The 55,897-nt window shown below is 60.3% G+C and carries 53 protein-coding genes and 1 pseudogene (1 of these 54 cut by a window edge); 26 read left to right on the top strand and 28 right to left on the bottom strand.

Annotation, left to right across the window (positions count from 1 at the left end; translation table 11 throughout):
- Both ACQ4OE_RS18090 and trmA read left to right on the top strand, forming a co-directional pair.
- Positions 1–968: the 3' portion of an NCS2 family permease gene (locus ACQ4OE_RS18090; protein WP_122592749.1), read on the top strand. It extends 328 nt beyond the left edge of the window; 968 of the gene's 1,296 nt are visible here — the last part of the coding sequence; its start codon lies beyond the left edge, outside the window; the stop codon is at positions 966–968.
- Positions 965–2,044, top strand: coding sequence for a tRNA (uridine(54)-C5)-methyltransferase TrmA (gene trmA, locus ACQ4OE_RS18085; RefSeq protein ID WP_430947446.1), 1,080 nt, complete (start codon positions 965–967; stop codon positions 2,042–2,044). The genes ACQ4OE_RS18090 and trmA overlap by 4 nt, the downstream gene beginning before the upstream one ends.
- A gap of 56 nt (positions 2,045–2,100) precedes the next feature.
- On the opposite strand, the gene ACQ4OE_RS18080 is transcribed toward trmA, so the two are convergent.
- Together ACQ4OE_RS18080 and ACQ4OE_RS18075 are read right to left on the bottom strand one after the other, a co-directional pair.
- Complete coding sequence (locus ACQ4OE_RS18080) at positions 2,101–2,547, bottom strand: DUF2442 domain-containing protein (RefSeq protein WP_430947445.1); 447 nt, start codon at positions 2,545–2,547, stop codon at positions 2,101–2,103.
- Positions 2,544–2,972: a DUF4160 domain-containing protein gene (locus tag ACQ4OE_RS18075; RefSeq protein ID WP_122592746.1), complete on the bottom strand. Its 429-nt coding sequence runs from the start codon at positions 2,970–2,972 to the stop codon at positions 2,544–2,546. The genes ACQ4OE_RS18080 and ACQ4OE_RS18075 overlap by 4 nt, the downstream gene beginning before the upstream one ends.
- Positions 2,973–3,287: 315 nt before the next feature.
- On the opposite strand from ACQ4OE_RS18075, the gene aroQ reads away from it, so the two are divergent.
- Entirely contained in the window at positions 3,288–3,728 is a 441-nt protein-coding gene (gene aroQ, locus ACQ4OE_RS18070) for a type II 3-dehydroquinate dehydratase (RefSeq protein WP_430947444.1), read from the top strand.
- Positions 3,729–3,731: 3 nt separating this feature from the next.
- Entirely contained in the window at positions 3,732–4,586 is an 855-nt protein-coding gene (locus ACQ4OE_RS18065; RefSeq protein ID WP_430947443.1) for a shikimate dehydrogenase, read from the top strand.
- Positions 4,587–4,629: 43 nt separating this feature from the next.
- Here ACQ4OE_RS18065 and ACQ4OE_RS18060 read toward each other — a convergent pair whose 3' ends face one another.
- The 3 genes from ACQ4OE_RS18060 to ACQ4OE_RS18050 all read right to left on the bottom strand — a co-directional run bounded on the left by ACQ4OE_RS18060 (position 4,630) and on the right by ACQ4OE_RS18050 (position 7,697).
- Positions 4,630–5,307, bottom strand: a complete 678-nt coding sequence (locus ACQ4OE_RS18060) for a TetR family transcriptional regulator (protein ID WP_122592743.1) — start codon at positions 5,305–5,307, stop codon at positions 4,630–4,632.
- Between the two features lie 101 nt (positions 5,308–5,408).
- A complete protein-coding gene (gene quiC, locus ACQ4OE_RS18055; protein ID WP_430947442.1) occupies positions 5,409–7,310 on the bottom strand; it encodes a 3-dehydroshikimate dehydratase QuiC in 1,902 nt (633 codons plus the stop codon).
- Between the two features lie 3 nt (positions 7,311–7,313).
- Positions 7,314–7,697 carry a hypothetical protein gene (locus ACQ4OE_RS18050; RefSeq protein ID WP_430947507.1) on the bottom strand — a complete coding sequence of 128 codons (384 nt, stop codon included), beginning with the start codon at positions 7,695–7,697 and terminating at the stop codon, positions 7,314–7,316.
- Here ACQ4OE_RS18050 and ACQ4OE_RS18045 point away from each other — a divergent pair.
- A complete protein-coding gene (locus ACQ4OE_RS18045; protein ID WP_430947441.1) occupies positions 7,660–8,997 on the top strand; it encodes an MFS transporter in 1,338 nt (445 codons plus the stop codon). The two genes, ACQ4OE_RS18050 and ACQ4OE_RS18045, sit on opposite strands and share 38 nt — an antisense overlap.
- A gap of 129 nt (positions 8,998–9,126) precedes the next feature.
- On the opposite strand, the gene ACQ4OE_RS18040 is transcribed toward ACQ4OE_RS18045, so the two are convergent.
- From ACQ4OE_RS18040 to ACQ4OE_RS18025, 4 genes are all read right to left on the bottom strand, one after another.
- Positions 9,127–10,005 (bottom strand): DMT family transporter, encoded by an 879-nt coding sequence (locus ACQ4OE_RS18040; protein WP_430947440.1) that lies wholly within the window; start codon positions 10,003–10,005, stop codon positions 9,127–9,129.
- A gap of 65 nt (positions 10,006–10,070) precedes the next feature.
- A complete protein-coding gene (locus tag ACQ4OE_RS18035) occupies positions 10,071–10,886 on the bottom strand; it encodes a sugar phosphate isomerase/epimerase family protein (protein ID WP_430947439.1) in 816 nt (271 codons plus the stop codon).
- Between the two features lie 2 nt (positions 10,887–10,888).
- Positions 10,889–11,950: a Gfo/Idh/MocA family protein gene (locus ACQ4OE_RS18030; RefSeq protein WP_430947438.1), complete on the bottom strand. Its 1,062-nt coding sequence runs from the start codon at positions 11,948–11,950 to the stop codon at positions 10,889–10,891.
- Between the two features lie 242 nt (positions 11,951–12,192).
- Entirely contained in the window at positions 12,193–12,969 is a 777-nt protein-coding gene (locus tag ACQ4OE_RS18025) for an IclR family transcriptional regulator (RefSeq protein ID WP_122592737.1), read from the bottom strand.
- A 177-nt stretch (positions 12,970–13,146) separates the two neighbouring features.
- On the opposite strand from ACQ4OE_RS18025, the gene ACQ4OE_RS18020 reads away from it, so the two are divergent.
- The 7 genes and pseudogenes from ACQ4OE_RS18020 (at position 13,147) to ACQ4OE_RS17990 (ending at position 20,061) form a co-directional block, all read left to right on the top strand.
- Positions 13,147–14,886: an FAD-dependent oxidoreductase gene (locus ACQ4OE_RS18020; RefSeq protein ID WP_430947437.1), complete on the top strand. Its 1,740-nt coding sequence runs from the start codon at positions 13,147–13,149 to the stop codon at positions 14,884–14,886.
- Entirely contained in the window at positions 14,870–15,703 is an 834-nt protein-coding gene (locus tag ACQ4OE_RS18015; protein WP_430947436.1) for an aldo/keto reductase, read from the top strand. Before ACQ4OE_RS18020 ends, ACQ4OE_RS18015 begins: the two co-directional genes overlap by 17 nt.
- Before the next feature lie 139 nt (positions 15,704–15,842).
- Positions 15,843–16,736 carry a neutral zinc metallopeptidase gene (locus ACQ4OE_RS18010; protein ID WP_430947435.1) on the top strand — a complete coding sequence of 298 codons (894 nt, stop codon included), beginning with the start codon at positions 15,843–15,845 and terminating at the stop codon, positions 16,734–16,736.
- Between the two features lie 43 nt (positions 16,737–16,779).
- A pseudogene (locus ACQ4OE_RS18005) lies at positions 16,780–17,078 on the top strand (aldo/keto reductase); the annotation flags it as partial.
- A 139-nt stretch (positions 17,079–17,217) separates the two neighbouring features.
- Complete coding sequence (gene ypfJ, locus ACQ4OE_RS18000) at positions 17,218–18,084, top strand: KPN_02809 family neutral zinc metallopeptidase (protein ID WP_430947434.1); 867 nt, start codon at positions 17,218–17,220, stop codon at positions 18,082–18,084.
- Positions 18,085–18,219: 135 nt separating this feature from the next.
- Positions 18,220–19,107: a KPN_02809 family neutral zinc metallopeptidase gene (ypfJ, locus tag ACQ4OE_RS17995; RefSeq protein WP_430947433.1), complete on the top strand. Its 888-nt coding sequence runs from the start codon at positions 18,220–18,222 to the stop codon at positions 19,105–19,107.
- The gene (locus ACQ4OE_RS17990; RefSeq protein WP_430947432.1) at positions 19,108–20,061 is read left to right on the top strand and encodes an alpha/beta hydrolase; all 954 of its coding nucleotides are present in this window, start codon (positions 19,108–19,110) and stop codon (positions 20,059–20,061) included. It begins immediately after the preceding gene.
- A gap of 142 nt (positions 20,062–20,203) precedes the next feature.
- On the opposite strand, the gene ACQ4OE_RS17985 is transcribed toward ACQ4OE_RS17990, so the two are convergent.
- The 3 genes from ACQ4OE_RS17985 to ACQ4OE_RS17975 form a co-directional block, all read right to left on the bottom strand.
- Positions 20,204–20,797 (bottom strand): HAD family hydrolase, encoded by a 594-nt coding sequence (locus tag ACQ4OE_RS17985; RefSeq protein WP_430947431.1) that lies wholly within the window; start codon positions 20,795–20,797, stop codon positions 20,204–20,206.
- Positions 20,794–21,663, bottom strand: coding sequence for an acyl-CoA thioesterase II (gene tesB, locus ACQ4OE_RS17980; RefSeq protein WP_122592730.1), 870 nt, complete (start codon positions 21,661–21,663; stop codon positions 20,794–20,796). Before tesB ends, ACQ4OE_RS17985 begins: the two co-directional genes overlap by 4 nt.
- 109 nt (positions 21,664–21,772) lie before the next feature.
- A complete protein-coding gene (locus ACQ4OE_RS17975; RefSeq protein ID WP_122599776.1) occupies positions 21,773–22,342 on the bottom strand; it encodes a GNAT family N-acetyltransferase in 570 nt (189 codons plus the stop codon).
- Between the two features lie 83 nt (positions 22,343–22,425).
- On the opposite strand from ACQ4OE_RS17975, the gene ACQ4OE_RS17970 reads away from it, so the two are divergent.
- Together ACQ4OE_RS17970 and ACQ4OE_RS17965 are read left to right on the top strand one after the other, a co-directional pair.
- Positions 22,426–23,346, top strand: coding sequence for a histone deacetylase family protein (locus tag ACQ4OE_RS17970; protein ID WP_430947430.1), 921 nt, complete (start codon positions 22,426–22,428; stop codon positions 23,344–23,346).
- Between the two features lie 292 nt (positions 23,347–23,638).
- A complete protein-coding gene (locus tag ACQ4OE_RS17965; RefSeq protein WP_430947429.1) occupies positions 23,639–24,886 on the top strand; it encodes a TIGR03862 family flavoprotein in 1,248 nt (415 codons plus the stop codon).
- 69 nt (positions 24,887–24,955) lie between these two features.
- Here ACQ4OE_RS17965 and ACQ4OE_RS17960 read toward each other — a convergent pair whose 3' ends face one another.
- The 5 genes from ACQ4OE_RS17960 to ACQ4OE_RS17940 all read right to left on the bottom strand — a co-directional run bounded on the left by ACQ4OE_RS17960 (position 24,956) and on the right by ACQ4OE_RS17940 (position 29,569).
- Positions 24,956–26,293 (bottom strand): DEAD/DEAH box helicase, encoded by a 1,338-nt coding sequence (locus ACQ4OE_RS17960; RefSeq protein WP_007909704.1) that lies wholly within the window; start codon positions 26,291–26,293, stop codon positions 24,956–24,958.
- A 52-nt stretch (positions 26,294–26,345) separates the two neighbouring features.
- A complete protein-coding gene (gene yedA / locus ACQ4OE_RS17955; protein ID WP_430947428.1) occupies positions 26,346–27,281 on the bottom strand; it encodes a drug/metabolite exporter YedA in 936 nt (311 codons plus the stop codon).
- 283 nt (positions 27,282–27,564) lie between these two features.
- On the bottom strand, positions 27,565–28,170 hold the full coding sequence (locus tag ACQ4OE_RS17950; RefSeq protein ID WP_430947427.1) for a 3'-5' exonuclease: 606 nt from the start codon (positions 28,168–28,170) through the stop codon (positions 27,565–27,567).
- A gap of 22 nt (positions 28,171–28,192) precedes the next feature.
- Positions 28,193–28,672 carry an NYN domain-containing protein gene (locus ACQ4OE_RS17945; RefSeq protein ID WP_007949802.1) on the bottom strand — a complete coding sequence of 160 codons (480 nt, stop codon included), beginning with the start codon at positions 28,670–28,672 and terminating at the stop codon, positions 28,193–28,195.
- Between the two features lie 138 nt (positions 28,673–28,810).
- Positions 28,811–29,569: a DUF2076 domain-containing protein gene (locus ACQ4OE_RS17940; RefSeq protein WP_430947426.1), complete on the bottom strand. Its 759-nt coding sequence runs from the start codon at positions 29,567–29,569 to the stop codon at positions 28,811–28,813.
- 178 nt (positions 29,570–29,747) lie between these two features.
- On the opposite strand from ACQ4OE_RS17940, the gene ACQ4OE_RS17935 reads away from it, so the two are divergent.
- Positions 29,748–30,419, top strand: a complete 672-nt coding sequence (locus ACQ4OE_RS17935; protein WP_430947425.1) for a YciC family protein — start codon at positions 29,748–29,750, stop codon at positions 30,417–30,419.
- 75 nt (positions 30,420–30,494) lie between these two features.
- Positions 30,495–31,574 carry an endonuclease/exonuclease/phosphatase family protein gene (locus ACQ4OE_RS17930; protein ID WP_430947424.1) on the top strand — a complete coding sequence of 360 codons (1,080 nt, stop codon included), beginning with the start codon at positions 30,495–30,497 and terminating at the stop codon, positions 31,572–31,574.
- Positions 31,575–31,627: 53 nt separating this feature from the next.
- Here the strand turns inward: ACQ4OE_RS17930 and ACQ4OE_RS17925 are convergent, their stop codons facing one another.
- The 4 genes from ACQ4OE_RS17925 to ACQ4OE_RS17910 form a co-directional block, all read right to left on the bottom strand.
- A complete protein-coding gene (locus ACQ4OE_RS17925; protein WP_401391814.1) occupies positions 31,628–32,464 on the bottom strand; it encodes an ABC transporter ATP-binding protein in 837 nt (278 codons plus the stop codon).
- Positions 32,452–33,255 (bottom strand): ABC transporter permease, encoded by an 804-nt coding sequence (locus ACQ4OE_RS17920; protein WP_122592722.1) that lies wholly within the window; start codon positions 33,253–33,255, stop codon positions 32,452–32,454. The genes ACQ4OE_RS17925 and ACQ4OE_RS17920 overlap by 13 nt, the downstream gene beginning before the upstream one ends.
- Positions 33,256–33,265: 10 nt before the next feature.
- The gene (locus tag ACQ4OE_RS17915; protein ID WP_430947423.1) at positions 33,266–34,252 is read right to left on the bottom strand and encodes an ABC transporter substrate-binding protein; all 987 of its coding nucleotides are present in this window, start codon (positions 34,250–34,252) and stop codon (positions 33,266–33,268) included.
- Positions 34,253–34,621: 369 nt separating this feature from the next.
- Positions 34,622–36,112, bottom strand: coding sequence for an aldehyde dehydrogenase (locus ACQ4OE_RS17910; protein ID WP_430947422.1), 1,491 nt, complete (start codon positions 36,110–36,112; stop codon positions 34,622–34,624).
- A 220-nt stretch (positions 36,113–36,332) separates the two neighbouring features.
- Here ACQ4OE_RS17910 and ACQ4OE_RS17905 point away from each other — a divergent pair, with 220 nt between their 5' ends.
- Complete coding sequence (locus ACQ4OE_RS17905) at positions 36,333–37,247, top strand: LysR family transcriptional regulator (protein WP_430947421.1); 915 nt, start codon at positions 36,333–36,335, stop codon at positions 37,245–37,247.
- 57 nt (positions 37,248–37,304) lie between these two features.
- Here the strand turns inward: ACQ4OE_RS17905 and hrpB are convergent, their stop codons facing one another.
- Positions 37,305–39,824 carry an ATP-dependent helicase HrpB gene (hrpB, locus tag ACQ4OE_RS17900; RefSeq protein ID WP_430947420.1) on the bottom strand — a complete coding sequence of 840 codons (2,520 nt, stop codon included), beginning with the start codon at positions 39,822–39,824 and terminating at the stop codon, positions 37,305–37,307.
- Between the two features lie 110 nt (positions 39,825–39,934).
- Here hrpB and ACQ4OE_RS17895 point away from each other — a divergent pair, with 110 nt between their 5' ends.
- Complete coding sequence (locus tag ACQ4OE_RS17895) at positions 39,935–40,354, top strand: hypothetical protein (RefSeq protein WP_008081098.1); 420 nt, start codon at positions 39,935–39,937, stop codon at positions 40,352–40,354.
- A gap of 12 nt (positions 40,355–40,366) precedes the next feature.
- Entirely contained in the window at positions 40,367–41,275 is a 909-nt protein-coding gene (locus ACQ4OE_RS17890; protein ID WP_122592717.1) for a cation diffusion facilitator family transporter, read from the top strand.
- Positions 41,276–41,302: 27 nt separating this feature from the next.
- Here the strand turns inward: ACQ4OE_RS17890 and ACQ4OE_RS17885 are convergent, their stop codons facing one another.
- Positions 41,303–42,352, bottom strand: coding sequence for a DUF6515 family protein (locus ACQ4OE_RS17885; protein WP_430947419.1), 1,050 nt, complete (start codon positions 42,350–42,352; stop codon positions 41,303–41,305).
- A gap of 451 nt (positions 42,353–42,803) precedes the next feature.
- Here ACQ4OE_RS17885 and ACQ4OE_RS17880 point away from each other — a divergent pair, with 451 nt between their 5' ends.
- Positions 42,804–43,283, top strand: a complete 480-nt coding sequence (locus tag ACQ4OE_RS17880) for an Lrp/AsnC family transcriptional regulator (RefSeq protein WP_008081091.1) — start codon at positions 42,804–42,806, stop codon at positions 43,281–43,283.
- Positions 43,284–43,472: 189 nt separating this feature from the next.
- Entirely contained in the window at positions 43,473–43,682 is a 210-nt protein-coding gene (locus ACQ4OE_RS17875; RefSeq protein ID WP_122592715.1) for a DUF2788 domain-containing protein, read from the top strand.
- Here the strand turns inward: ACQ4OE_RS17875 and ACQ4OE_RS17870 are convergent.
- From ACQ4OE_RS17870 to ACQ4OE_RS17855, 4 genes are all read right to left on the bottom strand, one after another.
- Positions 43,677–44,312, bottom strand: a complete 636-nt coding sequence (locus ACQ4OE_RS17870; RefSeq protein ID WP_430947418.1) for a pseudouridine synthase — start codon at positions 44,310–44,312, stop codon at positions 43,677–43,679. The two genes, ACQ4OE_RS17875 and ACQ4OE_RS17870, sit on opposite strands and share 6 nt — an antisense overlap.
- 72 nt (positions 44,313–44,384) lie before the next feature.
- Positions 44,385–45,884: an AMP nucleosidase gene (gene amn / locus ACQ4OE_RS17865; protein WP_163005133.1), complete on the bottom strand. Its 1,500-nt coding sequence runs from the start codon at positions 45,882–45,884 to the stop codon at positions 44,385–44,387.
- Positions 45,885–46,064: 180 nt separating this feature from the next.
- A complete protein-coding gene (locus ACQ4OE_RS17860; protein ID WP_430947417.1) occupies positions 46,065–47,714 on the bottom strand; it encodes an acyl-CoA dehydrogenase family protein in 1,650 nt (549 codons plus the stop codon).
- A gap of 97 nt (positions 47,715–47,811) precedes the next feature.
- Positions 47,812–50,166, bottom strand: coding sequence for a 7TM diverse intracellular signaling domain-containing protein (locus ACQ4OE_RS17855; RefSeq protein ID WP_430947416.1), 2,355 nt, complete (start codon positions 50,164–50,166; stop codon positions 47,812–47,814).
- Positions 50,167–50,470: 304 nt separating this feature from the next.
- On the opposite strand from ACQ4OE_RS17855, the gene ACQ4OE_RS17850 reads away from it, so the two are divergent.
- From ACQ4OE_RS17850 to ACQ4OE_RS17835, 4 genes are all read left to right on the top strand, one after another.
- The gene (locus tag ACQ4OE_RS17850) at positions 50,471–51,268 is read left to right on the top strand and encodes a hydroxymethylpyrimidine/phosphomethylpyrimidine kinase (RefSeq protein ID WP_277759417.1); all 798 of its coding nucleotides are present in this window, start codon (positions 50,471–50,473) and stop codon (positions 51,266–51,268) included.
- A gap of 18 nt (positions 51,269–51,286) precedes the next feature.
- The gene (thiE, locus tag ACQ4OE_RS17845; protein ID WP_430947415.1) at positions 51,287–51,910 is read left to right on the top strand and encodes a thiamine phosphate synthase; all 624 of its coding nucleotides are present in this window, start codon (positions 51,287–51,289) and stop codon (positions 51,908–51,910) included.
- A 17-nt stretch (positions 51,911–51,927) separates the two neighbouring features.
- A complete protein-coding gene (hemL, locus tag ACQ4OE_RS17840) occupies positions 51,928–53,211 on the top strand; it encodes a glutamate-1-semialdehyde 2,1-aminomutase (protein ID WP_122592709.1) in 1,284 nt (427 codons plus the stop codon).
- Positions 53,212–53,435: 224 nt separating this feature from the next.
- Entirely contained in the window at positions 53,436–53,990 is a 555-nt protein-coding gene (locus ACQ4OE_RS17835; protein WP_003228518.1) for a tetratricopeptide repeat protein, read from the top strand.
- A 57-nt stretch (positions 53,991–54,047) separates the two neighbouring features.
- On the opposite strand, the gene ACQ4OE_RS17830 is transcribed toward ACQ4OE_RS17835, so the two are convergent.
- Entirely contained in the window at positions 54,048–54,380 is a 333-nt protein-coding gene (locus tag ACQ4OE_RS17830) for a DUF1820 family protein (protein ID WP_102899901.1), read from the bottom strand.
- A gap of 133 nt (positions 54,381–54,513) precedes the next feature.
- On the opposite strand from ACQ4OE_RS17830, the gene miaB reads away from it, so the two are divergent.
- Positions 54,514–55,842, top strand: a complete 1,329-nt coding sequence (gene miaB, locus ACQ4OE_RS17825; protein WP_053124140.1) for a tRNA (N6-isopentenyl adenosine(37)-C2)-methylthiotransferase MiaB — start codon at positions 54,514–54,516, stop codon at positions 55,840–55,842.
- The last annotated feature ends 55 nt before the right edge of the window (positions 55,843–55,897 follow it).

Here is a 55,897-nt window from a genome sequence, read left to right as displayed (position 1 = left end):
GCTTCTTCCTGCTGTCGATCTTCCGCATCCGTGAGTGGATCATCAACAGCATCCCGCTGCCGCTGCGCTCGGCCATTGCCGCCGGTATCGGCCTGTTCCTGGCCCTGATCGCCCTGCACAACGCCGGCATCGTGGTCAGCAACCCGGCGACCATGGTCGGCCTCGGTGACCTGAAACAACCGGCACCGATTCTCGCCACCCTCGGCTTCGCCCTGATCGTTGCTCTCGAAGCGCTGAAAGTGCGCGGCGCGGTGCTGATCGGCATTCTGGCGGTGACGATCATCTCCATCGCCATGGGCTTCACCCCTTTCGGCGGCGTGACCTCGATGCCTCCGTCGCTGGCGCCGACATTCATGCAGCTGGACATCAAAGGCGCACTGGACATCGGTCTGGTCAGCGTGATCTTCGCCTTCCTGTTCGTCGACCTGTTCGACAACTCCGGCACCCTGATCGGCGTCGCCAAGCGCGCCGGCCTGATGGGCAAGGACGGCCACATGCCGAAAATGGGTCGCGCACTGATCGCCGACAGCACCGCGGCCATGGCCGGTTCGCTGCTGGGCACGTCGACCACCACCAGCTACATCGAGTCCGCTGCTGGCGTCAGCGCCGGTGGCCGTACCGGTTTGACCGCCATCGTTGTGGCGATCCTGTTCTTGCTGGCGTTGTTCTTCTCGCCACTGGCGGCCAGCGTTCCGGCGTTCGCCACCGCGCCGGCACTGCTGTTCGTCGCCGTGTTGATGACTTCGGGCCTGGCAGAAATAGACTGGGACGACATCACCGTTGCCGCGCCGGTTGTCGTGACCGCGCTGGCCATGCCGTTCACTTACTCGATCGCCAACGGCATCGCCTTCGGCTTCATCTCCTGGACCGTGATCAAGCTGCTGTCGGGGCGCGCCCGCGAGCTGAACCCGGCGCTGGTGATTCTGTCGATTCTGTTCGTGATCAAGTTGGGTTGGTTCAACGCATGACATTCGATTCCCAGGCTTACGCCGAGCAACTAGAAGCCAAGGTCGCGCGCTTGCGTGATCTGCTGGCGCCGTTTGATGCCCCCGAGCCGACCGTGTTCGACTCACCCCTGCAGAACTTCCGTCTGCGCGCAGAGTTCCGTTTGTGGCGCGAGGGCGGCGATCGGCATTACGCAATGTTCGCTCAGGACGACAAGCGCACGCCGATCCTCATCGAAGAATTCCCGATCGCCAGCCTGCGCATCAACCAGTTGATGCCACAGCTGAAGGCTGCGTGGCAGGCCAGTTCGGCGCTGAGCCACAAGCTGTTTCAGGTCGAGTTTCTGACCACGCTGTCGGGCGATGCGATGATCACCCTGTGCTATCACCGTCCGCTGGACGAGCATTGGCACGCGGCGGCGACCAAACTGGCGGCGGATCTCGGCGTCAGCATCATTGGTCGTTCGAAGGGCAAACGCGAAGTGCTCGGCCTCGATTATGTGGTCGAGAAACTCGACGTCGGCGGTCGCACTTTCAGCTATCGCCAGCCCGAAGGCGCGTTCACCCAGCCGAACGGCACGGTGAACCAGAAAATGCTCAACTGGGCGTACGAAGCGCTCGGCGATCGCAGCGACGATCTGCTGGAACTGTATTGTGGCAACGGCAACTTCACCCTGCCGCTCGCCACCCGCGTGCGCAAAGTGCTGGCCACCGAGATCAGCAAGACCTCGGTCAACGCTGCGTTGAGCAACCTCAGCGAAAACGCTGTGGATAACGTCACCCTCGTGCGCTTGTCCGCCGAAGAACTGACCGAAGCGCTCAACGAAGTGCGCCCGTTCCGTCGCCTGCAAGGCATCGACCTGAAGAGCTATGAGTTCGGCAGCGTCTTCGTCGACCCGCCACGCGCCGGCATGGACCCGGACACCTGCGAGCTGACCCGCCGCTTCGACAACATCCTGTACATCTCCTGCAACCCGGAAACCCTGGCAGCCAACATCGCCCAACTGCACGACACGCACTGCATTACCAAATGCGCGTTGTTCGACCAGTTCCCGTGGACGCATCATATGGAATCGGGCGTGCTACTGACCCGGCGTTGATTGCGGGGTAGTTGATACGAGAAAGCCGTCATGATTGACGGCTTTTTTGTGGCTGCTCACTCAACAGGATCGACCTTACGCGGACGCCCGCCCTTTCTGCCATTCGCCCGCGCGGCTGCAGCCTTTGCCGCGCTGCTCTGACGACCGTTGCGCGAAGCAACGGCAGATGCGGCCATGGCGAACAATGATGGGCTCGCCGAAATCATCCCGGCAATGGAAACGTCGAGGTCTTTACCCTCGTGACAAAGCGCAGTGCCAGCGAAGCCGACTGTCAGTTTTTCATAATCCTCTGCATTGAATCCGTCGAACTCTGGATAAAGGTCCACCGGTAGCAACACACCGCTGCCGTCTTCAAAACGGATGATCAGGGATGGCTTATCAAAGCTTACGGAGACAGCCTGCAAGCTATTCGCTCGGTGGGTTTCCCCTTGCTGGATGGCGGCATCGATCATCTCCTCCGTCAGGGGACGACGCGCGGACGGCTTAGCTTTGATGACTTTCATAAATCGATTTCCACTCCTTCCAATGCATCTATCAATGTCAGAAGAGTTTTGCCCTCGTCTGGCAGATAACGCGCAGATCCCACTCTGTACGTCGTGTCACTGACGAGGTTCATCTTCAGCACCTCGCTTGAATGGCTGTCCCACAACTGATTGTCGAGACAGACAGTTTGCAATCTCGACCACCAGATCCCCCGCGCCCGCCGCAGATGTGCAGGCTGCTCAAGGGATCGACACAAGCCTTCCAACACGGCCAAGGGTGGTCGACGCGAAAGCGGCACGACGTCCCAAAGCTCAATATCGTTGTGCCAGAAACTGAACTGTAATCGGGCACTCCAACTGCCCGCATTCACGTGAACGTGTGGTGGGCAATGTTCATCTCGCAGCATGATGACAATCGACAATCCTTTGTAGCTGCATACTTTCATGCTAACCCATCCGTTAGGTTAAAAAGTTTCAGGATTCGATTTTCCTTTCAAATCCGACGACTGGTGATCAAGCACATGACGTTTCACTGCTTTTGAGGCTAGCGTCGGAACGGGTCATGAGTCGGTCAATCTCCGGTAAAAAACGTAAGCAAAGCTGTCGTCATACCTCGATCAATATTGCTTCTGTGCGATCACCGAACATAAAAAGCCACGTCCATTTTTGTTCAATTGACCATGGTAACCATCTAGTACATTTTATCTCCACAGGCCGAAACCTCTGGCCAATGCCAAAAACAATAAGTGGAGTTACCCCTCATGCCCCCTATCGTTCTGGTGCTCAACGGCCCGAACCTGAACCTGCTCGGCACCCGCGAGCCGGCTACTTATGGTCACGAAACCCTGGCGGATATTTCTGCGTTGTGCGGTCGCGCGGCTGAAGAATTTGGCCTGGCCGTGGAGTTTCGCCAGACCAATCACGAAGGCGAATTGCTCGACTGGATTCACGCGGCTCGCGGTCGTTGCGCCGGGATTGTGATCAATCCCGCGGCGTGGACGCACACGTCGGTGGCGATCCGCGATGCATTGGTCGCCAGTGAGTTACCGGTGATCGAAGTCCATCTGTCCAACGTGCATGCCCGCGAACCGTTTCGTCATCACTCGTTTGTCTCGGCGATTGCCACGGCGGTGATGGCCGGTTTTGGCAGTCATGGCTATCGCTTGGCGCTGGAACATTTCAGTCTGCGGCTGAAGGGGTAATGTATGTCTCGTTCCAACGTGATACTCGCGGGATTGATCGGCGCTGGCATTCAGGCCTCGCGGACTCCGGCGCTGCATGAGCATGAAGGCGATGCCCAAGGCATGCGCTATCTGTATCGACTGATCGATCTCGATCAACTGAACATCGACAGCAGCGCCCTGCCCGACCTGCTGCTGGCGGCCGAGCGGATGAACTACACCGGGCTGAACATTACCTTTCCGTGCAAACAGGCGATTATTCCGCTGCTCGATGAATTGTCGCCGGAGGCCAAGGGCATTGGTGCGGTCAACACCGTGGTGCTGAAGGACGGCAAACGCGTTGGTCACAACACTGACTGTCTGGGTTTCGCCGAGGGTTTTCGCCGTGGCTTGAAAGACGCTGCCCGTGAGCGTGTGGTCCAGATGGGCGCTGGTGGCGCGGGCGCCGCAGTGGCCCACGCGTTACTGAGCGAAGGCGTACAGCAACTGAGCATTTTCGACGTCGACCGTGAACGCGCCGAAAGTCTGGCGAACAATCTCAATGAGCATTTCGGCTTTGGCCGCGCGGTCGCCGGGCATGATCTGCCAAGCACGCTGAATCTGGCCGACGGTCTGGTCAACACCACGCCGATGGGCATGGCCAAGCTGCCGGGCATGCCGGTGCCGGTCGAGTTGCTGCGCAAGGAGTTGTGGGTGGCGGAGATTGTGTATTTCCCGCTGGAAACCGAACTGCTGCGCAACGCTCGCGTACTGGGTTGCCGCACCCTGGATGGCGGCAACATGGCGGTGTTTCAGGCGGTGAAGGCGTTTGAGTTGTTCAGCGGAGTGGTGCCGGATGCGCAGCGGATGCTGGCGCATTTTCAAAGCATGAATGGTTGAAAACCTGTGGGAGCGAGCCTGCTCGCTCCCACAATGGAATGCGTCAGGCCTGCAGGTAGCGCAGCACCGATTCGCAAATCATCTCGCGATGACGCTGCTTGATGCCTTCATCCGGCAGATCAATCTGGAAGATCTCGCCAAAGGTGTGCCGGTTCGACACGCGATAGAAGCAGAACGAACTGATCAGCAAATGCACATCCAGCGCATCCAGCCCCGCACGGAACACACCTTCATCAGCGCCGCGACGCAGAATCTCGCCGAGTGAATCGAGGATGGTGTTGTTCATCGCCTTGATCGCATCGGAGCGCTTCACGAATTCGGCGTTGTGGATGTTTTCGATGCTGACGATGCGCACGAAATCGACATTGCGGTCGTGGTGATCGAAGGTGAATTCGACCAGCCGCCGAATCGCCTCGACCGGCGCCAGCTCGGCCAGGTGCAGACGGTTCTCGGTGCTGCGGATGTCGCCGTAAAGCTTCTCCAGCACCTCGACGTACAACTGCTCCTTACTGCCGAAGTAGTAATAGATCATGCGTTTAGAGGTGTGGATACGCTCAGCGATCGCATCGACGCGAGCACCGGACAATCCTTGCTGGACGAACTCGACGATCGCCTCCTGCAGGATGTTCTCGCGGGTTTTTTCCGGGTTGTTCTTGCGACTTTTGCGCGGCTCTACAGCGGAAACTTCAGTAGCGGCGGAAAGTTCTGAATTCATTGTCATTGCGGGCTCACGGCCATCACTGCACAGGCGGCGATTATGGGCCGCGCAGCACAGTGAAGGAAGCCACGCGACCTGTGTTTAATCCCGCGTTTACGAATTTCCTACAACTTCGCCTGGCGCACTGCGCCACTGCGTGATTTGGCCATCGCCGCCAAACGCACCGCGACGTTCGCCGCGCCGTAACCGGCGTAGCCATTCTTGCGCTGAATGATCTCGAAAAAGAATCGCCCTTCGAACGGTTCGGTGTAGACGTGAAACAGCTCACCGCCCTGGGCATCGCGGTCGTACAAGACGTTGTAGTACGCCAGTTCGCTGAGGAATTCGTCGTCGAAATCGAAACGCGCGGCGAGGTCGTCGTAATAGTTGAGTGGAATATCCAGCAGTGGCACGCCGGCCTCTTTGGCGCGACTGACTTCGGCGAAGATGTCATCACAATCGAAGGCGATGTGATGCACACCTGAGCCGCGATAACTCGACAGCGCGTGGGAGATGGCGGTGTTGCGGTTCTCGGAGATGTTCAGCGGCAAGCGGATCGAACTGTCGCGACTGCGCAGGGCGCGGCTCTTCACCAGACCGTACGGGTCGGGCAGCACCACTTCATCGTCCGCCTCGAAATCCAGCAGGCTCTTATAGAACAACACCCAACTGTCGAGGCTGTCGGCCGGCAATGCCATGGCCATGTGATCGATGCGCTTGAGACCGCCGCGTGCCGGCGCATCCGCCAGCAGATTGAAGTCGGTGCCGTAGACATCGGCCTGTTCATCCACCAGATAAATCAGGCTACCGTCCGGCGCGCGCACTGCCGCCAGTTCCAGTTCATTGGGGCCAACCAGTCCGCGATACGGCTGACCTTTATAGGCAACCGCCCGGGCCAATGCGCTGGCGCTGTCCTTGACCCGCACCGCGGTGGCGCACAGCGACGGGCCATGAGCCTCGAAAAAGCTGTGAGCAAACGAATACGGTTCGGAGTTGAGGATCAGGTTGATATCGCCTTGGCGCAACAGGCTCACGCTCTTGGAGCGATGCTGGCCCGCTATGACGAAACCGAGGCGCTCCAGCCAGTTCGACAGCTTGGCGCCGAGGCTTTCATCCACGGCGAACTCAAGAAACTCGATGCCGTTGTACTCGCTGGCCTGCGGCGTTTCGAAGAGGATTTCGCGGTTGGCCACAGGCGTCGCCTCCTGCTCCAGACGCTGGCGGGTTTTCTCTTCCAGATACAGCAGCGAACGCAAACCGTCGGCGGCATTGGCCCGTGGCGGCGCGGCGCGGAAGCCGTCGTTAAAGATTTCCAGCGACAGCGGCCCGGTGTAACCGCTCTGAATGATCGGCGCGAGAAAGCCTGGCAAATCGAATTCGCCTTGCCCCGGGAAGCAACGGAAATGCCGGCTCCACTCCAGCACATCCATGGCCAGAATCGGCGCGTCAGCCATTTGTACAAAGAAGATCTTGTCGCCGGGAATGTCGGCGATAGCGCGGGGATCGCCCTTCAACGACAGGGTATGGAAACTGTCGAGCAAAACGCCGAGGCTTGGGTGATCGGCCTGACGCACGATGTCCCAGACCTGTTGATAAGTATTCACGTGACGGCCCCACGCCAGCGCTTCGTAGCCAATGCGCAAGCCGCGAGCACCGGCACGCTCGGCCAGCAGGCGCAGGTCATCGACTAGAATTTGTTGATCGCCGACGCTGTCGGCCGAGGCGTTGCTGCAGACCAGCACCAGGTCGGTGCCCAGTTCCTGCATCAGGTCGAACTTGCGTTCGGCGCGCTCAAGATTGCGCGCCAGGCGATCGCGGCGGCAGCCTTCGAAATCGCGGAACGGCTGAAACAGCGTGATGGCGATGCCGAGGTCGGCGCACATCTGTTTAATTTCCCGCGGACTGCCGTCGTAGTACAGGAGGTCGTTTTCGAAAATCTCCACCCCGTCGAACCCGGCGGCGGCGATGGCTTCGAGTTTTTCCGGCAGGGTGCCGCTCAAGGAAACGGTGGCAATGGAACGCTGCATGATTCAACTCCCGGACTGCGCCGCTTTATCTTTACTGTAGGAGCCGCCAAAACCTGCAATCGTTTGATCTTTATTTACGCAAACGATCGTAGCCAGCAGCAGCGCCTGCACGAGGATGGTTTTTATAGTGAAGGAAATTATTGGCTGCATCCCTGCGCACAGCAATTTAAAGTGTACTACCCGGTTAGTTTTGCGTGCGATTATCGAACACAATGGCGGTTTGGCGAATTGACGATTTTTCGTCCACTGCCCAACATCGGCTGCACATTGAGTCCGGATCTGAACCACCGGTCGCAGCGTGCAAAGTAAAAAGCACACCAAATAACAAATCCAAAAACGGGTGGAACACATGATTCCTTCACAGACTTCCCGCATGGCCCCGGCCATGAGCACTGCCACGGGTGGCATCGGCGACAAGATCCGCGGCGCCATGGCTGTCGGCAAGACCCGTTGGGGCATGCTGGCGCTGGTGTTTTTCGCCACTACCCTGAACTACATCGACCGCGCCGCCCTCGGCGTCATGCAGCCAATCCTCGCCAAGGAAATGAGCTGGACGGCGATGGATTACGCCAACATCAACTTCTGGTTTCAGGTCGGCTACGCGATCGGTTTCGTCCTGCAGGGCCGGTTGATCGACCGGGTCGGCGTCAAGCGCGTGTTCTTCTGCGCCGTGCTGCTCTGGAGCCTGGCCACCGGCGCCCACGGTCTGGCAACGTCAGCCGTTGGATTTATGGTTTGCCGATTCATCCTCGGCCTGACGGAAGCGGCGAACTACCCGGCCTGCGTGAAAACCACGCGCCTGTGGTTCCCGGCTGGCGAACGCGCGGTTGCCACCGGCATCTTCAACGCCGGCACCAACGTCGGTGCGATGTTCACGCCGATGCTGTTGCCACTGGTCCTTCACGTCTGGGGCTGGCAAGCGGCGTTCCTGTGCATGTCGGCGCTCGGCGGGATCTGGTTGCTGTTCTGGGGTTTGAAGTACTTCAACCCGGAAGATCATCCGACCGTGAAACAGTCCGAACTGGACTACATCCAGCAAGAAGTCGAACCGGAACAGGCTCGCGTACCGTTCTCGCGAATCCTGCGGATGCGCGGCACCTGGGCCTTCGCCATCGCTTATGCGCTGACCGCGCCGGTGTTCTGGTTCTACCTGTACTGGCTGCCGCCGTTCCTCAATCAGCAATACAACCTGGGCATCAACGTTACCCAGATGGGTATTCCGCTGATCATCATCTACGTGACGGCTGATTTCGGCAGCGTCGGCGGCGGGATTCTGTCTTCGTTCCTGATCGGTCGCGGGATGAACTCGATCAAGGCGCGGCTGCTGTCGATGTTGCTGTTCGCCTGCTGCATCATCGGCGTGGTCATGGCGGCCGGTTCAGCCAATCTGTGGGTTGCAGTCGCTGCGATCTCTCTGGCCATCGGTGCGCACCAGGCCTGGACTGCGAACATCTGGAGCCTGGTGATGGACTACACGCCCAAGCACATGATGAGCACGGTGTTCGGTTTCGGCGGCATGTGTGCGGCGATCGGCGGGATGTTCATGACCCAGATCGTCGGCCATATCCTGACCGTCACCAACAACAACTACACCGTGTTGTTCACCCTGATCCCGGCGATGTACTTCATTGCGCTGACGTGGATGTATTTCATGGCACCGCGCAAGATTCCGACCATCACCGAATAACCTGGCCACTAGATTGGCCCCTTGTGGGAGCGAGCTTGCTCGCGAATGCGGACTGACAGTCGAAACAAATGTGACTGACACACCGCTTTCGCGAGCAAGCTCGCTCCCACAGTTTTTTGTGTTGTCAGCTCAACGACGGCTCTGCTGCCACGCTGCCGCCAGTCCGCTGCAACAGATCACCGCAATGCCGACAATCGTCAACAAACTCGGCGTGTGATTGAACAGCAACCAGCCCAACAACCCCGCAAACACGATCTGGCAATAACCGAATGGCGCCAGCAGCGCAGGCGCGGCATGGCGGAACGCCTGGGTCAGGAACAAATGCGCGGTCATCCCGCAGCTGCCCAGCGCCAGCATCAACCCGGCATGGGTCAGTGTCGGCACCTGCCAGAAGAACGGCACCAGCGCACTCATCACCAGCGTGTTGCACAACCCGGCGAAGAAGTTGCTGGTGGTCGGACTGTCCACTTGTGCGAGTTTGCGCGTGAGCAACTGATAGAAGCAGAAAAACAGCGCCGAGCAGAACGGCAACAGCACCGCCGGAGTGAACAGTTCACCGCCCGGATGAACGATGATCAGCACGCCGACAAAGCCGCAAATCACCGCAATCCATTGGCCACGGGTCACTCGCTCCTTGAGCAGGGGCACCGACAATGCGGTCACCAAAACCGGAGCGAGAAAGTTGACCGCCGTGGCTTCGGCCAACGGGATGTACAACAGCGCCGTGGTGAAAAACAGGCTGGTGCCGAGTAGGCAAAGTGCTCGGGTCAACTGCCATAACGGCTTCTTGGTGCGTAGGACGCGCAGCCCGGACTGTGGCAGAAAAATTCCCGCCATCAGTAAGGTGTGCACCAGATAGCGCGCCCAGACCACCATCACGATCGGATAGAAACCGGACAGGTATTTCGACAGTGCGTCATGGCTGGAGAACAGGAAGGTCGCCACGACAATCAGCAAGATCCCTTTGAAGGGTTGGTTGACACCGGAGAGCGGGGTGCTGACGGTCATGGGTTATCTCTGAATGAAAACAATACTGCGGCGAAGGCATTGGCGCCCTCGCCACAAAAACTGACTTACAACCTGGCCAACAATTCCCGCGTTCTATCGAGCGCCATCCGCGCGCGCTGCAAACCGCTGACGCCCTGTTCGAGCAATTTCACCGTGGGAATTTCCAGACTCAGTGGAATATTAGCCGGCAGCGCTTTCAGCAACCCGAGCAAGTCACAATCGCCTTCGCCGGGAAACCGCCGCTCGTTGCGCGCCTGACGCAAGATCTCGGCCATGTCTGACGGTCGCGGCCCTGCAACATCACATAACTGCGCATAACGCAGGCGCGATGGCGACACCGCTTGCAGATCCTCAAGCCGTGAATCCGAACGATCGAAATGGAACGCATCGACCAACACCGCCGCGTTTTCCCGGTCAGCGTTCTCGACAATCCGCAGCGCTTGCTCAAGGTTGCGTGCATCGGTCCAAGGCATGAACTCCAAGTGCGGGTGCAATCCGTAAGGTGCCGCCAAATCACACAGCGCCGCGAAGTTATCCGTCAGCCGCTGTTCATCAGGATCGTTACCGGCGACCAGTAACTCCGTCGCACCAAACTCGGCACCGACCGTAAGAATTTTCTCGAAATCGGTGGCGACGGTTTGCGGTTTCAAACGGAGAATTTCCACATCGAGCACACGGATGCAGGTGTCGCGTAGCCGCTGCAATGTTTGACGCCGCAAATCACCATCGGCGACTAACGGGAAGTGATATTCCTCAGGCGTCGCCGGTTCCAGACGCAGGCCGACATGGCTGTAGCCGGCACGCGCGGCGACTTCGACCATTTGCGGTGGCGACAGCTCCAGTACGGTGAGGCTGGCCAGGGAGAGGATGCGTTCGCTCATGTTCAAGCCTCGATCAGTGCAGGGGCGCAAGCCCGGCCGGTAGCGGCGGCTTCGCGGATGGCTTCGATCAGCGCAAGGGTGCGGGCGGCATCAGCGGCGCTGACCAGCGGCTCCACTTCACGCCGCGCCACGCGTACGAAATGCTGTAACTGCAGGCGTAAAGCTTCGTCACCGCTGTAGGACTCTTCTACTACCAGCAAGGGTTCATGCCAGCCCGCGTCAACCTGATCAGCGGCGTAATACCAGCGCTTGAGCTGCGGAATGCTCAATGCGCCGGCAGTCCCGGCCAGCAGATAACACGGCTGATCGGCCTGGCGCGGATACACCGGGTTCTCGCCGGAATCCAGCTCCCAACTCCACGGCGCGGCGACCGCATCGGAACCACTCAATGTGCCCAACGTGCCGCCCTCGAATTGCAGCAGTACCGCCGCGCTGTCTTCATTGGCGAAACCGCGCACAGCGTTGTCGGTGATCGCTTGCACCGAGCGCACTTCACCGCACAGATGTCTGAGCAGGTCGAGGTCGTGAATCAGATTGGTCAGTAACATCCCGGCGCCCGGTTCACGGCGCCACGGAATCTCGAAATAACTGTCGGGTTTACGCAACTGGAACAGCGCGGTGACCGTGGTCAACCGTCCGAGCGCCCCGCTCTGCACCAGTTCATGGGCACGCACGATCAGCGGATTGTGGCGCCGATGGTGGCCGACCAAAACCGGCACGCCGCTGCTTTTAACTGCAGCCACCAACTCGCGCGCCTCGTCCAGGTGCACGCCGACCGGTTTTTCCAGCAAGACCGGCACCCCTGCCGCCAGGCAATCGAGCGCCGTGCTGACGTGTTGATTATTCGGATTGGCGAAGATCACCGCATCTGGCTTGACCTGTTCGAGCATCTGACGGTGATCGGCGAAATGCCTTACACCCCACTCCGCCGCAAGCGTTGCGGCTTGCGGCCCGGGATCAGCCACCGCGCAGAGTGTCGCTTCGGTGAGGGTTTGCAGATGCCGGTAATGCTGCTGACCCATGTTGCCGGCGCCGATCAAGGCGATTCGAAGGGGCGAATTCAAGGCGCGATCCTCTTGTGATTGTTGTTGGAATATCACTCCAGCAACAATGTAGAACCGAGTTCCAGAATCAAATACCCATCAACCGCAATACCGTGCGAACACCGCACCCTTTCTGAATCGCCGAAATCCAAATGTGGGAGCGAGCCTGCTCGCGAAGCCTGTGTATCAACAAAGTAAAAGGTGACTGACAAAACGCTCTCGCGAGCAGGCTCGCTCCCACAGGGGATTTAGGTGAATTCGGATTAGATAAACAGTTCCGAGGCCAGGCTCGCCGCAGATAACTCGTCGGTAAACTTCAGCAACAACGGCGCCAGCTCATGCAACCGCGCCCCCGGCATTCGCGCACTCGGTCCGGCGATGCTCAGCACACCGATCACACGACCATCCGTGGGATGCCTGACCACCGCCGCAATCGCCGAGGTCCCGACCGCCGAGCTTTCCTCCACCCAGGCATAGCCTTGTTCGCGCGCCAGACGCAGCCGCTCGAGCAACTCGATATTGGAGCGCGGTGCATTCGGCCCGACACTGTCCGGCACCTCTGCTGCCTGGCGCTCAACCAGCGACAACGCCTCGGCGTCGCTCATGCACGCCAGCCACGCATGCCCGGAAGCGGTGTAGAACAGCGGCGCATCGCGGCCCATGTCCGGGTCATAACGCAGACCGGTGCGCGCGCCTTGGGCCTTGGCGATCCAGGTTTGGCGCTCGCCATCAATCACACCCAAGCGCACCAGTTCGCCGGTTTCCTGGGCCAATCGATCAAGCACCGGCTGAACGATATCGGCGCCGCTGCTCGACAGGTATTGAAAACCCATCGCGACCAGTTTGGTCGACAAGTGATAGCGCAAGGTTTCCGCATTCTGCCGCACGTAGCCGAGACGAATCAGCTCGGCGAGAAGGCGGTGCGTCGCGCTTTTCGGGATATCCAGTTGTTCAGCCAGCGTCTGCATCGGCAGCCCGCGCGGATCACTGGTGAGGCTTTCCAGCACGCTGAAAACCCGTTCGATTTGACTGCCGGCCATGGGGACATCCAATTGAAATTTCGCCGATTCTAGAAGACATCCGCAGCAAAGCGAAATCTGGAACCGCTCGTTCGATAATCGCCCCGTTTGTTGAATCAGCGCTTGTCGGACAACGCCGGCACTGGTTATTTTCTGGAATCAAATTCCAAAAATAATTCTGCGCTGGAGCTCTTTTTGATGTCTGCCGAACTCCCCGAAATCGACTGTGATGTCCTGATCGTCGGCTCTGGCGCTGCCGGCTTGTCGGCGGCCGTTACCGCTGCGTGGCATGGCCTGAAGGTTATCGTCGTGGAAAAGGATTCGGTATTCGGCGGCGCCACCGCGTGGTCCGGTGGCTGGGCGTGGGTGCCGTGCAATCCGCTGGCCCGTCGCGCCGGGATCGTCGAAGACGTCGAACATCCGCGCACCTACTTGCGTCATGAATTGGGCGAGCACTATCAGCCGGCGATGATCGACGCCTTCCTCACCGCCGGGCCGCGCATGGTCGAGTTTTTCGAGCAGCACACCGCGTTGCAATTTGCCGATGGCAACGCCATTGCCGACATTCATGGCGACACGCCGGGTGCTGGCACCGGCGGGCGTTCAGTGATCGCAGCGCCCTACGATGGACGCAAAATCGGACGCTTGCTCAAGCGTCTTCGCACAACGATGCGCGAAACGTCCTTCATGGGCATGCCGATCATGGCCGGCGCCGATCTTGCGGCGTTTCTTAATCTGACCCGTTCGCTGAAAGCCGCGTGGCATGTCACCCAGCGTTTTACCCGGCACTTGCTCGACCTCGCGATCCATGGCCGGGCAATGCAATTGGTCAATGGCGTGGCGTTGATTGCCCGATTGGCGAAATCTGCTGAAGACCTCGGCGTGTTGCTCTGGGAGTCGGCGCCGGTGACTGAGCTGCTACGGGACGACTCACGCGTAACGGGCGCCGTGGTCAACACAGGCAAAGGCCCAATCCGCGTCCATGCCCGCAAAGCCGTGGTGCTCGCCGCCGGTGGATTCGCCAATGACGTCGAGCGGCGTAAAGTCCTGTTCCCACGCACACCGACTGGCCACGAGCATTGGGCGCTGCCGCCGCTGGCCGTCAACGGAGATGGCTTGCGCTTGGGTGAAAGCGTCGGCGCCCGGGTCAATACCGATGTCGCCTCACCCGTGGCGTGGGCACCGGTATCGCAAGTGCCGCATTCCGACGGCAGCATCGGCCATTTCCCACATATCATCGAGCGCGGTAAACCGGGGATCATCGGCGTGCTGTGCACCGGTCAGCGCTTCGTCAACGAGGCCAACGGTTATTACGATTACGTTAGCGCCATGGTCGCCGCCGCGCCGGAAGGTGAAGACGTCGCCTCTTGGCTGATCTGCACGCACGCCTTCCAACGGCGTTATGGCCTCGGCATCTCGAAGCCTTTTCCGCTACCGGTGTCGGAATTCATCCGCAGCGGCTATCTGAAAACCGGTAACAGCGTTGAAGAATTGGCCAGCGCGTGTGGCATCGACCCTCGCGGTTTGCGCCAGACTCTCGACGACTACAACCGCCATGCGCGCAACGGCGAAGACCCTCTGTTCGGGCGAGGCACCACACCCTACAACCGCAAACAGGGTGATCCGGCGCACCTTCCCAACCCCTGCGTTGCCCCCATAGACACCGGCCCGTTCTACGCCGTCAAAGTCCAACCGGGGTGTTTCGGCACGTTTGCCGGTCTCAGGGTCAACCCGCACGCGCAAGTGCTGGATGCTCACGAACACCCCATCGCCGGGCTCTATGCGGCGGGTGGCGACATGGCCAGCATCATGGGTGGCCACTACCCGGCGGGCGGTATCAATATCGGCCCGGCCCTGACGTTTGGCTACATCGCCGCCCGGCATATCGCCGGCATCACTGCTTTCGAACAGGAGATCGACCATGCAGCACATCGTTAACGCCCAGGGTTTGAACATGCCGAAACTCGGCCTCGGCACCTGGCCGATGCTCGGCGACGAATGCACCCGCGCTGTGGAACAAGCCCTGGAACTGGGTTATCGCCACATCGATACGGCAGCGGCCTACAACAACGAAGACGCCGTCGGACAAGCGCTGGCGAATACGCCGACACCGCGCGAGCAAATTCATGTCACCACCAAGGTCTGGTGGGATCAGTTGCAACCCGACGCCATGCGCCACTCCATGGACCGCAGCCTTAAAGCGTTGCGCAGCGACTATGTCGATCTGTTCATGATCCATTGGCCAACCAAGGATTGGGATCTGCCACGCACGCTTGAGACGTTGGCCTCATTCAAGGACCAAGGGCTGGCCCGCAACATCGGTGTGGCGAATTTTCCTCTGCCGTTGCTGCGCAAAGTCATCGAGGAATATGGGATTGATCTGTCAGCGATTCAGGTCGAGTACCACGTCCTGCTCGGCCAAAACGCCCTGCTCGATTACGCCCGTCAACACAATCTGGCACTCACGGCCTACACGCCTCTGGCGCGTAACAAGGTGTCGGACATCCCGCAGATACAGCAAATCGCCAAAAAACATAACGTGTTACCAACACAGGTAGCGCTGAAGTGGCTGCTCGAGCAAGCCAACGTTGCGGCGATTCCCAAGGCCAGCAGCCGGGCTAATCAACTGGCCAATCTGCAGGCATTGAATGTGCAGCTGGACCCAGCAGACCGGGCGCTGATTGCCGGTTTGTCAAAGCGTGAACGCCAAGTCAGCCCGGACTTCGCCCCGGTGTGGGACGAGTTCGACAACTGACGAGGAAAGGGGTCGTTTTCTCTCATTCGCGGGTAAACGTCTTACGTGTTCTTACAGATCTGCCCAGCAGGTTTTTTCCGCTGAGGTTATTCATAGGCACGGCGATCTACGCCGCATCAGTCTATGGAAGGGAAAGAACATGAAATGGAAGACCGCAAGACGCAGCGAAAACGTCAACGACCAGCGCGAGGGCACGGATGCCCGCAACAAAACAGGGATTGCCGGCATGGCCATCGTGGCGGCGGTGGTAGCAGGAATGGGCACCTACTGGGCGGAGTTGACTGAGAAGGAAGGTGAGTTCACGGCTGGAATGGCACAGGCGCAATATCAAGCGGCGCTGGGTGGAATGGCTATTGCAGACCCGCACAAACTGTTTACCGAAGTCATTCTGGGCAGTACCGAAGACGTCTGGAAAAAGAGGTTCGCTGAAATGGGGCGAGAATACCAAGCGCCAACGCTCAGTCTGGTGACCGGCAAGGTCAACACTCCCTGCAATGATGCCAATGCCCCCGTCGACTTTATCCAGGGGCCGAGTTATTGCCCGGCCAACAAGCAGATCTATGTCGACATCAGTGCGTTTGAGAAATGGGCAACCGAGGGCAGAATGACTGGCGAATTTGTTGAAGCCTACGCTTTGGCTCATGAAGTCGGCCATCATGTTCAGACTGAGTTGGGTTTGACTAAGCCTTTGCACGAAGCGCTGGTCGCGAAGAAGGAAATAAAGGGTGCGACTGGCTTGCTGGTACGCGCTGAGTTACAGGCAGATTGCCTCGCTGGAATCTGGGCTGCTGAAGCGCTGCTTAAAGACGACGTGTTGCTCACAAAGGGTGATGCCGATGCCTTGGAAATAGCGGCGACCACTCTAATTGGCGACGACAAGGATGTGAGGCCCGGGTTCAAGAAAATGATGCCACAAGACTATGGCCATGGCACTGCAAAGCAACGGCTCGATTGGGTGCTAAAAGGCATGCAGACAGGCCTGCAATCAGACTCGCTCAACGGCTGCGACACCTTTAACGCCAAGACGCTGTGATCGCGAGGCAAACGCGTTAGCCTTCCTCTGCACCTGAACCGCGGTGGCACTCACGGCCTACACGCCTCTGGCGCGTAACAAGGTGTCGGACATCCCGCAGATACAGCAAATCGCAAAAAAACATAACGTGTTACCAACGCAAGTAGCGCCGAAGTGGCTGCTCGAGCAAGCCAACGTTGCGGCGATTCCCAAGGCCAGCAGCCGGGCTAATCAACTGGCCAATCTGCAGGCGTTGAACGTGCAGCTGGACCCCGCAGACCGGGCGTTGATTGCCGGATTGTCAAAGCGTGAACGCCAAGTCAGCCCGGACTTCGCCCGGTGTGGGACGAGTTCGACAACTGACGAGGAAAGGGGTCGTTTTCTCTCATTCGCGGGTAAACGTCTTACGTGTTCTTACAGATCTGTCCTGCACACACTGTCTGGTGCGGTTATTCATAGGCACGGCGATAAACGCCCAATCAACCTATGAGAGACATCGATCATGTTATGGAACAAGGCAAATCCCAGCAAAAATGTAAACGATCTACGAAAGGACAAGGATGTCCGCAGCCCAACAGGGAAAATCCTCGCGTCCGGCTTGATTGCCTCTTTACTGGCAGCCTCCGCAGCATATTGGGCCGGCATTGAAAAAACCCTCGGCCCAGAGGTTGCCGCTGCCGGCAAGGCTCAAGAGGGAGCGGTACTCGAACATCTGCTGAGCGATGACGCTCATCGCCTCTTTGTCGAGTCGGTGTTGGGCAGCAGCGAAGAAGTCTGGACGGGGCTCCTTGCCGAACAGGGCAAGACCTATGCACCGCCAACGCTGGTGCTGTTCGACGAACAGATCAATACGGGCTGCGGGCCACAGCGCTCGGACCAAAACGGGCTGCTTTACTGCCCCGCTGATCAACAGATCTACATCGACCTCAAGACCCTGGAGGAAGTGGCGGCCCAATCCTCGACCGTCAGCGACTTTGCTCAGGCCTACGTGATCGCTCATGAAATCAGCCACCATATTCAGAATGAACTAGGCGTACTCACGCGATTTGAGGAAGCCGAAGTGAAGGGTGAAAAGCTAACTGGGGCGAACGGGCTGAGTGTTCGTCTGGAGTTGCAAGCCGATTGTCTGGCAGGCGTGTGGGCGCGTCATGCGCAAGAACGCTTCCAATGGCTGGAAGCCGGAGATATCAACGAAGCCCTGATGGCCGCCTCGATGTTCGGGGATGACTACCTCATGCGCGAAGCCAACCGGGACGTCACTCCGGAGAAATTCACCCACGGTACGTCCGAGCAACGCATCAAATGGTTCAATACCGGTTTCAAAGAGCCTCATGGCGTCTGTACAACCTTTGATGGCGCGCCGTTATAGTCTGCGCCAACAAAGTGAGGCAGAGCCGCAGCGGTCATCGAACTGTCAGGCCCATGCAAATGTCTGACGACCGGACTGGCGCCACTCCTGCGCACCAGCAACACTCATCACCACCTTCAGACAGAGGATTCCCACATGCTATGGAAAAAAGGCCGACGCAGTGACAACGTCGTCGATGCCCGTGGTGATGATGCCGGCGGTGGTGGTGGCATGCGCTTCGGTGGCGGCAAAGGCCTGAGCCTGGGCGCGATCCTGCTGATCGTCGGGATCGGCTGGATCACCGGGCAGGACCCAATGCAGATCCTGGGTCAGCTCGCCGGGCAATCCACCCAGCAAGCGGCGCCGACCTCGCAAACCCGCCAGGCGCCGCCGGCCAACGATGAACAGGCTGAATTCGTTCGTTCGATCCTCGGCGACACCGAAGACACCTGGGGCGCGATTTTCCAGCAGGCCGGTCGCCAATATAAGGACCCGACCCTGGTGCTGTTCAGCAATCGGGTGAACTCCGCCTGTGGTCTGGCAACCTCGGCAACCGGCCCGTTCTACTGCCCCGCCGACCAGAAAGTCTATCTGGACATGGCGTTCTTCCAGGAAATGTCCCAGCGCTTCAAGGCTGCCGGCGATTTCGCTCAGGCCTACGTGATCGCTCACGAAGTCGGACACCATGTGCAGACGCTTCTCGGCGTATCGGCGAAAATTCAGGCAGCCCGCCAGCAAGGCCGGCAGATGGAAGGTGCCGGCGGTTTGCTGGTGCGTCAGGAATTGCAGGCCGACTGCCTTGCCGGCGTATGGGCCTACAGTGCGCAGAAACGCCTGAACTGGCTGGAACCGGGCGACATCGAAGAAGCCTTGAACGCGGCCAACGCCATCGGCGATGATCGCTTGCAGCAACAGGGTCAGGGCCGAGTGGTGCCGGACTCGTTTACCCACGGTACGTCGGCGCAAAGGGTGCGCTGGTTCAAAACCGGATTCGCGCAGGGCCAGGTGGGCCAGTGCGACACCTTCGCGGCGAAAAACCTGTAAATGCATAAATGGCTTTTGGCGTTACTGATCGTTGCCAGCACCGCGCAGGCTGCAGGTGTCGATGCAATCAGCCCCGGTCGTTTGCAACTCAAGGCTGGGGAAATGGCGGTGGGGATCGGCCCTGCGCCGGAGAAAATCGAGCGTGTGCTGATCGTCATTCATGGACGATTGCGCAACGCCGAGACCTATCGCAAAAGCGCCGAAAGCGCAGCCGAACTGGCCGGGCAAAGCGCCCACACCCTGGTGATTGCGCCGCAGTTCCTCAATGAAAGCGATGTCGCTCTGTACTCGCTCCCCGCCACCTTGCTGCGCTGGCAGGGCAACGAATGGATGGGCGGCGGCCTATCCACAGGGCCGAACCCGTTGAGTTCCTACGCCGCGCTCGATGAGATCGTCGGACGGATCAGCGATCGCAAGCAGTTTCCGGATGTTAAGCAAATCGTGATTTTCGGTCATTCCGGTGGCGGTCAAGTGGTGCAGCGTTATGCCCTGCTCGCCAAGGATCAGCCAGCGCTGAAGGCCAACGGCATTCGCTTGCGTTATGTGGTGGCCAATCCGTCGTCCTATGCGTATTTCAATGAGCAACGGCCGGTGGCGTTCGATCACGCCAAGTGCGCGGGTTTCAATCGCTGGAAGTACGGTCTGTCAGACATGCCGGTGTACGCCGGTGGGCAAACGCCGTTGCAGCTTGAGAGCGGCTACGTCAAACGCGAGGTGATTTATCTGCTTGGGCAGCAGGATATTGATCCCAAACATCCGGCGCTGGACAAAGGTTGTGAAGCTGAAGCGCAAGGTGCGTATCGCCTGGAACGTGGGAAATTGTATTTCGGCTATTTGCTGCGCCGGCATCCGGAAGGGGTCAATCAGCGACTGGTTGAAGTGCCGGGGGTTGGGCATAACGGCGATGGCATGCTGACGTCGCCGGAGGGGCAGAAGGCGTTGTTCGAGCAGTGATTTGTGTGACGGATGATCTGGCCTCTTCGCGAGCAGGCTCGCTCCCACATAGGATTGATGCGTGGCACAAAATTTCTGTGCACTGAAGATCTAATGTGGGAGCGAGCCTGCTGCGAAGGCGTCATTTCAGACAGCAAAAATCTCAGACCGAAAGCATCCGCCGCAACTCAACACAATCCCTGGCATGCCAATCGGTCAACTCAGGCCACGGGTTATCCGGCAGATTCACCAACACCGTCCGCGCCCCCGCCGCTCGCCCGCAATCCAGATCAAAGCGGTAATCGCCGACCATCACCAGCTCGCTCGCCGGCACTTGCCATGCGTCAGCCAGTTTTAGCAACCCATCCGGGTGCGGCTTCGGTGGCGCCTCATCGCGGCCCAGAACATCTTCCACCGCAAAGCAATCCGCCAAGCCAATCGCCTCCAGCGTCACATGCGCCAACTCCCGCGCATTGCGGGTGAGGATACCGAGGCGATAACCGCGCGCGTGCAGGTTACGCACCAGTTCTACCGCGCCGGTGGCCGGGGTCGAACCCAGCGCCAGATCGCGCTCATGCTCCAGCAACCACGCGTGTTTCGCTGCCGCCTCATCCGCCGGCAATGCGGCGAGATGGGTGAGGATGTCGTCCTCCGGCGCAATCCCCAGCGCTACCCGAATCGCCGCAAAGTCATGCACGGCGACGGTCAGGGTGCCGTCCATATCGAACACCCAGTGCTTCACCTCTTTCAGGCTCATGCCCAATCCTTGCGATGGCGGATCAAGCCTTCCTGCGTCACCGACGCGACCAGTTGCCCGGCGCGGTTGTACACGCTGCCACGGGAAAAACCACGGGAATTGCCGGCCCAAGGACTGTCCATCGCGTAGAGCAACCAGTCATCGGCGCGCAGATCGTTGTGGAACCACAGCGCATGATCGAGGCTGGCGACCTGCATGTCTTTCTGCCAGACCGATTTGCCGTGGGGCAGCATCGAGGTGGTCAGCAGACCGAAATCGGAAGCGTAAGCCAGCAAGTATTTGTGCAGCGCCGGAATGTCGGCCAAAGCGCCGTCGGCACGGAACCACACGTACTTCACCGGATCGGCCGGTTGCGGGTTGTACGGATCCTTTTCAGTGACCGGGCGCACTTCGATCGGCTTCGGGCACAGCAGCTTTTCACGCATGTGCTCGGGGATCAGCTGCGCGCGTTGCTGGAACAGCTCCAGCTCCGACGGCAGGTTTTCCGGGCCGACGACCTGGGGCATCTGGCTCTGATGCTCGAAGCCCGCTTCGTCGTACTGGAACGAAGCGCTGCAGGTAAAGATCGGATGGCCTTTCTGGATCGCCGTGACGCGGCGGGTGCTGAAACTGCCGCCATCGCGCACGCGATCAACCGAATAAACCACCGGCAACTTGGCGTCGCCCGGACGCAGGAAATAACCGTGCATCGAGTGCACGTGGCGCGCTTCTTCAACCGTCTGACTGGCCGCCGACAGCGACTGACCGAGCACCTGACCACCGAACAACTGACGGAAACCCAGATCCTGGCTACGGCCACGGAACAGGTTTTCTTCGATCGGTTCCAGGGTCAGCAAATCGACCAGATCTTCCAACACTTGGCTCATTCAGACTCTCCTCACACAAAGCAATGCCGCGCAGTCTTGGCTGCGGCGGCCGATTCAGATTCTGGCGCGGGCCAATGATATGGCGGCCATTGTAAACGTCCGTGTCGGCTTAGCCATGCAAGGTTTGCAGCCATTGTTCCCGGGTGATGCGGTAGAGCACGTGGCGTCTGAGCGGATGATCGACAGCAAGCTTGGGGTGATCGAAATCATCCTCCGGCGCGTGATGCATGCCGATCGCCTGCATGACTTTTTCTGAGGGCAGATTGCTTTGCGCGGTGAAGGAAACGATTTCCTTCAAGGCCAAGCGATCAAAGCCGCAACGCAGAGCGGTCCACGCCGCTTCACTGGCATAACCGAGCCCCCAATGCTCCTTGGCCAGGCGCCAGCCAATTTCCACCGCCGGAGTGAACGGCGCATCGAAGCCGACCACGCCGAGCCCGGTGAAACCGATGAACTCGCCGCTGTCCTTGCGCTCCAGCGCCCACAAGCCGAAACCGTGCTCGGCAAAATGCCCGCGCACCCGGCCGATCATCGACGCGCTTTCCAGTCGGCTCAACGCTTGTGGAAAGTAGCGCATCACCTGCGGATCGGCGCACATCGCCGCAAATGCAGGCAAATCTTCGTCCTGCCACTGACGCATCAGCAAGCGTGCGCTTTCGAGTTCCAGTATCGGCTCCATCGTGCCCCTCCATTTCCATGCCGCAAGTCTACATCGCTGGTAGGATCCTTCACTCTTTCCGACACTTCCTACACAAAACTGCCATGCCATTGCCGCTGATCTACCACCAAGACTACAGCCCCGAGTTTCCGGCGGATCACCGCTTCCCGATGGACAAGTTTCGTCTGCTGCGCGATCACCTGATCGACAGCGGTCTGACCCGCGATGGCGACCTGCTGCGCCCGGAAATCTGCCCAAACGACATCCTCGCCCTCGCCCATGACCGTGCGTATATCGAACGTTACATGAGCGGCGAGTTGTCCCGCGAAGACCAGCGGCGTCTAGGCCTGCCCTGGAACGAAGCCTTGGCGCGGCGCACGGTGCGCGCGGTCGGCGGTTCGATTCTGGCTGCGGAGAAAGCCCTGGAGCATGGTTTGGCCTGTCATCTGGCCGGCGGCACCCATCACGCGCATTACGACTATCCGGCGGGCTTTTGCATCTTCAATGACCTGGCGATCATCAGCCATTACCTGCTGCAAAGCGGTCGGGTCAATCGCGTGCTGATCTTCGATTGCGATGTGCATCAGGGCGACGGCACCGCTCGAATACTTCATGACACGCCCGAGGCGATTACCGTTTCCCTGCACTGCGAGAAGAATTTTCCTGCACGCAAAGCGGAAAGTGACTGGGACATTCCACTGCCCAAAGGCATGGGCGATGGCGATTATCTGAAGGTGGTCGACGACACGCTCAATTACCTGCTGCCGCTGTATCAACCGGATCTGGTGCTGTACGACGCCGGGGTCGACGTACACAAGGACGACGCCCTCGGTTATCTGCAACTGACTGACGAAGGTGTCGCCGCCCGCGATGAGAGCGTGATGCGCCATTGCCTGGGCCGCGATATTCCGGTGATGGGCGTGATTGGCGGCGGTTACAGCAAGGATCGCCACGCCCTCGCTCGCCGTCACGGCATCCTCCATCACAGCGCGCAGCGGGTCTGGCAGTCACTCGGCTGTCATTGAGCTGTGCTGCGTTACCCACAATCGCTGTGGAACTGCCTGTGGATAACCTGAGTGAAAGGGCCTGCAGGCCATATCCACTATGGCCTACAGAACACTGGCTAATTTTTAACCAAATACTGAATCCACTAAAATCCCCTGTGGGAGCGAGCCTGCTCGCGAAGGCGTCAGAGCACTCAACATTCAACTGACTGACCCACCGCTTTCGCGAGCAGGCTCGCTCCCACAGGGATCTCCCACATTGGTTTGCGCTGTTAGAATGCGCGGCTTATCTCGCCATACCGCAGCGCACGCCATGACCCAGAACTCCGCCTCCTCCCCCGCTCACGTCGCCATCATCGGCGGCGGCCCCGCCGGCCTGATGGCCGCTGAAGTGCTGAGCCAGGCCGGAATCCGCGTCGATCTGTACGACGGCATGCCCTCGGTGGGCCGCAAATTCCTGCTGGCTGGCGTTGGCGGGATGAACATCACCCACTCCGAAGCATACCCGGCGTTTCTCTCGCGCTACGCCGAACGTGCGTCGCAGATCGCCCCGTTGCTCCGCGGCTTCGATGCCGATGCGCTGTGCACATGGATTCACGACCTGGGTATTGAAACCTTCGTCGGCAGCTCCGGCCGCGTATTCCCTACCGACATGAAAGCCGCGCCGCTACTTCGCGCTTGGCTCAAGCGCCTGCGCGACAGCGGCGTCGTTATCCACACCCGCCATCGCTGGCTCGGTTGGGATGAACACGGCGCGCTGCGCATCGACACCCCCGATGGCGAAATATCCATCAAACCCGACGCCACCCTGCTCGCCCTCGGCGGCGGCAGTTGGTCGCGGCTCGGTTCGGACGGCGCATGGATGCTACCGCTGGAACAGCGCGGTGTAGGACTTGCGCCGTTACAACCAAGTAATTGCGGCTTCGAGGTGCAGGCCTGGAGCGAATTGATGGTCAGCAAATTCGCCGGCGCACCGCTGAAAAATATCGCCATCGGTTTGAACGACGACATTCCGCGCTTGGGCGAATGCGTAATCACCGCCACCGGAATTGAAGGCAGCCTGATTTACGCGCTGTCGGCGCCGATTCGTGAGGCGATCAACCAATATGGTGCGGCGGTTATCCACATCGATCTGCTGCCCGGCCGACCCGTGGATAAATTGCAGACCGCGTTGAGCAAGCCGCGCGGCTCGCGTTCGATGGCCAAGCATCTGCACAGTCAGGTCGGGATTGACGGGGTGAAAGCGGCGTTGCTGCGTGAATTGACTGACGCGGCGACCTTCGCCGATCCAGCGCTAATGGCGCGGGCGATCAAGGCGTTGCCGCTGACATTGGTGAAAACCCGTCCATTGGACGAAGCGATCAGCAGTGCCGGTGGCGTGACGTTCGAGGCGATGGACGAGCGCTTGATGCTCAAGGCGTTGCCGGGGGTGTTCTGCGCGGGCGAGATGCTCGATTGGGAAGCGCCGACGGGGGGGTATTTGCTGACGGGGTGTTTTGCCAGCGGGCGGGCGGCGGGGCTGGGCGTGCTCCAGTGGCTTAAAAGCAGCGCCTGGTTTTGAGCCACAAGCTGCAAGCTAAAGCACAGCGCTTTTAACTTGCAGCTTGCAACTATCCACTCGAAGCTGCTTTTACGGCTTACGCTTACGCGGCCCAGTGTTAAACACCGGCACCTTGCGCACAGGCTTGACCGAAGGCTCCGGCGCCTGCGTCTCACCGCTGTCGACCCACTTGCCGAGGTTGCGCTTGCCACCACCGCCCGAAGCTTTCGGCTTCTTCGGTTTCTTCGGCTTCTTGATCACCTGACCACTCGCATCGGTGTCCGGCACGCGGTGTTCAGGTTCGAAGTCAGGCTCGTTCTGACGCTTCAAGGTCTGGCGCGTCAGCATTTCGATCGCCGACAACATGTTCACTTCATCCGCGCACACCAGCGAGATCGCCTCACCCGTCGCGCCCGCACGACCGGTACGACCGATGCGGTGGATGTAGTCTTCAGCCACAATCGGCAAATCGAAGTTGATCACCAGCGGCAAATCTTCGATATCCAGCCCCCGGGCGGCAACGTCGGTCGCGACCAGAATCTGCACTTCACTCAATTTGAAACGATCCAGCGCACGCTGGCGGGTCGCCTGCGGTTTGTCGCCGTGGATACCGTCGGCATTCACACCGAGGCCCTGAAGTTTTTCCACCAGCGCATCGACGCCATTGCGGGTCTTGGCGAACACCAGCACCTGCTTCCACTTGTTCTTGCGCATCAGGTGCACGAACAGTTCGGCCTTGCGCTTCTTGTCGACGGTGACGATCCACTGCTTGACCGTATTGGCAGCGACGTTGCGCGGGCTGACTTCAACGGTCAGCGGATCGTCGAGCATCTGCCCGGCGAGCAAGCGGATGTCGTCGGAGAAGGTCGCGGAGAACAGCAGCGTCTGACGTTTCTTCGGCAATGCGCGATAGATGTTCGACAGTTCTTCAGAGAAGCCCAGATCCAACATGCGATCGGCTTCGTCGAGCACCAGGGTTTGCAGCTGGTTGAATTTCAGCGCCTTCTGACGGAACAGGTCGAGCAAACGACCCGGGGTCGCCACCAACAGATCAACACCGCCGCGCAGCTTCATCATTTGCGGGTTGATGCTGACGCCGCCGTACACCGCGTAAGTGCGCAGCGGCAGGTTTTCGGCGTACTGGCGCACGGCTTCGTGAACCTGTTCAGCCAGTTCGCGGGTCGGCACCAGAATCAGGGCGCGCACCGAGTTGGCGGCGACTTTCGGCCCTTCCATGGCCAGCAACTGCAGGAGCGGCAAGGCGAAACCAGCGGTTTTGCCAGTGCCGGTCTGGGCCGCTGCCATCAGGTCACGACCGGCCAGCACGGCCGGAATGGCTTGCGCCTGAACCGGCGTCGGGGTCTGGTAGCCGAGCTTCTCGAGGGAGCGCAGCAAGGGTTCGATCAGGCCAAGGGTGGCGAAAGTCATGGAAGTACCGTAGGAAAAAATAACGCAGGCATGCAATGCCGCGCAGTTTACCCTAATTCGTACGCGTTTCTGCGCGAACGGCTGTCGGCGCCACGACTGGCGGCTTTGCCGGACGACGCCACTGCGGCAAGCCAATCAACACCACCGCGCTGATGATCACCAGCATCGCCAGCGCTTCTTCGATGCCGATGGTCTCGCCGACAAACACGATCCCGAGCAACACCGCCACCGCCGGGTTGACGTAGGCATAACTGGTCGCCGCCGCCGGACGCACGTGCTTGAGCAGGTACATATAAGAGTTGAAGGCGATGATCGAGCCGAAGAAGATCAGGTACGCCAACGCCAGCCAGCCTTCCATCGGCGGCACGGCTTGCAGGCGTTCGCCACTGACGGCGCTACCGATCAGCAGCACCACACCGCCGACCAGCATCTCTACCGCACTGGCCATCGCGCCCTGCGGCAACGGCAAATGTCTGCTCCAGACCGAACCGAACGCCCAGGTCGCCGCCGCAAAAATCAGCAGCGCCGCGCCCAGTGGACTCGATTGCAGGTTGGAACCCATGTTGAGCATGGCGATGCCGATAATCCCCAACGCCACACCCGCCCATTCCAGACGCGTGTTACGCGCGCCCCAGAAATAACCAAACAGCAAAGTAAACAACGGCACCGTCGCCACCGCCAATGCCGCCACCCCCGAAGCCACACCGGTGTGCTCGGCCACACTCACCGCGCCATTACCGAAACTGAGCAGCAAAATCCCGATGATCCCCGCCGCTTTCCACTGCGCCCACGTCGGCGCCGGCGCCCCGCGCCAGCGCAGGAACGCGTACATCAAAATGCCCGCGATCACGAAGCGCACACCACCGAGCATCAGCGGCGGCCAGTATTCAACGCCGAGGCGAATCACCAGGTAGGTCGAACCCCAAATCACATACAGCGCAAAAAACGCGGCAATCAGCGGTAGGGAAAAACGGCGCAGGGCAGGCATGGGCAGCTCGACTGTCAGAGTCTTGGGATTGGATATTCTAGAAAGCCTGGCGGGCAAAAATAAGTTACAAAACCCGTTAATCGCGCCGGTACACTTTTGAGAAATCAGCACTGAACAAATGTGGGAGCCAGCCCTGCTGGCGATGGCGGTGAGTCAGTTGCTCGTTCCCACGCTCGGCGTGGTAACGCAGCCCGGGACGCTCCGCGTCCCATCCAAAGCCGAACGCGGAGCGTCCGTTGAGGCATTCCCACGCAGAGCATGGGAACGATCGGTCTGTGGGGAATCAGCGATAACGCTGCAAATGCTCGCTAACTTTCGCGGCAGGGACTTTCTGCAGTTTGCACAGCAGGTCATGGGACAGTTCACGCACGCCATGCTTGCCGCGCAGCTCTTGAGCCAGATGCGCCATCAGGTTGGCCGCCATTTCCGCATCCGCCATCGCTCGGTGAGCCTGGCCGGTGTGCGGCAGGCGGGCGAAGGTGGTGAGGGTGCCGAGTTTGTGGTTCGGCGCCGCCGGCATCAACCGCCGTGCCAGCAGCAACGAGCAGGCAAAGTTCTGCAACCGCGTACGCTTGATCCGGCCCAGCTCAAAGTCCCAGAACTTTTGGTCGAACGAGGCGTTGTGCGCGAGCAGCGGCGTGCAGCCGACAAACTCGTTGACCTCGTTCATCACCTGCTCGGCCGGCGGCGCGGTACGGAGCATGGCGTTGCTGATGCCGGTCAGTTGTTCGATGAACGCGGGAACGCGGACGCCGGCGTTCATCAGGCTCTGGTAGCGCTCGACGATGCGACCGTTTTCCAGCATGACCACGGCGATTTCCGTGGCGCGACAGCTGCTGTTCGGCGAGAGGCCAGTGGTTTCAAAGTCGATGACTGCAATGCGTTCCAAACCGGGTTCAACTCCGTTCAAATCAATTCTTGAGCAACAGCGCGCCTTCGATCGGCACGTAACGGCTGGCGGCGCGGATCAGCGAATTGGCGGTCAGGCCCGGCACGCCATAGGCGACCGCTTGCACGCCGTGTTTGCTGATGATGCGTTCGAGCAGCATGTCGAAATCGCCGTCACCGGAGGCCAGGACGATTTCGTCGACGTGGTCGGCGGCGTCCATGATGTCGAGGGTGATGCCCACGTCCCAGTCGCCCTTGGCCGAGCCGTCGCTGCGCTGGATATAGGGCTTGAGCTTCACGGTGAAGCCGAGGTTGCGCAGGATCTGCTGGAACTGCTGCTGCTTGCTGTCGCCGCGGTCGATCGCATAGGCATAGGCTTCGACGATCTGCCCGTCCTTGCTGATGTCCGCCCACAGTGCGGCGTAGTTGAAGTGACAACCATAAGCCTGACGCACGGTGTAGTAGAGGTTCTGCACGTCGGCGAACACTGCGATTTTTTTCACCGGAGTTCCTGTGGGCGCGCGAGCGCTCGAAGCGGGATCAGGCGCGTGGCCCAAAAAAGACGCTCAGTATGCCAGCCAACAGGAGGGTTCCGCGAATAATCGGTCCGGAGCCTTCAGGGGCTCCGGACGAATGGTGAGTCAGACGAAGGAATCGTCGTCATCGAAGAACGATGAGTTGTCATCGCTGTAGTCGGTGTCGGCAAAACCACTCTGATCATTGACAGCGTAGCCATTGTCCGCCACACGCTGGTCATCGCCCCAACCGTTGTTGCTCTGGTCGGCGACCTGCGCCGGTTCTTCCTTGATGACCTCGACGATTTCTTCCGGCTGCTGGTTGTGATGGAACAGGCTGCTGATGCCCTGCGCCAGCATCACACCACCGGCCACACCCGCGGCGGTTTTCAGGGCGCCGCCGAGGAAGCTGCTGCCGGCCGCCGGAGCCGCTTGTTGCGCATAGTTAGGAGGCGTTGCGCCGAAATTCTGTTGCGCAGGCGGTGCGCCAAAGTTCTGCTGCGGCGCCGGTTCGCGCCAGCCGCCCGTCAACGAAGGCGCAGCACTTTGGGTCGGCGCCGGGCGCGGACTGCCACCGAAAATACTCGAGAGGAAACCGCCACCACCGCTCGGCGCCGGTGCGGCACTCTGGGCCTTGGCCGACTGTAGCTCAGCCTGCAAGCGCTGGACTTGCTGGGTCAGTTGCTTGTTCTGCTCATCGAGGCTCTTGAGCGCAGCCTCTTGCACCAGAATCGACTGGGTCATGAAATAACCTGCCGCCGGTTGGCGTGTCAGGTGTTCCTTGATCCGCGCCTCGGCCTGGGCGTCGCGCGGGGCTGCCTCCGTTTCGGCCTGTTGCAGCCGGGAAAACAGTCCATCGATCAGGGTTTGCTCTTCGCTGTTCATGGCGACCTCGTAGATTGCCGGGGATAACGTTGCCCTCGCCCACGTTGGTCGAGGTGCTCTCCTGTAATGGAGACAGCGACAGGATGTTTCAACGACCTTTACCGAATGTTTACGTTTGTGTCGCCGCGCACCGCATCGGTTAAAGTGAGCCACTGTTTTCAACCTGCGATACCGACTGATGAATGCCTTCGAAGTACTGCGCGACTCTTTGTATTTTTTCAAACGCCATTTGGTCAGCATCGTGCAGCTGTGCCTGCCGTTGGTGATCTTCGAAGCGCTGCTGCTGCAACTGGTCGATCACAACACCGACGACCGTTTTTCCTCGGTCAGCGTGGTCGTCGGCCTGCTGGTCTATCCGCTGTACACCGCCGCACTGATCCTGTTTCTCGACGCCCGCACCCGTGGCGAATCTCCACGCACACTTGACCTGTTGGCGATGTCGGCACGCTTGTGGCCGCGTTTTGCTCTGCTCACGGCACTCAATACCCTGCTGATCCTGCTCGGTTTGTCGTTGTACTTCCTGCCGGGTCTGATGCTGATGGTGATGCTCGCGTTCGGCGAATACCTGCTGGTGCTGCGCGGCCTCGGCCCGTTGCAGGCGATGAAGGAAAGTCTGCGCCTGACCCGTGGGCATTTCTGGCGGATCCTGCTGTGCATTCTCTGCGTGATGACGCCGTTGTGGTTGCTCAAGGGCGCGACGCTGGCGGTGTATCCGGAGCCGCAGAATCCGGTGCTCGCTGTGCTGATCGACAGCGCGCACAGCTTCCTGCAACTGTTCACCAGCGTGGTGCTGTTTCGCCTGTTCATGTTGATCAGCGAATCGCCTGACAAACGTGACGGAGTGGTCTGACACGGCAGCGCTTGGGCTTCGCGACTACCGTCAGGTATGCTCGGGGCCACTTTCTGTAACGCCATAAGCCGAGCCATGCCCCGTCTACTGCGCTACACCCTGTCGCTTGTTGTACTCGCCATCGCCGTGATCGGTGCGCTGATCTTCAGCCTCACCTGGCGCCCCGACGCCCGCGAGACCTTGCCCGTCAGTTGCAGCGCAAATCCGCCGACACTGGTGCCGGGGCAAGCGCTGAAAGTCATGACCTGGAACGTGCAGTTTCTCGCCGGCAAGCGCTATGTGTTCTGGAATGACCTGGCCCAGGGCAACGATGAAGCGCCGACGCAGGAAGACATGGCCTTCAGCCTCGACGAAGTGGCGCGGGTGATTCGCGACGAGCAACCCGATCTGGTGCTGTTGCAGGAGCTCGATGACGGCGCCAAGGCCAGCGATTATCAGGATCAGCTCAAGCTGTTGCAGGAACGGGTTTCGGATCTTTATCCGTGCAGCGCCAGCGCGTTTGACTGGAAAGCCGATTTCGTCCCCGAGCCACATATCTTCGGTAGCGTCGGCCGACAACTGGCAACCCTCAGCCGCTACCGCATCGAACACGCCGAACGCCTGCAATTGCCGGTCGCCCCGAGCAACTTCATCAGCCGCCAGTTCCAGCCCAAGGACGCGTTGCTGGCGGCCAAACTGCCGCTCAGCGATGGCGGGCAACTGACCGTATTCAATACGCATCTGGAGCGCGCAAGCCAGCCGGATGACACCTTGCAGTCGCAATTGAACGCCGTTACCAAGGTGCTCGACAAGTATGAAAGCCAGGGTTTGCCGTGGGTGATCGGCGGCGACTTCAATCTGCTGCCGCTCGGACAATACCGGCGCCTACCCGCCGAGCAGCGCACGCCCTACTCCGCCGACAGCGAACTGCATCTGCTGTGGGACAAGTACCCGATGATCCCGACCAACAACGAGGCCAGCGGCATCGACCGCGCGCAATGGCTGACCCACTACCCCAACGATCCCGGCCTCAATGGCCCGGATCGCACGGTCGACTACCTGTTCTACAGCCCGAAAATCAAACGGGTTGAAGCGCTGGTGCGGCAGGACGATACATTGCGGATTTCCGATCACTTGCCGGTGATTGCGCGCTTCCTGCTGCCCGCCACCCCGTAGATTCCAACGGCACACCACCGCTCCCATAATGGGCAAGTGTTTTGACAGTTGAATCAATGCACCTCTTCCAGATCATCATGCAGCAGCCCAAAGATCTGCCGTTTCATGTCGATAAACGAGCGCTCCATCACCATGTCCAATGAGCGCGGGCGTTCAATCGGCACGTCGAGAATCTGTTTGATCCGCCCCGGCTTGGCGCCCATTACATAGACCCGATCACCGAGCAGAATCGCCTCGTCGATATCATGGGTGACGAACAGCACGGTCTTCTTGCTGTTGCCCCACACCCGCAGCAACAGTTGCTGCATCTGCAGCCGCGTCTGGCTGTCCAGCGCGCCGAACGGTTCGTCCATCAACAGAATCTGCGGGTCATTGGCCAGTGCGCGGGCAATCGCCACGCGCTGCATCATCCCGCCTGACAGCTGCTTGGCGTAGTTGTCGGCGAACCCGGCGAGACCGACTTCGTTGACGTAGTAATCAACAATCTCCTTGCGCCGCGCCGCCGGCATGCCGCGACGTTTCAAACCGAACTCGACGTTCTGCCGCACCGTCAGCCACGGGAACAGCGTGTAACTCTGAAAGACCATGCCGCGATCGGCGCCCGGCCCCTGCACCTGTTGGCCGCCGACGTAGATCTCACCGGAAGTCGGCTCAGCCAGACCGGCAGTCAGGTACAACAGACTCGACTTACCGCAACCCGATGGCCCGACCAGCACCGCAAACTGCTGGTCCGGCACTTCGAACGAGACCTCTTCCAGTGCGGTAAACGTGCCGCCGTCGGGCTTCTTGTACCGCAGGCTGACCTTGTCCACCTGCAAGCGCGGCGCCGCTTGCGCAGGCGCGGCAACCGGTTCGATAAAACGATGATTGGCAGCAGTCACTGAGCCCATGCGGCAACCCTCAGACGAAGAAAACGGAACAGTTGATCGGTGACCAGACCGAGCAGGCCGATGATCGCGATAGCGAGGAAAATCACGTCGACCTGAAAACCGCGCATGGCCTTCAGGCTCAGGTAACCCAAACCGCTGGAAGCGGCGACCAGTTCAGCCACCACCAAGTACGTCCACGCCCAGCCCATGGTCACCCGCAAGGTGTCGAGCACACCGGGAACCGAAGCGGGCGCGATCACATGCAACACCGCATCACGACGGCTGGAACCCAGGGTGTAGGAAGCGTTGATCAGATCCTTGGAAATGCCTTTCGACACGTCGGCAATCATCACCAATTGCTGGAAGAACACGCCGAAGATAATCACCGACACCCGCTGTTCCAGACCGATGCCGATCCACAAAATAAACAGCGGCACGAACGAGGTTACCGGCAGGTAACGAATGAAGTTCACCAGCGGTTCAAGAAATGCCTGGACGATGCGGAAGCTGCCCATGAGCAACCCCAACGGCACCGCCACCAGCGACGAGACGATGAAGCCGACCATCACCACTTCAACACTCGCCCACACATGCGTGCCGAGCGTACCGTCGCGGCTCAGGCGGACGGCGGCTTCAAGCACCGCGCCGGGTGTCGGCAGGAACATCCCCGGGACGATGCCGCCATAGGAAAGCCCCGCCCAGAGGCTGACCAACAACACCCAGGCCAGCGCGCTGGCACTCCACACCACTGGCACCGGCAACGCGGTTTTCGGCGTGAGGCTGCGGCTCAGCCACGAATTGCGCTTGAACATGGCAAACCTCCTAGCGCGGGCTGACGAAACGGTTGTCGACCAGATCGTCGTTGCTGACGTTGTAAGGTTTGCCCTGCAATTCGCTGGCGGTTTCGTTGGCCAGTTTGATCAGCGGCGCGCTGTCGCCCGGTTTGCCCGGTGAGCCGAGAAGTTTTTCGCTCATCGCTTGATCGTAGAAGCGCACGCCTTGCGCCGCGGCAGCCAGTTCCTTTGGATCGGAGAGATAACCGCCGACGCCTTTGGCCATGATTTTGTAAGCGTCTTCCGGATGATCCTTGGTGTATTGCACGGCTTTGTACAAACCAGCGACCAGTGCCTTGACGTCTTCCGGTTGCTTCTCGATCACGCTGCAATTGAGCGCCACCACATCGACGATCACGCCGGGGGTGCTGCTGCTGTCGATCAGCACTTTGCCTTGTTGCTTGTCGCGGACCATCGACAGATGCGGTTCCCAGGTCACAGCGGCGGGCACGCGGCCGGCAATGAACGCGGTGGCAGCATCGTCAGCGGTCATGTTCTGCACGGTGATGTCGCTCATGCTCATGCCGTTCTTTTTCAGCAGGTACGAGAGCCAGAACTGCGAGGTCGAACCTTCGTTGACCGCCACGGATTTGCCCTTGAGTTCCTGCAGGCTCTTCACGTCTTTGCCGACCAGCACGCCGTCGCCGCCATGGCTGTCATCGAGCGCCGCGACCGCTTTGAAACAGAACTGCGGACGGTACTTGAGCACTTCATCGATGGTCGACGCCGAGCCGGACAATTGCCCGGACGCCTGCGCGGCCATGTACATCGACGCTTCTTCAACCACCGGCAATTCGACGGTCAGGCCGTTTTCCTTGAAGTAGCCCAGCTCCTGCGCCAGATAAAGCGTGCCGTAGCCGACCCACGTGGTGTGGCCGATGGACAGGGTGCCGGCCTGGGCGCTGGTCGCGACCGTGGCGGCAAGAGCGGTGATTGCCAGAGGGTGAGTGAGACGGAGACACAAGGACTTGATCATGGAGCACTCCCGACGCTGTTGATTTAGTTTTGTCATGGGCAGTACGGTCGCCGGCCGTTGTGCAGTTGCTGCCGTTGGTCTCTCGCGGACGCTTGGGCGGACAACATTCGGCTGGCGGGCAAGATCGATGGTGGCCCATGTGCGCGGTGAGGAAAATCAGGAAATTGTTGGCTGCAAATGATGAAAAAACTGGGTAGTGCGCACTGCTTTAGGGCGGGGATTGCGGGGGTGCGCAAGGTGGGTGCATGTCTGGAGAAATGCTTTGAACGGGCGAACGCATTCGCGAGCAGGCTCGCTCCCACAGGGATCTTCAGTGCTGCGTAGATCCAGTGTGGGAGCGAGCTTGCTCGCGAATGGGGCGACTCGGTGTCAGCGCAACTGAAACCAGGTGGTTTTCAGTTGGGTGTACTTGTCGAAGGAATGCAGCGACAGATCGCGGCCAAAACCTGATTGCTTGCCACCGCCAAACGGCACCGTCACATCCAGTGCATCAACGGTATTCACCGACACCGTACCCGCCCGCAACTGCCGCGCCACGCGGTGTGCGCGGTTGAGGTCATCGGTCCACAGCGAGGCCGCCAGACCGTAGACACTGTCATTGGCCAAGCGCAGCGCCTCTTCCTCGTTGTCGAACGGCGTCACCGCCAACACCGGCCCGAATACCTCTTCGCGAAACAGCGGCATGTCCGCGGTTACACCGGTAAAAATCGTCGGCTCAATAAAGTTGTCCGAGCCATTGAAGCGCCGCCGCTGCCCACCACAAACCCGCGTCGCTCCCGACTGCTCGGCGCTGCGAATAAAGCGCATGATGCTCGCCGTCTGCTTGTCATCGACAATCGCGCCAGCGCTGCTCTGCGGATCCAGCGGATCCCCCGGCAACCAGCGTTCAGCCTGCGCCCGCAACCGTTCGACAAACTCATCATGAATCGAACGCTCCACCAACAACCGCGAGTTGGCCGAGCAGACTTCGCCCTGATTGAAGAAGATCCCGAACGCGGCTTTTTCCGCTGCCAGATCGAGATCCTGGCAATCGGCGAACACCAGATTGGCGCTCTTGCCGCCGCACTCCAGCCACACCTGCTTGAGGTTCGACTGCGCGGAATATTCCATGAAATATTTGCCGACCTGGGTCGAGCCGGTGAACACCAGACAATCGACATCCGCGTGCAATCCCAACGCCTTGCCGGCCTGCTCGCCAAGCCCCGGCAACACGTTCAGCGCACCCGGCGGCAGCCCTGCTTCCAGCGCCAGCTCGGCCAGACGCAATGCTGAAAACGGTGATTGCTCGGCCGGTTTGAGGATCACCGAATTACCCGCCGCCAAGGCTGGCGCAAGCTTCCAAGCGGCCATGTCCAACGGGAAATTCCACGGCACTACCGCCGCGACCACACCGAGCGCTTCACGGGTAATCGTAGCCAGTACATTCGGCGCACTCGGCGCGACCTGATCGTAGAGCTTGTCGATGGCTTCGGCGTACCAACGGAACACCCCGGCGGCGCCGGGCACGTCGATGTTGTAGGCATCCAGCACCGGTTTGCCCATGTTCAGCGAGTCGAGCAGGGCCAGTTCTTCGCGATGCGTCATCAGCAAATCCGCCAGACGCAGCAGCACTTGTTTGCGCTCGGCGGGCGGACGTTGCGACCAAGTGCCCGCTTCAAACACTTGCCGCGCATTGCGCACAGCCGCGTCGACATCTTCCTCGCCACAAGCAGCGACATTCGCCAGGCATTGCCCGGTCGCCGGGTTGATCGCGGCGAAGGTCTGCCCCGATTGCGCGGCGCAATGCTTGCCGTCGATCACGGCTTGATCGGGAAATTTCAATGCAACGGCGCGGCGCTGCCACTCTGCAAGCTCGAACACGACGGAGGCTCCTGAGACGTTATTGTGCCTCGATGGTCGCTCAGGCCCGCCGGGGCTAAAAATAGTAAAAATGTCATCGCAGGCAATAAAAACACTGGGCAATGACTTCACCCAATCGCTGCGCAGGTGGCTATGGTTGAAGGATAAAACATCGTCGTGCAATGGACGTGGCGGCGCACAAATTGCTTGGAAGTCGAGTCCGCTCGTCCTGAGGTTTGCCGTGGCCGCCTACAATTTGCGTCAGTTGAAATACTTCATTACCACCGTCGAATGCGGCAGCGTTGCCGAAGCCTCGCGCAAGCTGTACATCGCGCAGCCGGCGATCTCCACCGCGATCAAAGGCCTGGAAGACAGCTTCGGCGTGCAACTGCTGATCCGTCATCACGCCCAAGGCGTGTCGCTGACGCCCAGCGGTGCGCGGTTCTTTCGCAAGTCTCAAGAATTGCTGCGCATGGCCAAGGAGTTCGAGCAGAACGCCCTCGCCGACAACGACGTGGTTGCTGGGCAAATCGATATTGGCTGTTTCGAAACGGTTGCGCCGTTGTATTTGCCGCAGTTGATCGCTGGGTTTTCGGCGCTGTATCCGGGCGTGAAAATCCGCATCCGTGACGGCGAGCAGCAGGAGCTGGTGCAAGGCCTGACGTCAGGCACGTTTGACCTGGTCATCCTCTATGAACACGAACTCGACGCGACCATCCAGACCGAACCACTGATGCCCGCGCAACGGCCGTACGCGCTGTTGCCGGCGGATCATCGCTTTGCCCAGTACAAGCAGGTTTCGCTGCGCGATCTGTGTCTGGATCCGATGATCCTGCTCGACGTGCAACCGAGCCGAACCTACTTCGTCAGCCTGTTTGAAGAGCTGGGGCTGACCCCGCGTATCGAGTTCAGCTCGCCATCGATCGAGATGGTCCGCGGCATGGTCGGCCAGGGTTTCGGCTTCTCGATTCTGGTGACCAAGCCGCATTCGGAATGCACCTACGACGGCAAAAAAGTCGTGTGCGTGGATATCGTCGAGGACGTCACCGGTTCAGGTTTGGTGGCGGCGTGGCTCAAGCGCGGGCAGTTGACCAAACCGGCGCAGTTGTTCGCCGATTATTGCCGCGAACAATTAACCGCGAAGACCCACCACTAAAAATTGGATCATGCCGCAAAAACCTGTGGGAGCTGCCGAAGGCTGCGATCTCTTGATTCAAGTTCCTCGCGGTTTGGCCCGTGCGGTTGCCTCGGCCACCAGCGGATCATCCGGCCAGTAATGCTTCGGATAACGCCCCTTCAGATCCTTCTTCACCTCGGCGTAGGTGCTGCGCCAGAAGTTGGCCAGATCCTGCGTCACCTGCACCGGCCGCCGCGCTGGCGACAGCAAATGCAGCTTGACCACTTGCCGCCCGCCGGCAATCCGTGGCGTGTCTGCCAGCCCGAACAGCTCCTGCAAGCGCACCGCGAGAATCGGTGGAAACTCGCTGTAGTCCAGACGAATCGACGACCCCGACGGTACGCTCAAATGATGCGGCGCCAGCTCATCGAGCTTCTGCGGCAACGGCCACGGCAGCAGATTACGCACGATGCTCGACAGGTCGAGATTGGCAAAATGGCTGAGCCGTGAGACCTTGCCCAGATACGGCATCAACCAATCTTCGAGCGTATTCAGCAACGTCGCATCGCTGACATCCGGCCACTGGCTTTCAGCTTGCGAAGCCAATTCCAACTGCCGCAACAGCGCCACCCGCGCCTGCCACTGACGCAGCTCCGGCGTCCATGGCAGCAGCTCCAGCCCTTTGCGCCGCACTAGATTGACCAGCGCCTGACTGCGCGCATTTTCGTCGAGACCGGTCAGCGGCTCGCGGCTGAGAATCAGCTCGCCGACCTTGCGCTGGCGCTCGGCGCGCAGTACGCCTTCGCGCTCGTCCCAGTCGAGTTGATCGACATTGCGCACCTGTTCGGCCAACACCGAATCAAACAGCGCCGGATCGAAATCCGCCGCCAGATAAATTCGCTCTTCACGCTGACCCTGACGGCTGCCGAGATCGGCAATGACGATCCACGGCTCTTTCATCAGGCTGTCAGCTTCGGCGAACAACGCCGCACGACCGTTGGCCAAACGATATTCGGCGCCACCGGCCCGCCGCTGTTGCGCGACGCGATCCGGATACGCCAGCGCCAGCAACGCGCCGAGCCAGCGTGGATGATCGGGATCGCTGACCGGCTCGCTCGCCTTGCCGCGCAAATATCCGCGATATTGCCGCGCCAGTTGCTTAGCGCGCTGCACCCCACCCTGCGCACCACGGGCGGCGCGTTCTTCGCCGGAAAGCAGCACCAGGCGACTGTGCAAATCCGCGCCGGCGCCGCGCAAAATATCTCGTTCACCGAGCAGCGCGGCAACGTCGCACGCCATGTTCGCCAAGCCCAACGCCTGACCGCGCAACAGCAAATGGCCGATGCGCGGATGCGCCGGCAGCTCAGCCATCGCCTGACCGTGGGAAGTCAGCGCTTGACCTTCCAGTGCTCCGAGACGCTGCAGTAAATCCTGCGCCTGGGCATAAGCGGCCGCTGGCGGAACGTCGAGCCAGACCAGTTCGCCCGGTGTCACGCCCCAGCGTCCCAGTTGCAGCGCGAGGCTGGCGAGGTCCGCCGAGAGAATTTCCGCACTGCCATAAGCAGCGAGCTGTTCGTGCTGATCCTGCGACCACAAGCGATAACAAACACCCGGTTCCAGTCGCCCTGCCCGGCCCGCGCGCTGAGTGGAGCTGGCCTTGGAAATCCGCTGAGTATCGAGACGCGTCATGCCGCTGCCCGGATCGAAGCGCGGTACCCGCGCCAACCCGGCATCGATCACCACGCGCACGCCGTTGATGGTCAGACTGGTTTCGGCAATGTTGGTCGCCAGCACCACTTTGCGCTGCCCGGGCGGCGCTGGATCAATCGCCGCGCGCTGGGCATTGAGGTCGAGTTCACCGTGGAGAGGGCACAGCAACACATCGCTGCGCTCACCGATGGCGTCGATCAATTGTTGATGGACGCGACGGATCTCCGCCTGCCCCGGCAGAAACACCAATACGCTGCCGCTTTCATCATGCAGCGCTTCGAGCACGGTTTGCGTAACACGCTGATCAATATATTCGCCGGGCTGAAACGGTCGGCCCCAGCGCATCGTCACCGGATACATCCGCCCTTCGCTGCGCAGGATCGGCGCGTCGTCGAGCAACCCGGCCAGACGCTCGCCTTCCAGCGTGGCGGACATCAGCAAAATCTTCAGCGGCTGTTCAGCTCGGAACAGCTCGCGACCGTTCAGACTTAAGGCCAGCGCCAGATCGGCGTCGAGGCTGCGTTCGTGGAATTCGTCGAAGATCAGCAGGCCGACGCCTTCCAGCGCCGGGTCGTCCTGCAAGCGCCGGGTGAGGATGCCTTCGGTGACCACTTCGATACGTGTGTTGGGGCCAACCTTGCTGTCGAGACGGATGCGATAACCGACAGTTTCACCGACCTTCTCACCCAACTCACTGGCCAGACGTTCCGCGGCTGCCCGCGCGGCGAGACGGCGCGGTTCGAGCATCAGAATGGTCTGCCCGGCCAGCCACGCTTCATTGAGCAAGGCCAACGGCACGCGGGTGGTTTTACCGGCGCCGGGCGGTGCTTCGAGCACGGCTTCATGGCGAGTCGCCAAGGCTTCACGCAGGGCGGGTAAAACTTCATCAATCGGCAAAGAATTCATGCTGGCTCCCAAACAGAGCGGCGAGTATAACGGCGAACTGGCGGGCATTCGTCAGGGTCTTAACTTCACACAATGACGCTTCGTTCTTAGATCAATCAGGAGATTTCCCCATGCGCTTACCTTTTCGCCTGATCGGCGGTGTACTGGTCGCCACCCTGCTCACGCAAATCACCGCGTGCGGTTCGATTTTCTACCCGGACCGTCGCGGTCAGATCGACGGCAAGGTTGACCCGGCGATTGCCGTGCTCGATGCCGTGGGCCTGCTGTTTTACATCATCCCCGGTCTGATCGCGTTTGCCGTCGACTTCGCCACCGGTGCCATCTATTTCGAGCCGGGCCACACCGCGCAGATCGATCCGGCCAAGCTCAAGCAAGCCATCGGCCCGGACGGTCAGGTCGATAATCACAAGTTGCAGGCTATTCTCGAAAGCGAGCTGGGCAAGGATTTCCCTCTGGATGACCCGCGCCTGATTCAACACAAGGGCAGCACTCAGCAACTGGCGATGTTCGGCCTGCAACCTGCCGCTTAAAAAGGAAACGCAATGACCTCCAGCCCCGAACACGCTCGCCTGCTCAGGCTGGCGACCCGCGCCTCGGTGGCGGTCGCGTGCACGCTGATCGTTGCCAAAGCCATCGCCTGGTGGCTGAGCGGTTCAGTGAGCATGCTTGCCGGCCTCACTGACTCGGCGCTGGACGGCATCACTTCGATGCTCAATCTGCTCGCCGTGCATTACGCGCTGCGGCCGGCGGATGACGATCACCGTTATGGCCACGGCAAAGCGGAATCGCTGGCGGGCATGGCGCAGGCGCTGTTCATTGGCGGCAGTGCGGTATTGATCGCGTTTCAGGCGTACGAGCGACTGCACGATCCGCAACCGCTGGGCGCGCCGTGGCTGAGCATTGGCGTGATTGTGTTTTCGCTGCTGCTGACGGCGGCGTTGCTGGTGTTGCAGCATCGGGTGATCAAGCAGACCGGCTCCAACGCCGTGCGCGCGGACTCGCTGCACTATCGCTCGGACATGTTGCTTAACGGCAGCATTCTGATTGCGCTGATTTTGGCCGGGTTCGGCTTCGATCAACTGGATGCATGGTTCGGTCTGGGGATTGCTGCGTACATTTTGTGGAGTGCGATCCAGATCGCCCGGGAAAGTTTTTCAGTGCTGATGGATGAAGAGCTGCCGACGGACGTCAGTCAGCACATGCTCGAACTGGCCTGCAGTGTGCCGGGGGTGTTGGGCGCGCATGACTTGCGCACACGGATCTCCGGCAACCACTGGTTTGTGCAATTGCACCTGGAATTGCCGGGGGAATTGACCTTGTCAGTGGCCCATGGCATCAGCGATCAAGCCGCTGATGCCATCCACAAAGCCTACCCGCGCGCCGAAGTGCTGGTGCACGCCGATCCGATAAAAGCAGCTACAAGCCGTGAGCCGCAAGCTTCAAGCTTGTAGCTCGACACTTGCAGCTCGCAGCTGCTTCTACTGGACCTGATAACCACGACTGCTCAGGCAATTGCCCTGAGCCTGTCGATAGGCCTGAACCACTTCGGGCGCCGGTTGATAAGTCGCGGTGCGCGGGTCGAAACCGCTTTGCTGCACGGCGTACTGGTAGCACTGGTATCCGTCCTGCTGCACTTGCTCCGGCGACTGGCCGTTGGCCGGATAGGCTTCGACGTCATAGCCCTGGGATTGCGGCTGCGGCTGTTGCTGCACGGGCGGCTCGACGACTACGTAATCCTGCGTCGCTTCCTGATACGCGTAGTAGGAACCGGCGGCAAGGAACAACAGCGAACCACCGATCCACACTTCACGGGCGTAATCCGGCAAATACTGGATGCGAATCCCGCGCGGCGGTTGCACGACGATGTAGCGTGGGCCTTGCGGGCGATACCAGTAGCCGCCGGAGAAGAAGTAATCCTGGCCACGATACGGCACGCGGTAATCGCGATCCGGGAAGCGGTCGATCACATGCCCCGGCCGGTATTGCGGGCCTGGGCCCCAACCGTTGCCATGCCCGTCGGGACGACCCGGCCAGCGATTGTCATTGGGCCGGTTGTTGGTCTGCCAATGCTGATTGTTGTAGCCGTTTTGCGGACGCTCGTCGCGGTAGTAACCCTGACGCGGCTCCTGAGTCTGGCGCACGGCGTCGGGCCGTGGCTGGATCGGCAGGCTGTTGGCCGGCAGTTGCGGCGGCGGTGGCGGCTGACGCACCGGGTTGGGGTTGTACGCCGGGCGATTCTGATCGCGATTCTGCCATTGGCCGTTGTTGTTGCCGTTGTGCTCGAACTGGCGGCTGTTGTCGCCCCGAATGATCTCGTTGTTCTGCGGACGTGGCTGATTCTGCTGTGGCTGACTATTCTGCGGACGTGGCTGATTGTTGCCGCCATGTCCCTGATTATTGCCCTGCGGGCCCTGCCCGTGGCCACCGCCGTCCGGTCCGCGATTCTGCGGCTCGTCAGCAAGCGCTTGCGCACTGACGCTCACACACAGCAAACCAACACCGGCCAGACGCCAAATGCGCGACTTCATGCTTTTTCTCACTGCGGGGCCTGTAAATGTAAGAGGACTTGTAGCTAAGACCGGGAATACACACACCGGGTTCTGCAACAGGTTATCAGTCGCGCGACTTATTTATTGAGCGTCCGGGATGAAATCACAGGCAAGAAAAAAGGGAGACCCGTCGGCCTCCCTTCTAGAGAACTTCGTCCTGGCTCGACGCTTTTGACGTCGGCTCACCTCACGCCGTCTTCTGGACAGTGTGCAGCTCGGGGGCCGGCACAACCCCGGTGGGGGTGGCGGCCGCGGCAGGCCGGATAGGGCGGGCCGCGTGGACTGTGTTACCGAGCAGTGATTCTGATGATAAGAATAGGCCTGAGGCCGCGACAGAGGATTGCGAAGATTGCTGAAATAAACACCACTTGCGCAATTTTTAACCCTGGATAGATAATCCGCCGCAATAGTTACAACCAAGGACAGATTGATGAGCAAACTCGACCGTTACGACCTGAGCATTTTGGCGGAATTGCAGCGCGACGCCCGCATCTCCAACCAGGAGTTGGCCGAGCGCATCGGTCTGTCGCCCTCCCCGTGCTCGCGCCGGGTCAAGCAACTGGAAGACGACGGTTACATCTCGCGTCAGGTCGCGTTGCTGGATCGCAAAATGCTTGGGCTGAGCCTGACGGCTTATGTGCTGATCGGCATGGACCGGCATACGCCGGAGCGTTTCGAGAATTTTGAGGCGGCGATCCGCACGTTGCCGCAGGTGCTGGAGTGCAGTCTGGTGACCGGCGTGGATGCCGATTACCAGTTGAAAGTGGTGGTGCCGGACATGGATCACTATCAGAAGCTGTTGCTGGGGCATCTGACGCGAATTGAGGGCGTGACCAGCGTTCGATCGAGTTTTGTGCTGAACCAGGTATTGAACAGCACCGAACTGCCGCTGACTCATCTGCGTAACTGAAATTGCTTTCGCGAGCAGGCTCGCTCCCACAGGGGTATGCATTCCAAATGTGGGAGCGAACCTGCTCGCGAAGGGGCCCGTACAGGCGACCAATGACTGCGGCACACCGACTCAGGTCAATGCCCCGCTATCCACCCTTGTCGTATACTCCCCGCGCCCTTTTAGCCGCGCCCATGCCGGAGAAACCCAATGGATCCAGCCGTATTTGAAGAGTGGATGATGACCGGTCTGGTCAGCATCCTGATCATTTTCATGGGTTTCATCGTCTGGGATCTGGCGAAGAAGTCCAAGGCCGGGCGCTTTGGCTCGTTCATTCTGTTCTTCGTGCTGGGCCTGGGCGTGGCCGCGTTCATCATCAAGAGCGTGGTGATCGCCCTGATCGAGTCCGGCACTTTATAAGCGCGCCGGTACTTCCTTCCACTGGCCCTGATCGAGACCTTCGATCGTCCAGTCACCAATCTTCACCCGCACCAACCGCAACGTCGGTAGACCGACCGCCGCGGTCATGCGCCGCACCTGACGGTTGCGCCCTTCGCGAATCACCAGTTCCAGCCATGAAGTCGGAATGGTCGCGCGAAAGCGTACCGGCGGATTGCGCGGCCACAACTCTGGCTCGTCCAGTTGCCGCGCTTCGGCAGGCAAAGTCATGCCGTCATTCAGTTCGACACCTTCACGCAGCCGCTGCAGCTGTTCGGCCGTCGGCACGCCTTCAACCTGCACCCAATAAGTCTTCGCCAGTTTGTGTTTCGGATCGGCGATGCGCGCCTGCAACTGGCCGTCGTTGGTGAGCAGCAACAAACCTTCGCTGTCACGATCCAGGCGTCCGGCCGGATAAATGCCGGGCACATCAATGTAATCCTTGAGCGTCGCCCGCCCTTCACCGTCGCTGAATTGCGTCAGCACATCGAAGGGTTTGTTGAACAGAATCAGTTTCGGCTCGGCCGGTGGTGCCTTGGCAACACGGCGCGGTGAAGAAGACTGAGGCTTCACGCCAGGGCGGCGGGAAGGTGGACGCGGGGGACGAGACATAAGAGAGCAAACATTTAGCGATCAGGGCTGACAATGCTAGTGCCCCGACCGCCAAATGACCACGACTAACCGTTAACGGAACGGCGGTTCGTCGAAGCTGCGCAGTTTGCGCGAGTGCAGCGAGTTGAGTTCGGTGCGCAGCAGATCGACCGCTTCGATGCCGATCTTCAAGTGCTGGCTGACCGCGCGTTCATAGAAAGCGTTGGCCGAACCGGGCAGCTTGATTTCGCTGTGCAGCGGTTTGTCCGAAACGCAGAGCAACGTGCCGTACGGCACCCGCAAGCGATAACCTTGCGCGGCAATCGTGCCGCTTTCCATGTCCACCGCGACCGCGCGGGACAGGTTGATCAACGGTCGCTCCTGCGCCCAACGCAATTCCCAGTTACGGTCGTCGTAGGTCAGCACGGTGCCGGTGCGCAGGCGTTTTTTCAGGTCGTCGCCCTTCTCGCCGGTGACATTGGCCGCTGCTTGCTGCAGCGCCATTTGCACTTCGGCCAGCGCCGGGATCGGAATGTTCGGCGGCACGACGCGGTCGAGAATGCCGTCACGACGCATGTAAGCGTGGGCCAGCACGTAGTCGCCGATGGTCTGCGACTGACGCAGACCACCGCAGTGGCCGATCATCAGCCAGCAATGCGGACGCAGCACTGCCAAGTGGTCGGTGATGTTCTTGGCGTTGGACGGGCCAACGCCGATGTTGACCAGGGTCACGCCGTGGCCATCGTTGGCGATCAGGTGATACGCCGGCATTTGGTAACGGTGCCAAACCACACCGGCAGCAATCGCCGAGGCTTCACCGTGATCCATGCTCTTTTCGATGATCACGTTGCCCGGCAAGACCATGCGCACAAAACGCGGATCGCTGCGCAACTGCTCCAGACCATGAACGATGAACTGGTCGACGTAGCGGTGGTAGTTGGTCAGCAGAATCCACGGCTGCACGTGGCGCCAGTCGCTACCGGTGTAATGCACCAGACGACGCAGCGAGAAGTCCACGCGCGCCGCGTCGAACAGCGCCAGCGGCAGCGGATCGGTGTTTTCCCAATCGTAGAGACCGTCGGCAATGCCATCGGTGGCGGCGGACAGGTCGGTGCTCGGGAACACCCGCGCCAGCACGGCAGCGGTAACGCCGGAACCGGCCAGTTCATCGCCCTGCTCGACCACGTACGGATAAGGAATATTCTGCTGGCTGACGCCGACTTCCACGGTCACGGTGAAGTCGTGCATCAACGGCACGAGTTGTTCGAGCAGGTATTTGCGGAACGCCGCCGGGTGGGTGACGGTGACGCTGTAAGTGCCCGGCAATTGCACCTTGGCGTAAGCGCGGGTGGTCTGCGGGACTTCGCCCTGGCAGTGATAGGTCAGACGCAGTTCGGGATAACGAAACAGAGCACGCTGCTCAGCGTCGGGCTCGACGCGATCCTTGAGGTAACGCTTGAGCGCCGAGTTCAGCGCAGTGGTGGCCCGCTCATGTAACTCGGCCAGACGATCCACGGCTTGTTCGGCGGTTTGAACGACAATAAACGCTTCGGTCACGATCAGCTTCCTGTGTTCTGACTTGCAGGGGTTCATCTTGCCTGCATCGTGGCGTGACGGGAACAGTGGCGTTGTGGGTGTAGCCAAATCTTTAAAACAATGAAGATCCTGTGGGAGCGAGCCTGCTCGCGAATGCGGTGGGTCATTCGATAAAGATGTCGACTGATACACCGCTTTCGCGAGCAGGCTCGCTCCCACAAGGGGATTTTTGCTGAATTAAAAACCTTGTGGGGTCGAGCGGGCGACGATGGCTTCGACGTCCAGCCCACGCGGCAAGGCGCCGTAAACCCGGCCACCACCGCTCAGGCGGCTGGCAATGAAGGCATCACTGACCGCCGAGTTACCGGCCTCCAACAGGAGCTTGGCCTGCAAACCGAGCGCAATGTCTTCAGTCAGTTGCCGCGCCCGATACTGAATGTCGCTCGTGTCCTTGAACTGCGCCTGCAACTGTTGAATATGCGCAGCCAGATGCTTGTCACCGTGCCCGTCGCCCAACTCACTGAACAACACATCCAGCACACCCGGTTCTTTCGACAACGCGCGCAGTACGTCCAGACATTGCACATTCCCCGACCCTTCCCACGTCGAATTCACCGGCGCCTCGCGGTACAGACGCGGCAGGATGCTGTCCTCGACATACCCGGCGCCGCCCATGCATTCCGCCGCTTCGTTGATCATTCCCGGCGCGCGTTTGCAGATCCAGTATTTGCCCACCGCCGTCACCAACCGGGCGAATTGCGCTTCGTGACGATCGTCCAGATGATCCAGCGCCTTGCCCATGCGCAAGCTCAGCGCCAGCGCGGCTTCACTTTCCAGGGCCAGATCGGCCAGTACGGTTTGCATCAATGGCTGTTCGCTGAGCAGTTTGCCGCCGACTTTGCGGTGCGCGCAGTGATGGCTGGCCTGTGTCAGCGCCTGGCGCATCAGCGAACTGGAACCGACCATGCAATCGAAGCGAGTCATCGCCACCATTTCGATGATGGTTGGCACGCCGCGCCCTTCTTCGCCGACCATCCACGCCAGCGCGCCGCGAAACTCCACTTCGCTGGAGGCGTTGGACTGGTTGCCGAGTTTGTTTTTCAGGCGCTGGATATAGAACTGATTGCGCGTGTCATCCGGGCGATGGCGTGGCAGCAGGAAGCAACTCAACCCTTTGTCGGTCTGCGCGAGCGTGAGGAACGCGTCGCACATCGGCGCCGAACAGAACCACTTGTGCCCAACCAGCTCATAGGCCTGCCCCGGACCGCTGGCGCCGACCGGATAAGCCTTGGTGGTATTGGCGCGCACGTCGGTGCCGCCCTGTTTCTCGGTCATCGCCATGCCGATGGTCACGCCGGCCTTGTGTGCCATGCCGACGTTGCGTGGATCGTATTCAGTGGCGAGGACTTTCGGTAGCCATTGCTCGGCGAGGTTCGGCTGCAAGCGCAGGGCCGGCACGCTGGCGAAGGTCATGGTCAGGGGACATCCGCTGCCCGCCTCGGCCTGACTGTGCAGATACGTCATCGCGGCGCGGGCGACGTGGGCACCGTCCTGCGGGTGCGCCCATGGCAATGAAGTCAGACCGTGCTCGATCGCTGTGCGCATCAGCTCGTGATAAGCGGGGTGAAATTCCACCAGATCGATGCGATGGCCGTAGCGGTCGTGGCTGGCGAACGTGGGTTTGTTCTCATTGGCGAGGAACCCGGCCTCCATCAGCGGACCACCGGCGAGCGCGCCGTAGGCATCGATCCGCGACTCGGCCCAACCGGCGCCGAACCTGCGCGACCATTCCTGCAATGGCAGGTCGATGCGATACAGGTTGGTACCGTCCAGCGACGGTGGCTGGTTGGTGACTTCGTGGGTTTCGGCGAACTGATGCAGGTTCATGACGGGGCTCCTTTGCGCAACCAAGAAATCCAGTTAAGCACCGCCCCGAGCCCTGACAAAGTGTCATACCCGCCGAACTGGCGGCGCTTTTACCCTGTCAACCGCACAACACCCGGCGTTCCAGCGCGGACTGCAAATCCTCGAACTTCACCGGTTTGTTCAGGTAATCGACCAGCGCACCCGCGGCGCAAAGCTCTCGGTCGGCGCTCAACGCCAGCATGAACACCGGCAAATTCGCGCAGCCCGGCAGCGCATGAATCTGGCAGGACAACGAGGCGCCGTCATGGCTCGGCAACTGGCAATCAATCAGCACCGCATCAACCGCTTCGCGTTGCAGGCAATCCAGCGCCGTCGCCGCGTTATCGGCGGTACGCACGCGGAAGCCAAGCTTGAGCAACATGCCGCGCATCACCAGTTGATTGACGCTGTTGTCGTCCACCAGCAACACCGTGCAGTCCTGCGCCGAACGCAAGTGATCCCGCGCAGACACGCCAACGGGCGCCGCTTCGACCACCGGCAGTTCAAACTCGACATCCAGCTGAAAACGGCTGCCGCGCCCCGGTTCCGAACGGTGAGTGAGCTTGCCGCCGAGCAACTCGACCAACTGTCGGCAGATCGCCAGGCCGACGCCGAGCCCGCCGTATTCGCGGGTCATCGAACCGTCGAGTTGGAAGAAGCGCTGATACAGGGTCGCCTCGCCCAGATCGGTGAAACCGATGCCGGTGTCGATCACCGCAAACGACAACGCCAGACGATTGCCCGTCGATGGTTTGCCCGTGACCCGCAGCGCCAGGCCGCCGACACGGGTGAACTTGATTGCGTTATCCAGCAGGCATTCCAGGCATTGCGCGAGTTTCGCGCTGTCGCCGTGCAAACGATCTGGCAGGGTCGGAAGGACATCGACCTTGAAGTCCAGCGACTTGCTCGCCGCGTTGCCATCGAACTGCACCCGCAACGCTTCGACCACCGCGCGCAGGCTGAAACTGCCCGACGACGCCTTGAGCTTGCCGGCCTGCAGTTCGGTGAGGGTGAGGATGCCGTTGACCATGCGCATCATGTCGCGGGCAGAACCGGCGGCGGTTTGCTGGTATTGCTCCAGCTCCGGGTCCATCTCGACGGTCTGCATCAGTTCCAGCGAACCGATCACACCGTTCATCGGCGTGCGCAGTTCGTGGGTCAGGGTGGCGAGGAATTCATCCTTGAGCTTGTTGCTATGGGCCAGTTGCTGGTTCAGCACTTCGAGTTTCTGCCCGGCGTCGTACAGGGTCTGCGCCTGTTGCTCGCGCATCGCGTTGATGCGGTCGGCCAGCGCCAGCGACAAGAGCGCTACTTCGATGGCCGAGCCGATCTGGCTGGCGTACATGGTCAGGAATACGTTCGGCAGCAAACCGAGCACCATCAGCGTGTTGACGATGCCGCCGAGCAGGAACGCCGACCAGGCAATGATGAAGTAACGCGCCACGCGCAAACCGCGCCACCAGGCCAGAATCCCCGCAGCAAAAATCACCACAGTGAAGGTCAGCGCCAGCGTGGTCGCCAGGCGCAGGGCCAAGGCGTAACTGGTCATCAACGACAGACCGATGACCAGCGCACCGAAGGCAATCAGTCCGATCAGCAAGCGATCGAGCCAGCGGCTGTGGGTTTTGGTCTGCAGGAAACTGCGGGCGAACTGGCTGCCAAACAACCCGGCGCAACCGATGAAGAACGGTGTGGCGGCGTTGGCCCACCACGGATTGTTCGGCCAGAAATACTCGACCGCCGCACCGTTCACCGACAGTTGATAAAGGCCGAACGAGGCAATGTAGAAGATGTAATAGAGGTAGCTGGTGTCGCGCACGCTCAGGTAGATGAACAGGTTGTAGACCACCATCCCCAGCAACACGCCATAAATGATGCCGAGCACATACAGGCGCACCGGTTGGTCTTCGAGGTACGCGGTGCTCGACCACAAAGTCACCGGTGCCTGGATCGAGCCTTCGCTGGCCAGTCGCAGGTACACGGTTTGTTGCTGGTCCGGTTCGAAGGCGAGGTCGAACAGATAGTTGTTCTGGCGAATCTCGCGGCTGGCGAACGGCAACGCGTCACCGGTCTGGCGCACTAGGCGATAGTCGCCGCTGGCATCGGGCAGGTACAAGTCGAGATGATCGAGCGGCGGATAGGCCAGTTCCAGCAGCCAGGTGCGCTGGGCGGCGGGATTGCTCGGGCGGTAATGCAGGTCGATTTTCAGCCAGAACGCCGAGCGCGAGTAACCGGCGTTGAGCGTGGCTTTATCGTGAGGTTTGAAATGACCGGCAGCGGCTTGCGCGCGAACATCGGCAATGCTCGCCTGACCGCTCGGGTCTTCGAACACTTGCAGCGATCGGCCCAAAGCCAGGCTCTGGGTGAATTCGTCGAATTCGACGGCGCTCGCCATGAGGGGCAAGCAGAACAGCAACATCAGCAGATAGCGCATTGAAGCCCCAGCGTGGCTCGTCCGGTTGTGTCAGGAAGCCCCCCCATTCCCTTTGAGTAGACGTAAAACCGGTATTACCTGTTATTGGTTTGGATCCAGACTAGCATAGCCGTTGATGGCCATTGAGCACCATTGAAATTTTTCCTACAAAGGCTCTAGAACGGGCGTTCCAGAGCAAAGCAGCGGGCTAGAGCTGTTGAATTGGTCAGGTTGCTGCGCTGCGCGGAAAATCCCTGACCGAGTTATCGACCTGCCACCACGGGACTGAACCCCAGAATCAGGTTTGGTGGTAAGCTCGCGCACCATGAATATCTACAGCTCCCGCCCCGTTGTCCTCTGTCTCTCCGGCCACGACCCAAGTGGTGGCGCCGGCTTGCAGGCAGATATCGAAGCTCTGCTCGCGCAGGGTTGCCATGCGGCTCCGGCCGTCACCGCCCTGACCGTGCAAGACACCGTCAACGTCACTGACTTCCGCGTCCTCGACCGTGAGTGGGTATTGGCCCAGGCCAATGCCGTGCTCAACGATTCCGAAGTCGCGGCAGTGAAACTGGGCATGCTCGGTTCGCTGGAGATGGTCGACACCGTTGTCGAACTGCTCTCGGCGCACCCGCATTTGCCAGTGGTCTGCGATCCGGTGCTGCGCGCCGGCGGCGGCGGACGTCTGGGCAAGGACGAGGTCGGCTATGCGATGCGCGAACGTCTGCTGCCGCTGTCGATCATTGCCACGCCTAACCTTCCTGAAGCGCGCATCCTCGCCGAACTGCCAGAAGGCAGCGCCGACGAATGCGCCGAAAAACTCCTGCCGTTCGTCAAAAACCTGCTGATCACCGGCGGCCACGGCGACGAAACTGAAATCCACAACCGCGTGTACAGCCGCGACGGTCTGCGTGAAACCTTTATCTGCCAGCGTCTGCCGGGCAGCTATCACGGCTCCGGTTGCACACTAGCCAGCGCGTTGGCCGGTCGACTGGCGCAAGGCGAACACCTGGCCAGTGCCGTGCGCAGTGCTTTGGATTACACCTGGCGCACCCTGCGCGATGCCGAACAACTGGGCAAAGGCCAGTTCGTCCCGCGTCGCCTGCCGCTGGATTTCTGCTCGTAACGTCGTGAGGTCTGCCCGATGAAACTACGTGGCCTGTATGCCATTACCGACAGCACCTTGCTGGCCGGCAAGTTTCTGTCTTATGTGGAGGCGGCGCTCGAAGGCGGCGTCACCCTGCTGCAATATCGCGACAAGAGCAGCGACGAGGCCCGCCGTCTGCGCGAGGCCGAAGCGCTACGCGATCTGTGCGAGCGCTACAAAACGCAGTTGATCATCAACGATGACGCCGAACTGGCCGCGCGCCTCAACGTCGGCGTGCACCTTGGCCAGACCGACGGCCCGCTGTCGCCGACCCGCGCCCTGCTCGGTTCGAAAGCGATCATCGGTTCGACCTGCCACGCGCAAATCGCGCTGGCCGAACAAGCCGCCAAAGAAGGCGCGAGTTACGTCGCCTTCGGTCGCTTCTTCAATTCCAACACCAAACCCGGTGCACCCGCTTGCAGCCTCGATCTGCTCGACGATGCCAAGCGCACGCTGCACCTGCCGATCTGCGCGATTGGCGGCATCAACCTCGACAACGCCGCGCCGCTGGTGGCCCACGGCGTCGACCTGCTCGCCGTAGTCCATGGCTTGTTCGGTGCCGAGAGCACCACCGAAGTGACCCGCCGCGCCCGCGCATTCAACGAATTGTTCAAATCCTGAAGATTGAGAGCCCGATCATGTCTCGTTCCGAAACCCTGTTTGCCAACGCCCAGAAACACATTCCCGGTGGCGTGAACTCGCCAGTCCGCGCGTTCAAGAGCGTTGGCGGCACGCCGCTGTTCTTCAAACACGCTGAAGGCGCTTACGTCACTGATGAAGACGACAAGCGGTATGTCGATTACGTCGGTTCGTGGGGCCCGATGATCCTCGGCCACAGCCACCCGGACGTGCTCGACGCGGTGCGCAATCAGCTGCAACACGGCTTGTCGTACGGCGCGCCGACCGCGATGGAAACCGAGATGGCCGATCTGGTCTGCTCGCTGGTGCCGTCGATGGACATGGTGCGCATGGTCAGCTCCGGCACCGAAGCGACCATGAGCGCGATCCGTCTGGCCCGTGGTTACACCGGTCGCGACAGCATCATCAAGTTCGAAGGTTGCTACCACGGTCACTCCGACAGCCTGCTGGTCAAGGCCGGTTCCGGCGCACTGACCCAAGGCGTACCGAGCTCGGCCGGTGTGCCGGCGGCCTTCGCCAAACACACCCTGACCCTGCCGTTCAACGACATCGACGCGGTTGAGAAGATGCTCGCTGAAGTGGGCGACGAGGTGGCGTGCATTATTGTTGAGCCGGTGGCCGGCAATATGAACTGCGTGCCGCCAGCGCCGGGCTTCCTCGAAGGCTTGCGTTCGCTGTGCGACAAGCATGGCGTGGTACTGATTTTCGACGAAGTGATGACCGGTTTCCGCGTCGCCCTCGGCGGTGCTCAGGCGTACTACGGGGTCAATCCTGACCTGACCACCTTCGGCAAGATCATCGGCGGCGGCATGCCGGTTGGCTGCTTCGGCGGCAAGCGTGAAATCATGGAACGCATCGCGCCGCTGGGCCCGGTGTATCAGGCCGGCACGCTGTCGGGCAACCCGCTGGCCATGGCCGCCGGTTTGACCACCCTGCGTCTGATCAGCCGTCCGGGTTTCCACGCCGAGCTGACCGACTACACCACACGCCTGCTCGACGGCCTGCAACAGCGCGCCGACGCCGCTGGCATTCCGTTCGTGACCACGCAGGCTGGCGGCATGTTCGGCCTGTACTTCAGCGGCGCCGACGAGATCGTCACCTTTGAAGACGTGATGGCCAGCGACGCCGCCCTGTTCGGGCGCTTCTTCCACCTGATGCTGGAAGGTGGCGTGTACCTGGCACCGAGCGCCTTCGAAGCCGGTTTCACCTCGATCGCTCACGGCGACGCCGAGTTGCAACTGACGCTGGACGCCGCCGAGCGTGCCTTCGCTGCACTGAAGTAATCGCCGCACCGCTGACGTTGGCTATCGCCAGCGTCAGCATTCACCTACATCCCCACGGTTTTTCCCACGCGCTGCCAAAAAACTTGCCGAAAGTGGGCGATATATTCCCCGCGCAGCAGAAAAACGAGTAAAGACTTTGTAAGGTTGGCCCTGCTTATTTCATAATGCGCGCTTATTGGATCCCTAGATGGGTCCGCGTGCCCTTCAGAGGTAAGTCGATTCCCATGAACCGCACCGGCCGCACCCTTGCCTTGGGCTGCCTGTTGCTCCTTCAGCCCCTGCTCGCGCATGCACAAGCAGGCGGCAACTCGTTGTTGATCCCGGCGATGGGTCGTTGCACCCTCAATACTCAGCCGCAAGACGTCACGCAGGCACTGGCCGCCTGCCAGAAAGCGGCGGACGAAGGGGATGCGCAAGCGCAATACGAGTTGGGTGAGTTCTACTACGACGGCAAGAATGCGCCGCGCGACCTCAATCAAGCCCTGAGCTATTTCGAAAAAGCCTCGTTGCAAGGCCACGCTCAGGCGCAATTCAAACTCGGCACGATGTTCTTCCATGGTGAAGGCGTGCAGGCCAACAACATTCAAGCGTACATCGTGCTGAAGATGGCCGCAGTCAACGGCGCTGAAGATGCGCTGGACACGGCCGACGAAGTTTCCGAAAAAATGTCCCGCGAAGATCTCGAAACCGCCACCCAGGTGCTCGGGCAGATTTTCCGTAAATACCTGATGGAACTGCAGAGCGCCGATGGGCGTACGCCGTTTTCGCCTCTACCTTAAATTCTGCACAGATTTTTCTGGCCTCTTCGCGAGCAGGTCGAATGAGGCAACTCGGTTTTAAGGCTTCTCAGGCATCGGCATCGGGAACGGCATCACATTGCCGACCGCGCCACGTGCTTCGCTGATTTTCGGGGTGCCCAGACGCTCCACCTCGTCGATGCGTACGATCGAATGCATCGGCACAAAGCTGCGCACCACGCCTTCGAATTGCGCCTTGAGCTTTTCTTCGCTCGGGTCGACGACCACTTGCGTGCGCTCGCCAAAGACGAACTCTTCCACTTCCAGAAAGCCCCACAGATCACTTTGATAGATCTGCTTGGCGTACATTTCGAACACCTGGCCCTGGTTGAGGAAAATCACCTTATAGATTGGAGCTTCGCGTTTGGTCATGGCGGGGGGATAACGTCGGGGATAAAAATGAGGGCGCAAACTATAGCATAGCCACCGGACGCGCAGCGGTAGGAACCTGAGGGCTTGTTCCCTATAATGCGCGGTTCTTTGAATCACGTGATGACCCTAATCCATGGCCAAGAAGCTTTACATCGAAACCCACGGTTGCCAGATGAACGAGTACGACAGCTCGCGCATGGTCGATCTGCTGGGTGAACATCAGGCCCTGGAAGTCACCGCGCGCGCGGAAGACGCCGACGTAATTCTGCTCAACACCTGCTCGATCCGCGAGCGCGCTCAGGATCGCGTGTATTCGCAGCTCGGCCGCTGGCGCGAACTGAAACTGGCCAACCCGGACATGGTGATCGCTGTCGGCGGTTGCGTGGCCAGCCAGGAAGGCGCGGCGATTCGTGATCGCGCGCCGTACGTCGACGTGGTCTTCGGCCCGCAGACCCTGCACCGTCTGCCGGAAATGATCGACGCCGCACGTATCACCAAGCTGCCGCAAGTCGACGTGTCGTTCCCGGAAATCGAAAAATTCGACCACTTGCCTGAACCGCGTATCGATGGCCCGAGCGCTTACGTGTCGGTGATGGAAGGTTGCAGCAAATACTGCACGTTCTGCGTGGTGCCTTATACCCGCGGCGAAGAAGTCAGCCGACCGTTCGACGACGTGATCGCCGAAGTCATCCACCTCGCCGAAAACGGCGTGCGTGAAGTGACCCTGCTGGGGCAGAACGTCAACGGCTATCGCGGTACGACCCACGACGGTCGTCTCGCCGATCTGGCCGAGCTGATCCGTGTTGTCGCTGCCATCGACGGTATCGACCGCATCCGGTACACCACTTCGCACCCGCTGGAGTTCTCGGACAGCCTGATCCAGGCCCACGCCGATGTGCCGGAACTGGTGAAACACCTGCATTTGCCGGTGCAATCGGGCTCCGACCGGATTCTCGCGGCGATGAAGCGCAACCACACGGCGCTGGAGTACAAATCCAAGCTGCGCAAACTGCGCGCCGCGGTGCCTGGGATTTGCATCAGTTCGGACTTCATCGTCGGCTTCCCCGGCGAGACCGAGAAAGATTTCGAACAGACCATGAAGCTGATTGCCGACGTCGGTTTCGACTTTTCCTACTCGTTCGTTTACAGCCAGCGCCCGGGCACCCCGGCTGCCGATCTGGCCGACGAGACGCCGGAAGAGTTGAAAAAGGAGCGCCTGAACGCGCTGCAACATCGCCTGAATCAGCAAGGGTTCGAGATCAGCCGACAAATGGTCGGTTCGACGCAACGGATTCTGGTCACCGATTATTCGAAGAAAGACCCGGGCGAGCTGCAAGGGCGTACCGAGAATAATCGTATCGTCAACTTCCGCTGCGACAATCCGACCCTGATCGGCCAGTTTGCTGATGTGCACATCGATGCCGCACAACCGCACTCGCTGCGTGGCTCGCTGATCCAATAATCAACACAGGGCACTGTGGGAGCGAGCCTGCTCGCGAAGGCGGCGACACATTCAA

Source organism: Pseudomonas sp. WC2, assembly GCF_050586545.1.
GTDB lineage: Bacteria > Pseudomonadota > Gammaproteobacteria > Pseudomonadales > Pseudomonadaceae > Aquipseudomonas.
Note: the sequence above shows the minus strand (reverse complement) of the source record. Positions and strands in the feature narration are given on the sequence as shown.

Bases quoted from the DNA above. Each gene is read 5' to 3' on its own strand.
- ACQ4OE_RS17970 (WP_430947430.1), top strand. From the start codon at position 22,426: ATGCCATTGCCGCTGATCTACCACCAAGACTACAGCCCCGAGTTTCCG.
- ACQ4OE_RS18080 (WP_430947445.1), bottom strand. From the start codon at position 2,547: ATGAAAGTCATCAAAGCTAAGCCGTCCGCGCGTCGTCCCCTGACGGAG.
- ACQ4OE_RS17885 (WP_430947419.1), bottom strand. From the start codon at position 42,352: ATGAAGTCGCGCATTTGGCGTCTGGCCGGTGTTGGTTTGCTGTGTGTG.
- hrpB (WP_430947420.1), bottom strand. From the start codon at position 39,824: ATGAATTCTTTGCCGATTGATGAAGTTTTACCCGCCCTGCGTGAAGCC.
- ACQ4OE_RS17935 (WP_430947425.1), top strand. From the start codon at position 29,748: ATGAATGCCTTCGAAGTACTGCGCGACTCTTTGTATTTTTTCAAACGC.
- ACQ4OE_RS18050 (WP_430947507.1), bottom strand. From the start codon at position 7,697: ATGGCCGGGGCCATGCGGGAAGTCTGTGAAGGAATCATGTGTTCCACC.
- ACQ4OE_RS18065 (WP_430947443.1), top strand. From the start codon at position 3,732: ATGTCTCGTTCCAACGTGATACTCGCGGGATTGATCGGCGCTGGCATT.
- thiE (WP_430947415.1), top strand. From the start codon at position 51,287: ATGAAACTACGTGGCCTGTATGCCATTACCGACAGCACCTTGCTGGCC.
- ACQ4OE_RS17925 (WP_401391814.1), bottom strand. From the start codon at position 32,464: ATGGGCTCAGTGACTGCTGCCAATCATCGTTTTATCGAACCGGTTGCC.
- ACQ4OE_RS18010 (WP_430947435.1), top strand. From the start codon at position 15,843: ATGAAATGGAAGACCGCAAGACGCAGCGAAAACGTCAACGACCAGCGC.
- ypfJ (WP_430947434.1), top strand. From the start codon at position 17,218: ATGTTATGGAACAAGGCAAATCCCAGCAAAAATGTAAACGATCTACGA.
- ACQ4OE_RS17855 (WP_430947416.1), bottom strand. From the start codon at position 50,166: ATGCGCTATCTGCTGATGTTGCTGTTCTGCTTGCCCCTCATGGCGAGC.
- ACQ4OE_RS18060 (WP_122592743.1), bottom strand. From the start codon at position 5,307: ATGACAATGAATTCAGAACTTTCCGCCGCTACTGAAGTTTCCGCTGTA.
- ACQ4OE_RS17875 (WP_122592715.1), top strand. From the start codon at position 43,473: ATGGATCCAGCCGTATTTGAAGAGTGGATGATGACCGGTCTGGTCAGC.
- yedA (WP_430947428.1), bottom strand. From the start codon at position 27,281: ATGCCTGCCCTGCGCCGTTTTTCCCTACCGCTGATTGCCGCGTTTTTT.
- ACQ4OE_RS17920 (WP_122592722.1), bottom strand. From the start codon at position 33,255: ATGTTCAAGCGCAATTCGTGGCTGAGCCGCAGCCTCACGCCGAAAACC.
- ACQ4OE_RS17860 (WP_430947417.1), bottom strand. From the start codon at position 47,714: ATGAACCTGCATCAGTTCGCCGAAACCCACGAAGTCACCAACCAGCCA.
- ACQ4OE_RS17830 (WP_102899901.1), bottom strand. From the start codon at position 54,380: ATGACCAAACGCGAAGCTCCAATCTATAAGGTGATTTTCCTCAACCAG.
- ypfJ (WP_430947433.1), top strand. From the start codon at position 18,220: ATGCTATGGAAAAAAGGCCGACGCAGTGACAACGTCGTCGATGCCCGT.
- aroQ (WP_430947444.1), top strand. From the start codon at position 3,288: ATGCCCCCTATCGTTCTGGTGCTCAACGGCCCGAACCTGAACCTGCTC.
- ACQ4OE_RS18045 (WP_430947441.1), top strand. From the start codon at position 7,660: ATGATTCCTTCACAGACTTCCCGCATGGCCCCGGCCATGAGCACTGCC.
- ACQ4OE_RS17940 (WP_430947426.1), bottom strand. From the start codon at position 29,569: ATGAACAGCGAAGAGCAAACCCTGATCGATGGACTGTTTTCCCGGCTG.
- ACQ4OE_RS17975 (WP_122599776.1), bottom strand. From the start codon at position 22,342: ATGGAGCCGATACTGGAACTCGAAAGCGCACGCTTGCTGATGCGTCAG.
- ACQ4OE_RS17850 (WP_277759417.1), top strand. From the start codon at position 50,471: ATGAATATCTACAGCTCCCGCCCCGTTGTCCTCTGTCTCTCCGGCCAC.
- hemL (WP_122592709.1), top strand. From the start codon at position 51,928: ATGTCTCGTTCCGAAACCCTGTTTGCCAACGCCCAGAAACACATTCCC.
- ACQ4OE_RS17880 (WP_008081091.1), top strand. From the start codon at position 42,804: ATGAGCAAACTCGACCGTTACGACCTGAGCATTTTGGCGGAATTGCAG.
- ACQ4OE_RS17965 (WP_430947429.1), top strand. From the start codon at position 23,639: ATGACCCAGAACTCCGCCTCCTCCCCCGCTCACGTCGCCATCATCGGC.
- trmA (WP_430947446.1), top strand. From the start codon at position 965: ATGACATTCGATTCCCAGGCTTACGCCGAGCAACTAGAAGCCAAGGTC.
- ACQ4OE_RS17890 (WP_122592717.1), top strand. From the start codon at position 40,367: ATGACCTCCAGCCCCGAACACGCTCGCCTGCTCAGGCTGGCGACCCGC.
- ACQ4OE_RS17870 (WP_430947418.1), bottom strand. From the start codon at position 44,312: ATGTCTCGTCCCCCGCGTCCACCTTCCCGCCGCCCTGGCGTGAAGCCT.
- ACQ4OE_RS17930 (WP_430947424.1), top strand. From the start codon at position 30,495: ATGCCCCGTCTACTGCGCTACACCCTGTCGCTTGTTGTACTCGCCATC.
- ACQ4OE_RS18075 (WP_122592746.1), bottom strand. From the start codon at position 2,972: ATGAAAGTATGCAGCTACAAAGGATTGTCGATTGTCATCATGCTGCGA.
- ACQ4OE_RS18020 (WP_430947437.1), top strand. From the start codon at position 13,147: ATGTCTGCCGAACTCCCCGAAATCGACTGTGATGTCCTGATCGTCGGC.
- ACQ4OE_RS18040 (WP_430947440.1), bottom strand. From the start codon at position 10,005: ATGACCGTCAGCACCCCGCTCTCCGGTGTCAACCAACCCTTCAAAGGG.
- ACQ4OE_RS18015 (WP_430947436.1), top strand. From the start codon at position 14,870: ATGCAGCACATCGTTAACGCCCAGGGTTTGAACATGCCGAAACTCGGC.
- ACQ4OE_RS18035 (WP_430947439.1), bottom strand. From the start codon at position 10,886: ATGAGCGAACGCATCCTCTCCCTGGCCAGCCTCACCGTACTGGAGCTG.
- ACQ4OE_RS17835 (WP_003228518.1), top strand. From the start codon at position 53,436: ATGAACCGCACCGGCCGCACCCTTGCCTTGGGCTGCCTGTTGCTCCTT.
- miaB (WP_053124140.1), top strand. From the start codon at position 54,514: ATGGCCAAGAAGCTTTACATCGAAACCCACGGTTGCCAGATGAACGAG.
- ACQ4OE_RS17960 (WP_007909704.1), bottom strand. From the start codon at position 26,293: ATGACTTTCGCCACCCTTGGCCTGATCGAACCCTTGCTGCGCTCCCTC.
- ACQ4OE_RS17895 (WP_008081098.1), top strand. From the start codon at position 39,935: ATGCGCTTACCTTTTCGCCTGATCGGCGGTGTACTGGTCGCCACCCTG.
- amn (WP_163005133.1), bottom strand. From the start codon at position 45,884: ATGAACCCCTGCAAGTCAGAACACAGGAAGCTGATCGTGACCGAAGCG.
- ACQ4OE_RS17990 (WP_430947432.1), top strand. From the start codon at position 19,108: ATGCATAAATGGCTTTTGGCGTTACTGATCGTTGCCAGCACCGCGCAG.
- ACQ4OE_RS17915 (WP_430947423.1), bottom strand. From the start codon at position 34,252: ATGATCAAGTCCTTGTGTCTCCGTCTCACTCACCCTCTGGCAATCACC.
- tesB (WP_122592730.1), bottom strand. From the start codon at position 21,663: ATGAGCCAAGTGTTGGAAGATCTGGTCGATTTGCTGACCCTGGAACCG.
- quiC (WP_430947442.1), bottom strand. From the start codon at position 7,310: ATGCAGCGTTCCATTGCCACCGTTTCCTTGAGCGGCACCCTGCCGGAA.
- ACQ4OE_RS17985 (WP_430947431.1), bottom strand. From the start codon at position 20,797: ATGAGCCTGAAAGAGGTGAAGCACTGGGTGTTCGATATGGACGGCACC.
- ACQ4OE_RS18025 (WP_122592737.1), bottom strand. From the start codon at position 12,969: ATGGCCGGCAGTCAAATCGAACGGGTTTTCAGCGTGCTGGAAAGCCTC.